Source organism: Mesorhizobium hawassense, assembly GCF_003289945.1.
GTDB lineage: Bacteria > Pseudomonadota > Alphaproteobacteria > Rhizobiales > Rhizobiaceae > Mesorhizobium > Mesorhizobium hawassense.
In genome coordinates, this window is sequence record NZ_QMBP01000003.1 from 342,853 (window position 1) to 400,523 (window position 57,671).

At 65.1% G+C, this 57,671-nt stretch carries 46 protein-coding genes and 1 pseudogene (2 of these 47 only partly in view); 27 read left to right on the plus strand and 20 right to left on the minus strand.

The window, feature by feature from the left end:
- A protein-coding gene (locus tag DPM33_RS08930) for a nucleotidyltransferase family protein (protein ID WP_167449001.1) crosses the window boundary here: on the plus strand, positions 1-878 show its 3' portion. Its footprint begins 595 nt before the window's first position; only the last 878 of its 1,473 coding nucleotides appear in the window; its start codon lies beyond the left edge, outside the window; it ends in the stop codon at positions 876-878.
- An 11-nt stretch (positions 879-889) separates the two neighbouring features.
- Here the strand turns inward: DPM33_RS08930 and DPM33_RS08935 are convergent, their stop codons facing one another.
- From DPM33_RS08935 to DPM33_RS08970, 8 genes are all read right to left on the minus strand, one after another.
- Positions 890-1,294: a type II toxin-antitoxin system VapC family toxin gene (locus DPM33_RS08935; protein WP_112097036.1), complete on the minus strand. Its 405-nt coding sequence runs from the start codon at positions 1,292-1,294 to the stop codon at positions 890-892.
- Positions 1,295-1,296: 2 nt separating this feature from the next.
- A complete protein-coding gene (locus tag DPM33_RS08940) occupies positions 1,297-1,524 on the minus strand; it encodes an AbrB/MazE/SpoVT family DNA-binding domain-containing protein (RefSeq protein ID WP_112097037.1) in 228 nt (75 codons plus the stop codon).
- 80 nt (positions 1,525-1,604) lie between these two features.
- A complete protein-coding gene (locus DPM33_RS08945) occupies positions 1,605-2,351 on the minus strand; it encodes a ferredoxin reductase (protein WP_112097038.1) in 747 nt (248 codons plus the stop codon).
- A gap of 10 nt (positions 2,352-2,361) precedes the next feature.
- The gene (locus tag DPM33_RS08950; protein ID WP_112097039.1) at positions 2,362-2,973 is read right to left on the minus strand and encodes a molybdopterin-dependent oxidoreductase; all 612 of its coding nucleotides are present in this window, start codon (positions 2,971-2,973) and stop codon (positions 2,362-2,364) included.
- Positions 2,974-3,098: 125 nt separating this feature from the next.
- On the minus strand, positions 3,099-4,643 hold the full coding sequence (locus tag DPM33_RS08955; RefSeq protein ID WP_112097040.1) for a DegQ family serine endoprotease: 1,545 nt from the start codon (positions 4,641-4,643) through the stop codon (positions 3,099-3,101).
- A 186-nt stretch (positions 4,644-4,829) separates the two neighbouring features.
- Positions 4,830-5,576, minus strand: a complete 747-nt coding sequence (locus DPM33_RS08960; RefSeq protein WP_112097041.1) for an MBL fold metallo-hydrolase — start codon at positions 5,574-5,576, stop codon at positions 4,830-4,832.
- Entirely contained in the window at positions 5,576-6,742 is a 1,167-nt protein-coding gene (locus DPM33_RS08965) for a diphosphate--fructose-6-phosphate 1-phosphotransferase (RefSeq protein ID WP_112097042.1), read from the minus strand. Before DPM33_RS08965 ends, DPM33_RS08960 begins: the two co-directional genes overlap by 1 nt.
- A 113-nt stretch (positions 6,743-6,855) precedes the next feature.
- Positions 6,856-7,524, minus strand: coding sequence for a L,D-transpeptidase (locus tag DPM33_RS08970; RefSeq protein WP_245442065.1), 669 nt, complete (start codon positions 7,522-7,524; stop codon positions 6,856-6,858).
- Positions 7,525-7,856: 332 nt separating this feature from the next.
- On the opposite strand from DPM33_RS08970, the gene DPM33_RS08975 reads away from it, so the two are divergent.
- A complete protein-coding gene (locus DPM33_RS08975; RefSeq protein WP_112097044.1) occupies positions 7,857-8,480 on the plus strand; it encodes a LysE family translocator in 624 nt (207 codons plus the stop codon).
- Between the two features lie 133 nt (positions 8,481-8,613).
- Here DPM33_RS08975 and DPM33_RS08980 read toward each other — a convergent pair.
- Positions 8,614-11,248: pseudogene (locus DPM33_RS08980) on the minus strand (autotransporter family protein).
- 324 nt (positions 11,249-11,572) lie between these two features.
- On the opposite strand from DPM33_RS08980, the gene DPM33_RS08985 reads away from it, so the two are divergent.
- Positions 11,573-12,898 (plus strand): tetratricopeptide repeat protein, encoded by a 1,326-nt coding sequence (locus tag DPM33_RS08985; protein WP_112097291.1) that lies wholly within the window; start codon positions 11,573-11,575, stop codon positions 12,896-12,898.
- An 82-nt stretch (positions 12,899-12,980) separates the two neighbouring features.
- Positions 12,981-14,435: a xylulokinase gene (gene xylB / locus DPM33_RS08990; RefSeq protein WP_112097045.1), complete on the plus strand. Its 1,455-nt coding sequence runs from the start codon at positions 12,981-12,983 to the stop codon at positions 14,433-14,435.
- Between the two features lie 227 nt (positions 14,436-14,662).
- Here the strand turns inward: xylB and DPM33_RS09000 are convergent, their stop codons facing one another.
- A complete protein-coding gene (locus DPM33_RS09000; RefSeq protein WP_112097046.1) occupies positions 14,663-15,025 on the minus strand; it encodes a nuclear transport factor 2 family protein in 363 nt (120 codons plus the stop codon).
- Between the two features lie 111 nt (positions 15,026-15,136).
- On the opposite strand from DPM33_RS09000, the gene xylA reads away from it, so the two are divergent.
- The 3 genes from xylA (at position 15,137) to DPM33_RS09015 (ending at position 17,760) form a co-directional block, all read left to right on the plus strand.
- Complete coding sequence (gene xylA, locus DPM33_RS09005) at positions 15,137-16,462, plus strand: xylose isomerase (RefSeq protein WP_112097047.1); 1,326 nt, start codon at positions 15,137-15,139, stop codon at positions 16,460-16,462.
- Positions 16,463-16,695: 233 nt separating this feature from the next.
- Complete coding sequence (locus DPM33_RS09010; protein WP_112097048.1) at positions 16,696-16,899, plus strand: hypothetical protein; 204 nt, start codon at positions 16,696-16,698, stop codon at positions 16,897-16,899.
- Positions 16,900-16,962: 63 nt separating this feature from the next.
- Positions 16,963-17,760: a TIGR01458 family HAD-type hydrolase gene (locus tag DPM33_RS09015; RefSeq protein WP_112097049.1), complete on the plus strand. Its 798-nt coding sequence runs from the start codon at positions 16,963-16,965 to the stop codon at positions 17,758-17,760.
- 59 nt (positions 17,761-17,819) lie between these two features.
- Here the strand turns inward: DPM33_RS09015 and DPM33_RS09020 are convergent, their stop codons facing one another.
- Positions 17,820-18,800, minus strand: a complete 981-nt coding sequence (locus DPM33_RS09020) for a GlxA family transcriptional regulator (protein ID WP_112097050.1) — start codon at positions 18,798-18,800, stop codon at positions 17,820-17,822.
- Positions 18,801-18,878: 78 nt separating this feature from the next.
- On the opposite strand from DPM33_RS09020, the gene bcoG reads away from it, so the two are divergent.
- The 12 genes from bcoG (at position 18,879) to DPM33_RS09080 (ending at position 36,457) form a co-directional block, all read left to right on the plus strand.
- The gene (gene bcoG, locus DPM33_RS09025) at positions 18,879-19,802 is read left to right on the plus strand and encodes a 3-dehydrocarnitine:acetyl-CoA trimethylamine transferase BcoG (protein ID WP_112097051.1); all 924 of its coding nucleotides are present in this window, start codon (positions 18,879-18,881) and stop codon (positions 19,800-19,802) included.
- A 13-nt stretch (positions 19,803-19,815) separates the two neighbouring features.
- Positions 19,816-20,439, plus strand: a complete 624-nt coding sequence (locus DPM33_RS09030) for an HD domain-containing protein (RefSeq protein WP_112097292.1) — start codon at positions 19,816-19,818, stop codon at positions 20,437-20,439.
- A 2-nt stretch (positions 20,440-20,441) separates the two neighbouring features.
- Complete coding sequence (locus DPM33_RS09035) at positions 20,442-21,566, plus strand: carnitine 3-dehydrogenase (protein ID WP_112097052.1); 1,125 nt, start codon at positions 20,442-20,444, stop codon at positions 21,564-21,566.
- 5 nt (positions 21,567-21,571) lie between these two features.
- Positions 21,572-22,735, plus strand: coding sequence for an acyl-CoA dehydrogenase family protein (locus DPM33_RS09040; RefSeq protein ID WP_112097053.1), 1,164 nt, complete (start codon positions 21,572-21,574; stop codon positions 22,733-22,735).
- Between the two features lie 64 nt (positions 22,736-22,799).
- The gene (locus DPM33_RS09045; protein ID WP_112097293.1) at positions 22,800-24,878 is read left to right on the plus strand and encodes an acetate--CoA ligase family protein; all 2,079 of its coding nucleotides are present in this window, start codon (positions 22,800-22,802) and stop codon (positions 24,876-24,878) included.
- Positions 24,871-25,653: a carnitinyl-CoA dehydratase gene (locus DPM33_RS09050; RefSeq protein ID WP_112097054.1), complete on the plus strand. Its 783-nt coding sequence runs from the start codon at positions 24,871-24,873 to the stop codon at positions 25,651-25,653. The genes DPM33_RS09045 and DPM33_RS09050 overlap by 8 nt, the downstream gene beginning before the upstream one ends.
- Before the next feature lie 45 nt (positions 25,654-25,698).
- The gene (locus DPM33_RS09055; RefSeq protein WP_112097055.1) at positions 25,699-26,640 is read left to right on the plus strand and encodes an alpha/beta hydrolase; all 942 of its coding nucleotides are present in this window, start codon (positions 25,699-25,701) and stop codon (positions 26,638-26,640) included.
- An 85-nt stretch (positions 26,641-26,725) separates the two neighbouring features.
- The gene (locus DPM33_RS09060; RefSeq protein WP_167449002.1) at positions 26,726-28,966 is read left to right on the plus strand and encodes an NHL repeat-containing protein; all 2,241 of its coding nucleotides are present in this window, start codon (positions 26,726-26,728) and stop codon (positions 28,964-28,966) included.
- 11 nt (positions 28,967-28,977) lie between these two features.
- Positions 28,978-32,826 (plus strand): DUF7929 domain-containing protein, encoded by a 3,849-nt coding sequence (locus DPM33_RS09065; RefSeq protein ID WP_112097057.1) that lies wholly within the window; start codon positions 28,978-28,980, stop codon positions 32,824-32,826.
- Positions 32,827-33,048: 222 nt separating this feature from the next.
- Positions 33,049-33,726, plus strand: coding sequence for a ribulose-phosphate 3-epimerase (gene rpe / locus DPM33_RS09070; protein WP_112097058.1), 678 nt, complete (start codon positions 33,049-33,051; stop codon positions 33,724-33,726).
- A 261-nt stretch (positions 33,727-33,987) separates the two neighbouring features.
- Positions 33,988-34,725 carry a GntR family transcriptional regulator gene (locus DPM33_RS09075; RefSeq protein WP_245442056.1) on the plus strand — a complete coding sequence of 246 codons (738 nt, stop codon included), beginning with the start codon at positions 33,988-33,990 and terminating at the stop codon, positions 34,723-34,725.
- A gap of 211 nt (positions 34,726-34,936) precedes the next feature.
- On the plus strand, positions 34,937-36,457 hold the full coding sequence (locus DPM33_RS09080) for a malonate--CoA ligase (RefSeq protein WP_112097060.1): 1,521 nt from the start codon (positions 34,937-34,939) through the stop codon (positions 36,455-36,457).
- 280 nt (positions 36,458-36,737) lie between these two features.
- Here the strand turns inward: DPM33_RS09080 and nagA are convergent, their stop codons facing one another.
- From nagA to DPM33_RS09100, 4 genes are read right to left on the minus strand one after another with little or no spacing between them, the layout of a single operon-like run.
- On the minus strand, positions 36,738-37,898 hold the full coding sequence (gene nagA / locus DPM33_RS09085) for an N-acetylglucosamine-6-phosphate deacetylase (protein ID WP_112097061.1): 1,161 nt from the start codon (positions 37,896-37,898) through the stop codon (positions 36,738-36,740).
- Entirely contained in the window at positions 37,895-38,926 is a 1,032-nt protein-coding gene (locus DPM33_RS09090) for an SIS domain-containing protein (protein ID WP_112097062.1), read from the minus strand. Before DPM33_RS09090 ends, nagA begins: the two co-directional genes overlap by 4 nt.
- On the minus strand, positions 38,923-39,702 hold the full coding sequence (locus tag DPM33_RS09095; protein ID WP_112097063.1) for a GntR family transcriptional regulator: 780 nt from the start codon (positions 39,700-39,702) through the stop codon (positions 38,923-38,925). Before DPM33_RS09095 ends, DPM33_RS09090 begins: the two co-directional genes overlap by 4 nt.
- Positions 39,699-40,580 (minus strand): glucosamine kinase nucleotide-binding domain-containing protein, encoded by an 882-nt coding sequence (locus tag DPM33_RS09100; RefSeq protein ID WP_112097064.1) that lies wholly within the window; start codon positions 40,578-40,580, stop codon positions 39,699-39,701. The genes DPM33_RS09095 and DPM33_RS09100 overlap by 4 nt, the downstream gene beginning before the upstream one ends.
- A gap of 200 nt (positions 40,581-40,780) precedes the next feature.
- Between DPM33_RS09100 and DPM33_RS09105 the strand changes: the two genes are divergently transcribed.
- The 6 genes from DPM33_RS09105 to DPM33_RS09130 all read left to right on the plus strand — a co-directional run bounded on the left by DPM33_RS09105 (position 40,781) and on the right by DPM33_RS09130 (position 47,084).
- Positions 40,781-41,689, plus strand: a complete 909-nt coding sequence (locus DPM33_RS09105; RefSeq protein WP_112097065.1) for an N-acetylmuramic acid 6-phosphate etherase — start codon at positions 40,781-40,783, stop codon at positions 41,687-41,689.
- 53 nt (positions 41,690-41,742) lie between these two features.
- The gene (locus DPM33_RS09110; RefSeq protein ID WP_112097066.1) at positions 41,743-43,002 is read left to right on the plus strand and encodes an ABC transporter substrate-binding protein; all 1,260 of its coding nucleotides are present in this window, start codon (positions 41,743-41,745) and stop codon (positions 43,000-43,002) included.
- A gap of 230 nt (positions 43,003-43,232) precedes the next feature.
- Positions 43,233-44,162, plus strand: a complete 930-nt coding sequence (locus DPM33_RS09115) for a carbohydrate ABC transporter permease (protein ID WP_112097067.1) — start codon at positions 43,233-43,235, stop codon at positions 44,160-44,162.
- 10 nt (positions 44,163-44,172) lie between these two features.
- A complete protein-coding gene (locus tag DPM33_RS09120; protein WP_112097068.1) occupies positions 44,173-45,012 on the plus strand; it encodes a carbohydrate ABC transporter permease in 840 nt (279 codons plus the stop codon).
- Positions 45,009-46,070: a Gfo/Idh/MocA family protein gene (locus tag DPM33_RS09125; protein WP_112097069.1), complete on the plus strand. Its 1,062-nt coding sequence runs from the start codon at positions 45,009-45,011 to the stop codon at positions 46,068-46,070. The genes DPM33_RS09120 and DPM33_RS09125 overlap by 4 nt, the downstream gene beginning before the upstream one ends.
- Before the next feature lie 15 nt (positions 46,071-46,085).
- Positions 46,086-47,084, plus strand: a complete 999-nt coding sequence (locus DPM33_RS09130; protein ID WP_112097070.1) for an ABC transporter ATP-binding protein — start codon at positions 46,086-46,088, stop codon at positions 47,082-47,084.
- A gap of 76 nt (positions 47,085-47,160) precedes the next feature.
- Here the strand turns inward: DPM33_RS09130 and DPM33_RS09135 are convergent, their stop codons facing one another.
- The 5 genes from DPM33_RS09135 to DPM33_RS09160 all read right to left on the minus strand — a co-directional run bounded on the left by DPM33_RS09135 (position 47,161) and on the right by DPM33_RS09160 (position 54,046).
- Positions 47,161-48,006, minus strand: a complete 846-nt coding sequence (locus DPM33_RS09135) for a fumarylacetoacetate hydrolase family protein (RefSeq protein ID WP_112097071.1) — start codon at positions 48,004-48,006, stop codon at positions 47,161-47,163.
- 205 nt (positions 48,007-48,211) lie between these two features.
- Positions 48,212-48,943: an SDR family oxidoreductase gene (locus DPM33_RS09140; protein ID WP_112097072.1), complete on the minus strand. Its 732-nt coding sequence runs from the start codon at positions 48,941-48,943 to the stop codon at positions 48,212-48,214.
- A gap of 203 nt (positions 48,944-49,146) precedes the next feature.
- A complete protein-coding gene (locus DPM33_RS09145; RefSeq protein WP_112097073.1) occupies positions 49,147-51,522 on the minus strand; it encodes an aldehyde dehydrogenase family protein in 2,376 nt (791 codons plus the stop codon).
- 241 nt (positions 51,523-51,763) lie between these two features.
- Complete coding sequence (gene deoC / locus DPM33_RS09155) at positions 51,764-52,813, minus strand: deoxyribose-phosphate aldolase (RefSeq protein WP_112097294.1); 1,050 nt, start codon at positions 52,811-52,813, stop codon at positions 51,764-51,766.
- 405 nt (positions 52,814-53,218) lie between these two features.
- The gene (locus tag DPM33_RS09160) at positions 53,219-54,046 is read right to left on the minus strand and encodes a ferredoxin--NADP reductase (protein WP_112097074.1); all 828 of its coding nucleotides are present in this window, start codon (positions 54,044-54,046) and stop codon (positions 53,219-53,221) included.
- A 220-nt stretch (positions 54,047-54,266) separates the two neighbouring features.
- On the opposite strand from DPM33_RS09160, the gene DPM33_RS09165 reads away from it, so the two are divergent.
- Positions 54,267-56,339 carry a hydantoinase/oxoprolinase family protein gene (locus DPM33_RS09165; protein WP_112097075.1) on the plus strand — a complete coding sequence of 691 codons (2,073 nt, stop codon included), beginning with the start codon at positions 54,267-54,269 and terminating at the stop codon, positions 56,337-56,339.
- A gap of 1 nt (position 56,340) precedes the next feature.
- Positions 56,341-57,671, plus strand: the 5' portion of a protein-coding gene (locus DPM33_RS09170) for a hydantoinase B/oxoprolinase family protein (protein WP_112097076.1). It continues 367 nt past the right edge of the window; the window shows 1,331 of its 1,698 coding nt (coding positions 1-1,331); the start codon lies at positions 56,341-56,343; its stop codon lies beyond the right edge, outside the window.

A 57,671-nucleotide genomic window follows, 5' to 3' on the forward strand; every position in this document is an offset into this window, starting at 1 on the left:
GCTCGCAGCAGAACGCCGAGGACGACCTCGCGATCTGGCGCCGCGCGATCGCCGCCGAATTCAGCGACGTCGAAGTGGTCGTGCCTTCGCCGGCCGACCGCATCGCGCTCGCCATCGCGCATGGCGGCCTCGACGCGCATACGCACAGCGACTGGCTCGTCGATTGCACCGTGGCCATTCAAGGCGGCACTGTCGACTGGACCATATTCCTCGATATCGTCGCCGGGCGCGGTCTCGCCGTCGCCGCGGCGGTGGCGCTTTCCTACCTGGCGCTGGAGATCGGCATCGCGGTGCCGGAAGCCGTCCTGGCCAAGGTGGTGGAGATGGCCGACCGGCGTGGCGCGGCGCGCCTGTCGTCCGTCCTGCAGGCCAAGCCGCGCACCGATTTCGGGGCACTGACCTGGCTGTCTCGCGGCTTTGCCAAGCAACTGCGCCTGCAGCGCAAGAAGGGCCGGCTGAAGCAGGCCGAGCGGGATATAGTGTGGCGCGGCAAGCCGATGTCTGCAAAGGCGGCCGGCGAACCTGCCGCGTTCGTGCTTTCGCAGACCCTGGACAAGCCGCAAGGCGATACCGGCGAGTTGATGCTCGATCTCATCGTGCGCATCGCCGTTCCGCCGGTCCGGCGCCGCATCGAGATGGAAATCAATGCGGGCGACCGGCATGTCGCCCGGCTGCGCTCGATGGCGATCAGCCGATCCGGTGGGGAGCGGGTGCTGCGCTTTCGCGGCAGGGTGAAGCTCGACCATGCGGGGCGGCCCCTGGTGCTGGAGGCGCGACCGTCACGGCAGTTCCGTGTCTGGGACGATGAGCAGGCCGTCGCCACCTATGGCGCGCTGCCCTTCCAGCTCGTTTCGGCAAAGTTTTCCAGAACCGGCTGAGACGGGGCTCGTCAGGAGTTCGGAGTGGTCACCTTCAACGTGGGAAAATAGGTTTGGTAGCGACCGACATCACGGGTCAGAAGCGGAAGGCTGCCGACCGCGGCATGGGCACCAATGAAAAAATCGGGCAACACGCCGGTCCTGTGTCCTCCTGACCGGCGGTACTGTGTAAATACCTTTCCGGCCAGGAAAAGAGCCGTCCGTGGTATGGGCGCCATTTCAAGACCGGCCGCATCAAGAAACGCATCGAGATCCTCGCTTCGAGCGTAGCGAACGGCGAGCTCGGCATAGACCACATCATTGATCAACAATGGTCCGTTGAGACTCGCCGCCTCAAGCTGAGCAACCGACCAATCCGCCCAGTTTGGATCGTCCGTGACAAGGTCGAGCAGAACGTTGGTGTCAATGAGCGTCACGCTTAGCCACGCGTCAGCGCCATGATCGCGTCGGTCGTGAGCCCCTCGCCGGCATGACCGCGCAACTTGGCGAAGCGGCTCACCGGCTGCTTTCTGTCGACGCGAGCCAGCACCACGCTTCCATCGGCGGCACGCCGGAAATCGACCCTGCTTCCCGGCACGATCCCCAACAGATCGCGGACCGGTTTCGGAATGGTGACTTGTCCCTTTGCCGTAACGGTGGTGGCCATCTTCGCTCCTCGGTAATACCAGATGTGCACAAGGTATTACCTTGCGGGTCGAATTTCAACGGTTGAGGGGTAGCGTCTTTTCAAACCCCGTAGCGCTCGGTGCGGATAATCCCCGCCGGGACTTCGGCGTCTATCAGCGCCTGGGCAGCGGCCGAGACGAAGGCGTTCGAGCCGCAGACATAGGCCAGTCTTGGCGCCTTCGGCAGTCGCTCGATGGCCTGCACTATCATGCGGGCGTCGACGCGCCGGGAATAGTCGGCTGGCCGCCTGGCCGGTTCGCGGGTCAACGTCAGCACCAGATTGAACCCGTCAAGCCGGTCGTCGAGGCCGATCAGTTCGTCGCGGAAAATCACCTCGTCCCAGACACGCGCCGAGAACACCAGCGCGACGGGCACCGCCGCGTTGCGCAGCGTGCGATGGCGGACCATCGCCATCAGCGGCACGACGCCCGACCCGCCGCCGACCAGAAGGATCGGTCCGCCGTCGCTGTCTTCCCAGATGAAATGGCCGCCAAGCGGCCCGCGCAATTCGATCTCGTCACCGACCGCCGCCACGTCGTGGAAGAAGGGCGAGACCTCGCCGTCGTCGAGCCGTTCGATCGCCAGCTCGACGGCGGCGCCGGCGTCCGGCGCCGAGGCGATGGAGTAGGAACGGCGCGCCTGATAGCCGTCGGGCGCCGTCAGCCTGATGTCGACATGCTGTCCCGCCAGATGGGCGAAGGGCCGCGACGGCTTGAACCAGAAGCTGGTGACGCGCGGCGTGCGCTTTTCGATGCGGGTGATCGTGGCTGCCTGCCAGGGCGATTGCGATGACGGCTCGGCGCTCATTGATCGCTACTCACGGGTCACTCGAGTAGCGCTGCTCACGCCAGGGGTCGCCATACATGTGATAGCCGCGCAGTTCCCAGAAGCCCGGCTCGTCGCGCTCGGTGAACTGCAGCCCGTTCACCCATTTGGCCGACTTCCAGAAATAGAGATGCGGCACCAGGAGCCGCGCCGGACCGCCATGGTCCGGTGTGATCGGCTTGCCCTCATAGAGCAGCGCCACCATCGCCTTGCCGGTGACGAGGTCGTTGGTCGGCACATTGGTGGAATAGCCGTCGAAGGAGAGCGCCAGCGTGTAGGCGGTCGGCGGCTCGATGCCGGCGTCGGCGAGGATGTCGTCGATCATCACGCCTTGCCAGGGCGTGTTGAACTTGGTCCAGGCCGTGACACAATGGATGTCGCGCGTCATCTTGCTTTGCGGCAGGGCGTTGAATTCGACCCAGTTCCATTTCTTGAGCGGCTTCGGTCCGTGCTTGAGTGTGAAGGACCAATCCTCGGCGCGCACGCGCGGCGTCGGCCCGGCCGAGAGCACAGGGAAACCTTGTTCCAGATACTGGCCGGGCGGGATGCGCGCGTCGGTGTCGGAAGGAGGACGCCGTCCGGAAAAGAAGCCACGCGTGACCATCGAGACATCCTTGCGACGGGTTTGACCGATCGCAGGGAGTGTTCTCGAAGACGCTCCGATGGGCAACATAAATCTTGCAAGGCGGCGCCCGCCGGGGATGCCGGCAGGCTCTTTCGAAGCCTCTCTCAGCCGGCAGCGAAGGGCACGGCGACGAAGATCTGCGAGTCGCCCCGATCGATCAGCAAGAGCACCGACTTCTTGCCGGACTTGCCGGCCTGGGCGATCGCCTGGTTGGCCTGTCTGGCCGTCTTGACGGGGGCCTGGTCGACACCGACGATGACGTCGCCGGGCTGGATGCCGGCGGCCGAAGCCGCCTTGTCCGGATTGACCTGTTCGACCACGGCGCCGCGCTGGTTGTCGGCAAGGTTGAGCTGGTCGCGGATATCAGGCGTGAGGTCGGTCAGGCCGAGACCGAGCGAGGGGACACGCAGGCCCTGGCCGCCTGACTGACTGCCGCCCTCATTGGCGTTCGCGGCGGTCTTTTGATCGTCGCTGTTGCGTCCGACGTCGGCGGAGATCTGCATCGCCTTGCCCTTGCGCCAGACATCGAGCGTTTCCTTGACGCCCGGCGATACATCGGCGACCGCGCGCGACAGGTCCTTCGGATCCTTGACCTCCTGGCCGGCAAAGCCGGTGATGACGTCGCCGGTCTCGATACCGGCCTTGGCGGCCGGTGAGCCATCCGTGACCGCCGAAACCAGCGCACCGCCAGGATGGTCGAGGCCGATGGCGCTGGCGACATCCTGCGTGACCGGCTGGATCTGCACGCCGAGATAGCCGTATTCGATGTCGCCGCCCTTCATCAGCTTGGCGACGACCTTCTGAGCCTGGTCGGACGGGATGGCGAAACCGACGCCGACGCTGCCGCCATTGGGCGAATAGATCGCGGTGTTGATGCCGATGACATTGCCGGCGACGTCGACCAGCGGGCCACCGGAATTGCCGTGGTTGATCGGCGCGTCGATCTGGATGAAATCGTCGAACGGCCCGCTATGCAGGTCGCGGCCGCGCGCCGAGACGATGCCTGCGGTGACCGTGGTGCCGATGCCGAACGGGTTGCCGATCGCCAGCACCTGGTCGCCGGTCATCAGTTTGTCGGAATCGCCCCATTTGACGGTCGGCAGCGGCTTGTCGGCCTTGATCTTGATCACGGCCAGGTCGTTCTTGGCGTCGTGGCCGACGAGTTTGGCCGGAAGCTCGGTGCCGTCGTCGAGCGTCACCTTGATCGAGCTCGCGCCGTCGACGACGTGGTTGTTGGTGACGATGGTGCCATCCGCGCCGACGATGAAGCCGGAGCCCAGGGCCTCCTGTCGCTGCGCATGCTGCTGCGGCGGCGCTTTCGGCATCGGAACGCCCTGGTCGCCAAAGAACTGCTGGAAGAACTGGTCGAAAGGCGCATTGCCGCCGAGCGGCGAGCCCTCGTCCTCGCCTTGGGGCTGCCCCTTCATCACGGACGTAATGGTGACGACGGCCGGCTTGGTGACGGCGATGATCGGCGCGAAGGAGCCGTTCGGCGCCGTGATGCCGGCGACGGGCGTCTGGGTCGTCGCGGCCACGGTGCTCAGGCCGGAATTGCTCTGGGCGAAGGAGACGACGACAGGCGAAATGATCAGCGCGGCGCCCAGCAGGGCGGCGACGCGATGTCTGCGAAGAATGCTTGTGGGTGACATGGTCGTTCTGTCCGGGCGAGCGTTGATCCGGCGTCGCGGGCGCTCCCAAGGGATCGTCCGTCAACGTGCCGATGACCGGATTTGCCTGTCTCGCCGTGCATGGCAGCCGGCCGTCTCGACAGACAGGCATCTAGGATGCCTAATGGCCCGAATTAGGGTTTTGGGGCGACCTTACGAAGATTTAATTCAGAGCGCGCTTGCGAAGCGCTCACGCCGGCGCAGGTAGGACGAGGCCATTTCGCGCATCCGGGCGGCACCGAAAGCCGGGCCATGGCCACCCAGCCCGATGCGGATCGGCAGGTCGAGCAGGCGCTGCATGGTGCGGCAATAGGCCGTGCGATCGGAATCCGGCAGATCATCGATCAGCATGCCGTCATAGATGGCATCGCCGGCGAAGAACAGGCCGTCGGCCTCATCGAAAAGCGCGATCGAGTCCGGCGAGTGTCCGGGCAGATGCAGCACGCGGAGTTTCCTGTCGCCAAGATCGATGACGTCGCCTTCGTCGAGCGCACGAGTCAGCGGCGCGGAAGGGATACGGTAGTCAGACGCCTTCCAGTCCGGCGCCGGCAGCTTCGAGACGGCGCCGTCGAGATTGTGGAACATGTAGGCGTAGGTGACGGCATCATCCATGCCGTCGAACCGCGCCGCGCTCATCCTCGGCCCCATGCGGAGTGGAAATTCATGCAGCGAACCGACATGATCGAGATGGATGTGAGTGGCGACGACGATCAGCGGCTTGCCGGCCGGCGTATCGATTTCCGGCGCCAGCGGGCGGATGCCCATGCCGGTGTCGACCAGAAGGTCGGCGTCGCGGCCCTTCAGATGCCACATGTTGGCGCGCACGAAATCATGCACGAAGGGCTCGGTCAGCATCGTCGTCCTGGCGTCGACGACCGCCTTGCCGAACCAGTCGCCGACCACGAGCTCACCCATCAGACGAAGGGCTTTCCGACCTTGTATTTCTCCGGCACAAGCCGCCTCAGATAGGCCATGCCAGCTTCCGAAAGCTGGTTGACGTCCGGCTGCATGAAATCGTCGGGCATGTGGCGCGTCTTGCCGGCCACCGCCTTCAGCGGCACCTTCTTCAGCACGGTCTTCGACCCGTCGTACTGGATCGCGACCGAACCGCCGCCTTCGCCGGCGACGGCGACCGCGAAGGCGCCTGCATCGAAGGCTTCCTGCGCGTCGACGGCGCTGATCGCGCCGACATAGCCGCGCGGCATGTAGCCCAGCGCGTCGACACGCGCGCGCTTACCCGGCAGGCCCTCGGCCAACGCACGTTCGAGCGCCGCCGGCAGGTCGCTGCCCGACAGTTTGACGTTGCCGTGCTGGTCGCGCTCGAGCTTCTCCGGCGGCACCAGGCTTTCGACCAGCGCCTTGCCGTCGGCGGTGCTGACGCCTTCCGAGACGGCGACGATGCAGCGCTTGTGGCGGTCGAGCTTTTCACGCACCTCGTCGATGAAGCGCTTGGCCGAGAAGGCGCGCTCCGGCACATAGACCAGATGCGGACCACTGTCGGAATCGAGCTGCCAGGCGGCCGCGGCGGCGGTGAGGAAGCCGGCATGGCGGCCCATGACGATGCCGACATAGATGCCGGGCAGCGCGCGGAAATCGAGATCGACCGAGAGGAAGGCGCCGGCGACGAATTCGGCCGCCGAGATGAAGCCCGGCGTATGGTCGTTCTCCTCGAGGTCGTTGTCGATGGTCTTCGGCGCATGCACGAAGGCGATCGAGCCGCCCGCGGCATCGGTCAGGATCTGCTGCGTGCCCGAGGTGTCGTTGCCGCCGATATAAATAAAGGCGTCGGCCCCGGCCTTTTTCAGGCCGTTGAGGATGACCTCGCAATAAGCGGCGTCCGGCTTGTCGCGGGTCGAGCCCAGCGCCGCGCTCGGCGTGCCGGCGATCAGCCGAAGCCGGTCTTCGGGAATGGCGGAGAGATCGACATAATTGCCGTCGCGGATGCCGCGTACGCCATGGATCGAGCCCAGCACCTTAGCGCCGGGATGGCGTTTGCGGATCTCCAGCGTGGCGCCGACGACCGTCTGGTTGATGACGGCGGTCGGGCCGCCGCCCTGCGCGATGACGAAGGTTCCAGCCATGCTTTATCTCTCCCGAAGCGAAGGTTTTCACGGCACCTTCGCCTGTCTTGCGGCATCGCGCAACGGAAGAAGCGGTATCTTGGAATGGCTGCCGGATGGCCGCCTCAAAAAGATCAGACGACGACCACCGGGTTCTTCTTGGAAACGCGGCTGTAGAGGTCGATGATGTCCTGGTTGATCAAGCGCACGCAGCCTGACGACATCGCCTGGCCGATGCTCCACCATTCGGGCGAGCCGTGGATGCGGTAACCGGTGTCCTTGCCGTTCTGGTAGATGTAGAGCGCGCGGGCGCCGAGCGGATTGGTGAGGCCGCCGGGCTGGCCGCCCTGCCATTTCACCAGTTCCGGCTTGCGCTGGATCATTTCCGGCGGCGGCGTCCAGACCGGCCATTCGCGGCCATACTGGATGTTGGCGCGACCCGACCAGCGGAAGCCGTCCTTGCCGATGCCGACGCCGTAGCGGATGGCGTCGCCGCCCGGCTGAACGAGATAGAGCATGCGCTCCTGCAGATGCACGACGATGGTGCCGGGCGCCTCGCCGGTCTTGTCGACGACGATCTGGCGGCGGAACTGCGGCTTGACCTTCCGCCACGGCACCTCGGGCACCTGGAAGCCGCCATCGGTGAGCGAGGCATACATGACGTCGGGGCCGGTGATGTTCTTGTCGACGCTGATCGCCGGACGCATGGGCGGCACGGAACCGGTGACGGTGCTGTCGACCTGCATTTGCGGCAGATCGAGCGTCTCGGTGGTGCTGCAGCCGGCCAGGCCGAGCAGCGCCATGGCGCCAGCGCCGGAAAGCAAGGCGCGGCGGGAAAGTTGAATTTCGGTATCGATTGCGGCGCCGTTGGAAGGCGGCGTCAGACTTTGCGGCAACTCGCGCATACACCAAACCCTACGCTGCCGGCGGGAAGCACGGTCCGGCCGGATGAAGGCATTTTCTGCACTCATGGTTGAAAAAGCGTGAAAGTCCGTTGGTCCGACTTAACCCTAACGGATCGTTGCGCCGACCGAGGGGCCCGCCGGTCGAGGCGTTGAAGATTTTTCCAACGGCCTCTTTACATTCTCGCCGACCCCGGGATTTATCCTGTTCTTTGCGCTCAAGGAGTAGGGAAATGTCCTTCGAAAACTGGGCTGCCTTTGCCGCTGCCTCTTCCATCCTTCTCGTCATTCCAGGCCCGACGATCCTTTTGGTGGTCTCCTATGCGCTCGGACAGGGCTGGCGCACCGCGCTGCCGATGGCGGTGGGCGTTGCGCTGGGCGATTTCACCGCAATGACGCTTTCGATGCTCGGCATCGGAGCGCTGCTCGCGGCTTCGGCGACGGTGTTCACGGTGCTGAAAGTGATCGGCGCCGGCTACCTGATCTATCTCGGCATAAAGCTGTTCCGCGCCGGCGGCGCGCTGAAGGCGGAGCCGCGCACGGACGTCGTTTCGGCCGCACGGATGATGGCGCATGCCTGGCTGGTGACGGCGCTCAACCCGAAGAGCATCACCTTCTTCGTCGCCTTCCTGCCGCAGTTCCTCGACCGGCACGCCGACTTCTGGACGCAGATGCTGATCTTCGAGACGACCTTCCTGACTTTGGCCTTCGCCAACGCGTTCGGCTACGCGCTGGTCGCATCGAGGGCGCGCGCCATCGTGCGCAACCCGAAGGCGATCCGCATCTTCAACCGCACCGGCGGGACATTGCTGGTCGGCGCCGGCATCGCCACGGTTGCGATGCGCTCGGGGAGCTGAGGCGTTCAAGGTGTGTTGAGATTCAGGTCAGGCCGAGTCGAGAACCGGAGCGGAGCGGACTTGCAGTCCGTGAGCAACGGAAGCACTGAGAGCAGCTATTTGCAGTCCGGCCCACCTGAATATCGACACAGCTTCACCATTTGACGCTCACGCCCAGATTACCCTCCAGCACACGCCTTTTGTCGCCGCCGAGATTGGTGGTGTAGTCGCCGGTGGCGAAGACGCTGACCTTGTCAGTCACCTTGGCGACCACGCCGCCGCCGAACTCGAAGGAGGTGGACCGGCTCTCGGTCGAGATGCCGGTGCCTTCGAAATCGACCGTGTCGGTGCCGCCGAAATCGTGCCAGAGATTGGCCTTCAGGTAGGGCTGCAACGCCACGCCGTTGAGAACCGTCTCGCCCTGCAGCCTCAGTCCGATCCTGCCGGTGACGTCATCGTCGGAATCGAACGATACCGAGGAGAACCGGTCCCTGGCGTCGTCGAGCGACAGATGCTGCCAGACCAGTTGCGCCTGCGGCTCCAGCGTCCACCCTTGCGCGAGCGATATCGGATAGCCGCCCTCCAACGACGCGGTGACGCCGGTTCCGCCGACCTCGATGCCGATGTCGCGGGACGATTTGGCCGAGCCGCCGAAGAAGGTCGCCATCAGCACGCCGTCCAGATACCAGCCATCCTTGCCTAGCCGTGTCCAGTAGCCGCCGACGCTGGTGCCGGTGACGTCGAGGCTGCCGACGGCGAGATCGTTCTGGCCGAGCGCCTGGCCGCGCAAGTCGCCATTCATGCTGTCATAGGCGACGAACAGGCCTGCGCGGTCGACCGAACCGGCGCCGGTTTCGCGGCCGAAAAGATCGAAGCCGGCCTGGAGGCCGAACAGCGTGCCGTCGAAGGAGGGCGAGACCGTTCCCGACCAGTTCATCTTGGCGTCCTGGCCGAAGATGCGGCCCCAGACCGGCGAAAGCTCAGTATCCGACAGCAGGTTCTGCTCGCCGCGGCGTTCGTGGAAGGTGCCGAGCGTCGCCATTGCCAGGTGCTCTGCCACCGGCGGCACCGCCGAATAGACCGGCACCTCGATGCGGTAGAGCAGGATTTGCTGGCCCGCCGCCGGCACCGGCAGGTCCGGCACGGCAGTGGGCACCGGCGGCGGCGGTGGCGGCGGGTCAGCGGGCGGCGCCTCGACTGGCGCTGGAGGCGCCTCGGGCTCCGGATCGCTCGCCTGCACCGGCGGCGTCGAATCGACCGGCGGATTGTTGATATCGCCATCGGTCGGCACCGGCACTGGCGGAAGTTCGGACGGCGGCGGAGGCGGCTCGGTTTCCGGCGGCACGGGTTCGAGCGCCGGTGAGGGTTCGGACGCCGGCGACGCCGCGGCCGGCGTCGCTGGCGTGACCAGCGTCGAGCGCAGATACCAGTTCTCCGCGCTGCCGGCGACGAGGCCGCCCTTGAACAGGTAATATTCGAACGCGCCCGCCGCGACCGGGGCATCGAGCGCGAAGGCGCTGGCGATCGATGTGGCGCCGTTGATCGCCTGCACGACCATGATGCCGTCGGCGGTGGTCTGGGCGCCGGCGCCGCCGACATTGACCACGGCGATGCCGGTCGAGCCGGAGGCCGCGCCACCCGACAGGACGAGCCGGTCCGACGCGGAGGAATCGTCGCCAAGCTCGGTCTGCAGCAGCAGCAGGCCGCCCATTCCGACATAATTGCCATTGATCGTCAGCCGGCCGGCGGCGCCGGTGCCGCCATTGGGTCAGGTCGATGCGGCCGGCATTGACGACCGATGCCAATTGCCCCGCCGTGAAGGCCTGGATGGTCGAATTGAAGCCGCCGCCGTAAAGCGTGCTTGCCTGGTCGACGTTGAGCGAGCCGGTGCCGGTGCCGGTGCCCGAGTCGCCCAGCACGAGGTTGCCGTCGAGCGTCAGTTCCGTATCGTTGGTGGCGTTGATCGTCTCCCAGTTCTGGACCCTGGCGATGCCGTCGAGCTTGACGTTGTCGAAGGTGAGCGTGTCGGTGCCGAGACCGCCGTTGAGCGCTTTGGTTCCGCCGAGATTGGCCTTGGTGAGATTGCTGAGCTTGGCGGTGTCGCTGTCGGCGCCGAGGTCGACATTGCCGTAGATGATGCCGCCGCCGTCCCAGACGAAACTGTCGGAGCCGAAACTCATCAGCACGTCGCCGCCGACGGTGCCGCCGGTGATGGTGACACTGTCATCGCCGCCGCTGACGCTGATGTTGCCGCCGATCGTGCCGCCGGAGAGAATGATCGTGTCCTTGTCGAAGCCAGTGACGAGGTTGCGGTCGATGATGCCGCCCGACATGTTGAAATAGTTCTGATCGAGCTTCATGTTGACGCGGCCGATGCGGCCGCCGGTCATCACGGCATGGTCGCCATCGTCGAAGAAATCGACAATGCGCCCGCCGGTCATGGTGAAGGTGTCGACCCCGTCGCCCTGGTTGAGCGAGCCGATCTGGCCGGCGCTCATGTTGAAATCGTCGATGCCGGCGCCCTGCTGGACATTGCCGGTGACCGTGCCCGACTGCATGTCGATGCGGTCGGCGCCGGCGCCGAAGGTGACGCTGCCGCTGATCTGGCCGGTGCCGCCGGCCGGAAAGGTCAGCATGTTGTTGCCACCGGTATCGGTAAGGCTGCCGCCTGAATCGCCACTGTCGCAAACGAAGCTGTCATTACCGGGGCCAGGGGTCAGTACGCATGCCGCGAAGGCTTCGGAACCAGGCAGAAACGCAAGTGCAGTCGAGGCGAAAAGACCGATCATCCAGGGATGATCCAAGCCTCTTATTTGTTGATCAGGAGTTGCTGATATAACTTTTCCGCCCGAGACCAGTCTCGGAAGGTAATTTCCAAAGCGCTTCATCGCGTCCTCGCAAATCGCGATTTAAGTCCACCCACCCCTGCCGCAATGAAGCCATAATTCGCTTCGTTTTTCAAAGCCTATTCTACAGCGTATGGTTGATTAACTGCGATCCCGTCCGGATAGACCCGAGTATTGATTGATCCAGGCGGCCGTTGGCACGCCTCGCGCCGATGCTCTAGGATCGGGGCTTGAAACAGCCTGATGGCGATCATCGAAGGGCACCCAATGGCGCTGAAGGACGCATTCGGCATCACCTATTCCGGTGCGACTGAAGCCGGGTTCTCGTCCTACGCCCGCGCCGTGCGTGAGCTGCAATGCTTCATCGGCGATCCGGTCGAATCGATCGACCGCGCCATTGCCGATGATCCGGCTTTCGTCATGGCGCACGTCTTCAAGGGCTATCTGTTCGGTCTCGCCACCGAGCGGGATGCATCGGCGGTTGCGCAGTCGTGCCATGTGGCTGCCTTGCCGTTAGCGGCAACGGCGCGTGAAAAGGCCCATGTTGCAGCGCTCGGCCATCTCGCGGCGGGTCGTTGGCATGAAGCCTCGCGTCTGCTCGAGGACATCGCCATCGACTTCCCACTCGACGCGGTGGCCTTGCAAACCGGGCATCAGATCGATTTCTTCACCGGCAATGCGCGCATGTTGCGCGACCGCATCGGCCGGGCGCTGCCGACCTGGCAGAAGGGCATGCCGGGCTATCACGCCATTCTCGGCATGCAGGCCTTCGGGCTGGAGGAAATGGGCGACTATGCGCGCGCCGAATCCTTTGGACGGCAGGCCGTCGAGATCGAACCGCGCGACGGCTGGGCGCAGCATGCCGTCGCGCATGTCATGGAAATGCAAAGCCGGCAAAGGGATGGCATCGCCTGGATGCGCGCCAATCCGGAGGCATGGACGAAGGAGAGCTTTCTCCAGGTCCACAATTGGTGGCATCTGGCGCTGTTCCATTACGATCTCGGCCAGACCGATGAGGTGCTCGGGCTCTATGACGGGCCGATCTATGGCCAAAGCTCGACGCTGGCGCTCAACATGGTCGACGCCTCGGCGATCCTGTGGCGGCTTCATCTCGGCGGCACCGATGTCGGCGACCGCTGGCAGGCTCTCGCAGCGAATTGGATGCCGAAGGCTGCGGCCAGCCATTACGCCTTCAACGACGCGCACGCGATGATGGCCTTTGTCGGCGCCAGGCTGGAAGCGGCGGCGAAAACGCTGATCGACGCGCAGCGCGAGGCGATGCAGGGCAGTGACGACAACGCCGCCTTCACGCGCGACGTCGGCCACCCGCTGACGCTTGCGATCAAAGCCTTTGGAGACGGCAATTACGACGAGTCCGTGCGCCTGATCCGGCCGATCCGCTCGATCGCCCATCGCTTCGGCGGCAGCCATGCGCAGCGTGACGTGATCGACCTGACACTGATCGAGGCCGCGTTGCGCGCCGGCGATACGGCGCTGGCGCGGGCGTTGACCGCCGAACGGCAACTGGCCCGGCCCGACAGCCCGCTATCGTCGCTGCTTTCGCGGCGCGCATCCGATTTGTCTGAGAATTGACCCGAGACGGATCTTGTCATAAGAACTGGCCTAGCCAGATTTTTTCGAGATCCGAAAAAATTAATGGCAATGGGAGGAAATCATGTATCTCGGCCTCGACCTGGGCACTTCTGGCGTCAAGGCGCTGCTGATCGACGACGGCCAGAAAGTCATCGGCTCAGGCCATGGTTCGCTCGATGTCTCGCGGCAGCATCCCGGCTGGTCCGAGCAGGATCCGGCGCATTGGATCGAGGCCTGCGAGGCGGCGATCGCCGCGCTCAAGGCTTCGCACCCGAAGGACCTGGCCGCGGTCAAAGGCATCGGCCTTTCGGGCCAGATGCACGGCGCCACCCTGCTGGACGCCTCGGACAAGGTGCTGCGACCTTGCATCCTGTGGAACGATACGCGCAGCAATGTCGAGGCCGCCGCGCTCGATGCCGATTCCCGCTTCCGCAAGCTGACCGGCAACATCGTTTTCCCCGGCTTCACCGCGCCAAAGCTTGCCTGGGTGAAGGAGCATGAAGCAAAGGTCTTCGCGGCGGTGGCCAAGGTGCTGCTGCCCAAGGACTATCTGCGTCTCTGGCTGACCGGCGAGCATATTTCGGAAATGTCGGACTCGGCCGGGACGTCCTGGCTCGATGTCGGCAAGCGGCGCTGGGCGCCCGAATTGCTGGCGGCGACGTCGCTCGACGAAAAGCACATGCCCTCGCTGGTCGAAGGTACCGCCAAGGCTGGCGGCTTGCGCGCTGAACTGGCGTCAAAGTGGGGCATCGCTACCGGCATCCCGATTGCCGGCGGCGCCGGCGACAATGCCGCCTCGGCCTGCGGCATGGGCACGGTCGGCGCCGGGCATGCTTTCGTGTCGCTCGGCACGTCGGGCGTGCTTTTTGCCGCCAACGCCTCCTATCTGCCCAACCCGGAAAGCGCGGTGCATACGTTCTGCCACGCGCTGCCCAACACCTGGCACCAGATGGGCGTCATCCTGTCGGCCACCGATTCGCTCAACTGGCTGTCGGAGATCACCGGCAAGGGCGCCGGCGAGCTGACCGCCGAGCTCGGCGATGCGCTGAAGGCGCCGACGGGCGTCTCCTTCCTGCCCTATCTTTCCGGCGAGCGGACGCCGCACAACGACTCCGCCATTCGCGGCTCCTTCACCGGGCTCGGACACGAGTCGAGCCGGGCCGTGCTGACGCAGGCCGTGCTCGAAGGCGTCGGCTTCGCTTTCCGCGATAGCCTCGAGGCGCTGAAGAAGGCCGGCACGACCTTGACGCGCGTGACGGCGATCGGCGGGGGTTCCCGCTCGCGCTACTGGCTGAAGGCAATCGCGACGGCGTTGCAGATGCCGGTCGATATTCCGGCCGATGGCGATTTCGGCGCCGCCTTTGGCGCGGCGCGGCTCGGCCTGATCGCCGCGACCGGCGCCGATCCGCTTGCGGTCTGCGCTGCGCCGGCAACGGATGCGACGATCGAGCCTGATGCCGGGCTTGGTGGGGCTTATGCGGACGCCTATCAGCGCTACCGCGCGCTTTATCCGGCGATCAGAGCTGTAACAGCATGAGTGGGAGTGAGGCACCTCGTAATCGCATGAGCGGGCGCGAGGCACCCCCCTCTGCCCTGCCGGGCATCTCCCCCGCAAGGGGGGAGATCAGCAGCTCCGGCGCAGCCGCACTATTTTCAACGCTGGCGATTGGCGAACAGGCAGGTGACAGCCAATCTCCCCCCTTGCGGGGGAGATTGCCGGCAGGCCAGAGGGGGGTGCCTCGCACCGCCCCGCCGCGATTAACCTCACTGCGCCGGCACCTTGTCCAGAAACCCGGTGACGCTCTTCAGGCGGCCATCCTCGATGACGCCGATGTCGGTGCCTTCGATAACGGACTCGACACCTTCCGGCCCGAGATTCCACGAGAAGCGGATGCGGTCGGCAAAGCCGTCGGGCTCACCCTTCAGCGAGAAACGGAAGCCGGCAAAGCGCTGCTGCACGCCGTCAATCAGCGCTGCGATGCCGTCATGGCCATCGCCCTGCATGACCGGGTCGCGATAGCTGACATCGCTGGTGAAGGCCGCTTCGAGCAGGGCCTTGCGGCGAGTCGCATCGCTCTCGTTCCAGGCGGTGATGTAGTTGCGGGCGATCGTGTTGAGGTCGGTCATTGTCATCTTCCTTCGTTGGATCGTTTCGACATGACCGTTTTCGCCTCACGAAAGAGCGAAACCAATTACGCCTGAGGTAATCGGGCGAAGAACTCGGAGAGGAAGGACAAGATGAGCAGCGGATTTTTCGGCGACATCCAGACAATCAAGTATGAGGGGCCGGATTCGACCAATCCGCTGGCCTATCGGTTCTACAATCCCGACGAGGTCGTCGCAGGCAAGCGGCTGGAAGACCATCTGCGCTTCGCCGTGGCTTATTGGCATTCCTTTGCCTGGCCGGGCGGCGATCCGTTCGGCGGCCAGACGTTCGACCGGCCGTGGTTCGCCAAGCCGGGCGGGATCGACACGATGGAACTGGCCAAGCTCAAGGCCGACGTCGCCTTCGAGATGTTCTCGCTGCTCGGTGCGCCTTATTTCTGTTTCCACGACGCCGATGTACGCCCCGAAGGCAAGGATTTCTCCGAAAGTGCCGCGCGCCTCGACGAGATCGCGGATTACTTCGCCGAGAAGATGAAGAAGACCGGCGTGAAGCTGCTCTGGGGCACGGCTAACCTGTTCTCGCATCGCCGTTTCATGTCGGGCGCGGCCACCAATCCCGATCCGGACGTGTTCGCGTATGCGGCGGCGACGGTGAAGAAGTGCATCGACGTCACCAAGAAGCTGAAGGGCGAGAATTATGTGCTGTGGGGCGGGCGCGAGGGCTATGAGACGCTGCTCAACACCGACCTCGCCCGCGAGCAGGAGCAGGCCGGACGCTTCCTCAACCTCGTCGTCGATTACAAGCACAAGATCGGCTTCAAGGGCACGATCCTGATCGAGCCGAAGCCGCAGGAGCCGACCAAGCACCAATACGACTATGACGTCGCCACGGTGTACGGCTTCCTCAAGCGCTTCGGGCTGGAGAAGGAGGTAAAACTCAACATCGAGCAGGGTCACGCGATCCTGGCCGGCCATTCCTTCGAGCATGAGCTGGCCCTGGCCAATGCTTTGGGCGTCTTCGGTTCCATCGACATGAACCGCAACGACTACCAGTCCGGCTGGGACACCGACCAGTTCCCCAACAACGTGCCGGAAATGGCGCTGGCCTATTACCAGGTCCTGCAAGGCGGTGGCTTCAAGACCGGCGGCACCAATTTCGACGCCAAGCTACGGCGCCAGTCCCTCGATCCGGAAGACCTGCTGATCGGTCATATCGGCGGCATGGATGCCTGCGCGCGCGGCCTCAAGGCGGCGGCGAAGATGATCGAGGACAAGGCGCTGTCCGGCCCGCTCGCCGAGCGCTATGCCGGCTGGAACACCGCCGAAGGCAAGGCGATGCTTGCCGGCAAGCGCACGCTGGAGGAGATCGCGGAACGCGTGGTGAAGAAGAAGATCGAGCCGCAACCGCGCTCCGGCCGGCAGGAGCTGCTCGAAAACATCGTCAACCGCTACGTCTGAAATCCGATCGGTGCACAGAAATCTGGCGCGTGCGGCCAGCAAGCCGCCGCGGCATTCTCTTATCGACAGCGCAAAGGCACGCCGGGAATCGCGTTGCCGCGATTTGCGAGCGGCTGACAAAACTTTGCCCCGCGCCGCCCCTCAATGACCTCGTTCTTGCCTTCAAACAGCCGTCACGGATCTCGTATAAACATGGCTCCTGTGGCGGGTGAAGAAGAAGGAGGCGAACCGATATGCAGCACGAACGCGAAATCGACGCCCTGCTCTCTCCAAGCGAGGCTGGCTCGATCATCGACCGGTTGATGGCGCTGCCGCACTCGAAAGACAGCGCCCGCAAGACAAATGAATGGGATCGCGCGGTCGCCGCGCGGTTGGAAACGGCGCTAGCCAAGAGCATGCGCTCGCGCATTGTGAACGAAAATCGCGACGCCGCCTGATTCTTCCTTGGCCTGATTCTTCAGTGGTTTGACGAACGGAGACTGTTTCTCCATCCTTCATCGATGATACGCGCGGTGCTGCTCGACCTTCTGGGTGTCGTCTACGATGGCGACGCCCAGATAGCGGGTGCCGCCGAGGCCATCGGGCGTCTGCGCGAAGCAGGCTTGCCGTTTCGCTTCGTCAGCAACACGACACGCTCGCCGCGCAGCGCGATCCTAGCGCAACTTGCCGCAATGGGCATAGAGGTCGCCGAGGAGGAACTGCTGACGCCGGCGCGCGCCGCCGTCGAATGGCTGCGCAAGCATGACCGCCAGCCGCATCTGCTCGTCCATCCCGACCTTGAGGTCGAGTTCTCCGGGCTGGAAGGCGGAAGCAGGCGAGCCGTCGTCATCGGTGACGCCGGCGAGGCCTTCGACTATGCCAGTCTCAACCGGGCTTTCCGCGAACTGGTCGCCGGCGCCGACTTCGTCGCGCTTGCCGTCAACCGCACCTTCAAGGATGCCGACGGACAGCTCAGCCTCGACGCCGGCGCCTTCGTCGCGGCGCTCGAGTTCGCCAGTGGCCGAACCCCGCTCGTGCTCGGCAAGCCGTCGCCGGATTTCTTCCTCTCGGCGCTTGCCGGCTTGAACTGTCCTGCGACCGATTCGGTCATGGTTGGCGACGATGCCGAGAGCGATGTCGCCGGCGCCTTGCGCGCCGGGCTTGGCGCGGCGCTGCTTGTGCGGACCGGCAAGTATCGGCCCAAGGATGAAGCTCGTTTCAATCCGGCGCCGACAGCCGTGGTCGATGATCTTGCCGGCGCGACCGACTGGATACTTAAAGCGCGTCGCGCTGAAACGGATTCAGGCGACGCGCTTTAAGTCTTTGTTTGATGCATGTCGTTGTCCCAAAACCGCTTCGCACTTTTGGGCAACATGCATTAGCCGCGCCGCAGCCTGACCGGCGCTTCGCCGAAGGCCCTGGAGAAGGCCCTGGAGAAGGCCGCCGCGGAGGAGAACCCCGTTCGCCCGGCAATATCCGCCATGGCAATGCGCGTATCGACCACCAGGCGACGGGCGGCGCTGAGGCGCAGCCGCAGATAGTAGGCGCCCGGCGTCTCGCCGATCGACTTGCGAAAAATGCTTTCCAGCGTCCTTGCCGTGACGCCGGCGCGTTTTGCCACCGCGTCTATGGTGAGCGGCTGGTCGACATGCGCTTCCATCAGCCGGATCGCCTGGGCAAGGCGCGGATCGTAGCCGTCGAGACGGCCGAGCGAGACCAGCGGCTGCGCGTCGGTCGCGGCGCGCGCCTGGTCGTAGATGAAGACGCTCGCCACATCGAGGGCGGCGGCCATTCCCAGCCTTGTGCGGACCAGGTGCAGCATCAGGTCGAAGGTCGGCGAGGCGCCGCCGGAGGTGAAGACCGGTCCGTCGATGACATAGCGGTCCGGCCGCACGTCGACACCCGGGAAGGCGGCGGAGAAATCCTCCATGTCCTCCCAATGCGTGGTGGCGCTGCGGCCTTCGAGCAGCCCGGCGCGCGCCACCAGCCAGGTGCCGGCCTCGACGCCGCCGCAGGCGCGGGCCGCACGCGCCGCGCGGCGCAAACCGGCAAGCAGCGCCGACGTGGCGTAGTTCTGCGTGCCGAAGCCGGCGACCACGACCAGCATGTCGGTCGGTTCGGCGGCATCGAAGCGGCCGCTGACCGCAACCGGCAGACCGCAGGTGGTGACCGGCGCCTCGCCGGTGACCGAGACCAGCTTGAAATCGAACAATGTCTCGCCGGAGATGCGGTTGGCGGCGCGCAACGGGTCGACGGCCGAAGCCACGCACATGATCGAGGAGCCCGAGAACACAAGGAACGTCACCTTGAGAGTCTCGTGCTCGGCGCGAAAGATGCTCGGCTTTTCGCTTTTGATCATGGAGGCTTCGTAAAACGCAAAACAGTTTCCCGCAAGTCGGTCATTCTAGAGGCCTGATCGAATTTGGGAGGAGAAACCATGCCGCTTGCGATGAACCGCGAGGTTTTCATTACCTGTGCCGTGACCGGCTCCGGCGGCACGCAGGACCGCAGTCCGCATGTGCCACGCTCGCCCAAGCAGATCGCTGATTCGGCGATCGACGCGGCCAAGGCGGGCGCCGCCATCGTCCATTGCCATGTCCGCGACCCCGAGACCGGCAAGCCTCGGCGTGACGTGCATCTCTACCGCGAAGTGACCGAGCGCATCCGCGACGCCAATATCGACGTGGTGCTCAACCTCACCGCCGGCATGGGCGGCGACATGGTGTTCGGCTCGACCGAGGCACCGCTGCCCTTGAACGAAAAGGGCACTGACATGGGTGGCGCCACCAACCGCATGGAGCATGTCCGGCAGTGCCTGCCGGAGATCTGCACGCTGGATTGCGGCACGATGAACTTCAACGAGGCCGATTACGTCATGACCAACCCGCCCGGCATGCTGCGCGCCATGGGCGGCATGATGACGGCGCTGGGTGTCAAGCCCGAGATCGAGGCGTTCGACACCGGCCATCTGTGGTTCGCCAAGCAGCTGGTCGAGGAAAAGGTGCTCAACGCCGACGCGCTGGTGCAGCTCTGCATGGGCGTGCCGTGGGGCGCGCCGGACGACCTCAACACCTTCATGGCGATGGTCAACAACGTGCCCTCGACCTGGAACTGGTCGGCCTTCTCGATCGGCCGCAACCAGATGGCTTATGCCGCGGCGGCCGTGCTTGCCGGCGGCAATGTCCGCGTCGGCCTGGAAGACAATCTGTGGCTCGACAAGGGCGTGCTGGCGACCAACGCGCAGCTCGTCGAGCGCGCCGCCAGCATCGTCACCAATCTCGGCGCCCGCATCCTCGGGCCGGAGGAAGTGCGCAAGAAGCTCAACCTCACCAAACGGGCACCGCTCGCCGCAGCTGCATAAAGCGGGGTTGAAGATGACCACCGTCAAATTCACCGCGATGAAGGACGGCGACAGGCAAGACTACGAGTTCCTGACCGCCCATGAGATCGACTATGCCGCCAAGACCGGCGAGCGGCTGCTGGATGCGCTGGTGCAGCTCGACGAAGGCCTGTCCGGCTACAAGATCACCCGGCTCGGCCATTCGCTGCAGGCGGCAACGCGCGCCTGGCGTGACGGCGCCGACACCGACTGGATCGCCTGCACGCTGCTGCACGACATCGGCGACATCTACGCGCCCTACAATCACGACGAATATGCCGCTTCGATCCTGAAACCCTTCGTGCGCGAGCAATGCACTTGGGTGGTGGAAAAGCACGGCGACTTCCAGCGCCTCTATTACGCGCACCATGTCGGTGGCAACCGGCATGCCCGCGACCGCTTCGCCGGCCATCCTTATTTCGACGACTGCGACCAGTTCTGCGAGCGCTGGGACCAGTCGAGCTTCGACCCCGACTACGAGACGCTGCCGATCGCCTTCTTCCGGCCCTTCGTGCTCGAAGTGTTCGCCCGCAAGGCCTACGACCCGGCGGTGATCCGCGCCGGCGAGCGCGTGGCCCTCACCGATCCTGATACAGCCAAGACGAGAACCGGAGCCTGACCATGAGCATCATCAACAAGGCGGCCGCCATCGGCGGCGGTGTCATCGGCGCCGGCTGGGTTGCGCGGCTGCTGCTCAACGGCATCGACGTCTCGATCTTCGATCCGGATCCGGAAGCGTCGCGCAAGGTGGGTGAAGTGATGAAGGGCGCGCGCCGCGCCTACAAGCAGATGCTGCCCGGCGGCCTGCCCAAGGAAGGCAAGCTGACCTTCGCCAAGACCATCGCCGAAGCGGTGGCCGACGCCGATTTCATCCAGGAGAGCGTGCCGGAGCGGCTCGACCTCAAGCACAAGGTGCTGGCCGAGATCGACGCGCATGCGCCGGCCAATGCCATCGTCGGCTCGTCGACCTCCGGCATCAAGCCGACCGACATGCAGGTGGCGATGAAGAAGCATCCCGAGCGGCTGGTCGTCGGCCATCCGTTCAACCCGGTCTATCTGTTGCCGCTGGTCGAGATCGTCGGCGGCCAGCAGACGTTCCCGGAAGCGATCGAGGTCGCCAAGGAGCTCTATGCCTCGATCGGCATGAAGCCGGTGGTGGTGCGCAAGGAGATCGAGGCCTTCGTCGGCGACCGCCTGCTCGAAGCCGCATGGCGCGAGGCACTTTGGCTGGTCAAGGACGGCATCTGCACCGTCGAGGAACTCGACGACATCATGCGCTATTCCTTCGGCCTGCGCTGGGCGCAGATGGGCATGTTCCAGGTCTACCGCGTCGCCGGCGGCGAGGCCGGCATGCGCCACTTCATGGCGCAGTTCGGACCCTGCCTCAAATGGCCGTGGACCAAGCTGATGGACGTGCCGGAGTTCAACGACGAGCTGGTCGACCTGATCGCCACCCAGTCGGACGAGCAGGCGCATGGTCTGTCGATCCGCGAATTGGAGAAGATCCGCGACGACAATCTGGTCGCCATCATGGAAGCGCTGTCGAAGCAGAACAAGGGCAAGGGTTGGGGCGCCGGCGCGCTGCACAAGGATTATACCAAGCAGCTCGCCAAGCTGGCGGCGAAGCCGGCCGCCGCCAAGACCGCCGACAAGGCCGCCAAGCCGGCGAAGAAGGCCGCAAAGCCGGCAAAGGCCGAGAAGTCCGCCAAGACTGACAAGGCGAAAAAGAGCAAGAAGAAGGGCTGAGGGCGATGGATTTCGGGCTCTCCGAGGAACAAAAACTCATCGTCGAGACGACGCGCGCCTTCGTCGAGAATGAGCTCTACCCGCACGAGCGCGAAGTCGAGCGCACCGGCGTGCTGCGCCGCGAGCTGATCGAGGAGATCAAGGCCAAGGCGATCGAGGCCGGCCTCTACGCCGCCAACATGCCGGCCGATGTGGGTGGCGCGGGCCTCGATACGGTGAGCTGGCTGCTCTACGAAAAGGAACTCGGCCGCGCCAATTACGCGCTGCACTGGACCTGCGTGGCGCGTCCGTCCAACATCTTGCTCGCCGGCACGCCGGAGCAGCGCGAAAAATATCTCTTCCCCTGCATCCGCGGCGAGAAGTCGGACTGCCTTGCGATGACCGAGCCCGGCGCCGGCTCGGATTTGCGCGGCATGAAGGCAACGGCGGTGCAGGACGGCGACGACTGGGTGCTGAACGGCACCAAGCATTTCATCAGCCACGCCGACATCGCCGATTTCGCCATCGTGTTCATGGCCTCGGGCGAAGAGGATTCGCCGCGCGGCAAGCGCAAGAAGATCACCGCCTTCTTCGTCGACAAGGGCACCAAGGGTTTCACGGTGCGCGACGGCTACCGCAATGTCTCGCATCGCGGCTACACAAACTCGATCCTCGAATTCGACGACTGCCGGCTGCCGGCGAGCCAGGTGCTCGGCGAAGTGCACAAAGGCTTCGACGTCGCCAACTCCTGGCTCGGCGCCACGCGCCTGCAGGTCGGCGCCACCTGCCTCGGCCGCGCCGAGCGCGCGCTGTCGCACGCCATCGAATATGCCGCGCAGCGCCAGCAGTTCCGTCAGCAGATCGGCAAGTTCCAGGGCGTCTCGTTCAAGCTCGCCGACATGGCGACGGAGCTGAAAGCCGCCGACCTGATGGTGTTCGAAGCTGGCTGGAAGTACGATCAGGGCACCGTCACCGATCAGGACATGGCCATGGCCAAGCTGAAGGCCACGGAAATGCTGGCCTACGTCGCCGACGAAGCGATCCAGATCCATGGCGGCATGGGGCTGATGGACGACCTGCCGCTGGAACGCATCTGGCGCGACGCGCGAGTCGAGCGCATCTGGGAAGGCACGTCGGAGATTCAGCGACATATTATTTCGCGGGCGTTGCTGCGTCCGTTCGGTGCTTAGAGCATGATGGGCCAAAGCCAGGATCCGGCTTTGGACAGGATCATGCTCAAACGAAAAGATGGCCATGCATAAACTCGAACGTCTCCTGCGCCCGAAGTCGATCGCCGTGTTCGGCGGGGCGCAGGCCGCCGCCGTCGTGGCGCAATCGATCAAGATGGGCTTTGCCGGCGAAATCTGGCCGGTGCATCCGACCAAGGACGAGGTCGCCGGACGCAAGGCCTACCGCTCCGTCGCCGATCTTCCGGGCGCGCCGGACGCCGCCTTTGTCGGCGTCAACCGGCACCTCAGCATCGAGGTGGTCAAGGCGCTGGCCGAGCGCGGCGCGGGCGGCGCCGTCTGCTTCGCGGCGGGCTTCCTCGAGACCGAGGCCTATGACGAGGACGGCGAGCGGCTGCAGGCGGAGCTCGTCACTGCTGCCGGCGAGATGCCGATCATCGGTCCGAACTGCTACGGCCTGATCAACTATGCCGACGGCGCGCTGTTGTGGCCCGACCAGCACGGCGGCATCCGGCTACCCGAGGGCGGCAAGGGCGTGGCCATCATCACCCAGTCGTCCAACATCGCGATCAACATGACGATGCAGAAGCGCGGCCTGCCCATCGCCTTCTTGATGACGGCCGGCAACCAGGCGCAGACCGGCCTGTCCGAAATGGCGCTCGGCCTGATCGAGGACGAACGCGTCACCTCGCTCGGCATGCATATCGAAGCGTTCGACTCGGTCGCCGGCTTCGAGCGGCTGGCGGCGCGAGCGCGCGAACTGAGGAAGCCGATCATCGCCATGAAGGTCGGTCGCTCGGAGCAGGCGCGGCAGGCGACGGTCTCGCATACGGCCTCACTCGCCGGCTCGGACGCCGCCTCCGGCGCTTTCCTCAAACGTCTCGGCATCGCGCGCGTCGATTCCATACCCGCCTTCATCGAGGCGCTGAAGCTGCTGCACATCACCGGACCGCTGCCCGGCTACAAGCTTTCGTCGATGAGCTGCTCGGGCGGCGAGGCTTCGGTGATGGCCGACAGCGCCGAAGGGCGCTGGGTGCATTTCCCGACGCTGACCGACCAGCATCGCGCCCATGTCAAATCGACGCTCGGACCGCTGGTCGCGGTCGCCAATCCGCTCGACTACCACACCTTCATCTGGAACAACGAGCCGGCGATGACGGCCACCTTCACCGCCATGGTGTCGGGTGGCTTCGACCTCAACATGCTGGTGCTCGACTTCCCGCGTCCCGACCGCTGCTCGGACGTCGACTGGTGGGCGACGCTGCGCGCCTTCGAGGCGGCGCTGAAGACCAACAAGGCGCAGGGCGCGATCGTCTCCTCGCTGCCGGAAAACCTGCCCGAGGAATACACCGCCGGCCTGATGGCGCGCGGCATGGTGCCCCTGTTCGGTATTTCCGAAGCCATGGACGCCGCCGGAGCCGCAGCCTTCATCGGTTGGGCCTGGGCTGAACCGCAGGCGCAGCCGGTCGACACCACGGCGGCGGGAGCGTCGGAAGCCAAGCGCGTGACGCCGGACGAGGCCGAAGCCAAGGACAGGCTGATCAAGGCCGGGCTGCCGGTGCCGAAAGGCGAACGCGGCTCCAACGCGGTCGAGGCAGTGATCTCGTCCATGACGCTGGGTTTCCCGGTGGCACTGAAGGCGCTCGGTGTGACGCACAAGTCGGAAGTCGGCGCCGTCAGGCTGAACCTAAAGGACGCCGAATCCGTCAGCGCCGCCGCACATGACCTTCTGCCGCTCGGCACCGGGCTTTATGCCGAGCGCATGGTGCGCGACGGCGTCGCCGAGCTGATCGTCGGCTTCACCCGCGATCCGATGTTCGGCGTGGTGATGACGCTCGGCACCGGCGGCGTGCTGGTCGAGCTTTTGCGCGACAGCGTCACCCTGATGCTGCCGGCAACGCGCGACGACATCGAGGCGGCATTGCGTGGGCTCAAGCTCTATCCGCTGCTCGAAGGCTATCGAGGCCGGCCGAAGGCCGATGTCGCTGCCGCCATCGATGCCATCGCAGGCATTGCCGACTTCGTGCAGAAGAACGAAGGCGAGATCGAGGAGCTCGACATCAACCCGCTGATCGTCTGCGCCCAGGGCAAGGGCGCGTGGATCGCGGATGCCCTGCTGGTGCTTGGAGAAAAGAAGAATGGCTGACGTCATCACCACCCGCCGCGAGGGCGCTATCCTCGAGGTCACGCTCGACCGGCCGAAGGCCAATGCCATCGACCTGAAGACGTCGCGGCTGATGGGTGAGACCTTCAAGGCGTTCCGCGACGATCCTGAGCTGCGCGTCGCCATCGTCAAGACGGCCGGCGACAAGTTCTTCAGCGCCGGCTGGGACCTGAAGGCGGCGGCCGCCGGCGACGCGGTCGACGGCGACTATGGCGTCGGCGGCTTTGCCGGGCTGCAGGAATTGCGCGACCTCAACAAGCCGGTGATCGCCTGCGTCAACGGCATGGCGGTGGGCGGCGGCTTCGAGCTGGCGCTGTCCTGCGACTTGATCTACGCCTCGGACCATTCCTCCTTCGCGCTTCCGGAGATCCGCGCCGGCACGCTGGCCGACGCCGCGACCATCAAGCTGCCGAAGCGCATTCCCTATCATATCGCCATGGACCTCCTGTTCACCGGCCGCTGGATGGATGTCGCCGAGGCGCATCGCTGGGGCCTAGTCAACGAGGTGCTGCCCAAGGACAAGCTCGAGGAGCGCGTCTGGGAGATCGCGCGGCTTCTGGCCAGCGGCCCGCCGCTGGTCTTCGCGTCGATCAAGGAAACGGCGCGGGTGGCCGAGGCGCTGACCTTCCAGGAGGCGATGAACAAGGTGACGCGCAGGCAGTTGCCAACGGTGGATGTTCTCTATGGGTCGGAAGACAATATGGAAGGGTTCCGGGCGTTCGCGGAGAAGCGCGACCCGGTGTGGAAGGGGAAGTGACCCCGCGGAGATGACAGAGCCATCCCCGAAAATTGGTCATCCAGCATGACCGACTACAAAACCCTGATCGATGCCGAAACCTGGGCCTTCATAGAGAAGACCAACTCCTACTATCCGCCTGATACGATCGACTACACGATCGAAGAGCAGCGCGCGATCTACGATCGGATGTGCCGCGAATTCTTTGCCGGCTATCCGCAAGCGGTGACGGCGGAAACCATCGCCATCACCTCCCCCACCAACAGCATCCCGATCCGCATCTACCGCAACGGCGCCCCGAACAAGGCCGCGATGGTGCTCTACATTCATGGCGGCGGCTTCATCCTCGGCGGCCTGGACAGCCATGACGATGTCTGCGCCGAGCTTTGCGCCCGCACCGGCCACGAGGTGGTCTCGGTCGACTACCGGCTGGCGCCGGAGCATCTGCATCCGGCGGCCTTCGACGATGCCATGAACGCCTTCGAATGGGCCGCCAGGACCTATGACCGCCCCGTACTGCTTTGCGGCGACAGCGCCGGCGGCAATCTCTGCGCCGCGGTAGCGCATGCGACCCGCGGCCATGTGAAGAAGCCGATCGGCCAGGTACTGATCTATCCCGGCCTCGGCGGCGACCGCTCGCGCGGCTCCTACGTGACCCATGCGGAGGCGCCGATGCTGACCGTGCGCGACCTCGAATTCTACAAGCATATCCGCACCGGCGGCGTGGACCGGACCGGCGACATCACGCTCTATCCGCTGGCAGACGCCGATTTCGCCAATTTGCCGCCGACCGTGCTGATTACCGCCGAATGCGACCCGCTGTCGTCCGACGGCGAGGCCTATCGCGACCGGATCCTCACGGCCGGCGGGCGGGCATATTGGTTCGAGGAGCCGGGACTGGTGCACGGTTATCTCAGGGCCCGGCACATGGTCGGCCGGGCGCGGTCGAGCTTCACCCGCATCGTCGAAGCGGTTTCGGTCCTAGGCCGCTCCGACTGGATTTGGTAACGCCTCACGGCTAGGGCGCTTTTCGCTCCGCTATCCTCCCATGAACCTTTCCACGCCGGCCAGCGACTGATGGCCAGGCGCCGCAATGGTGCGGCCCCGGAAAGGGAAAGCCGCCATGACCAGAAACCCAGAGACTCCACGGTCTCCGGGAACGACGGGAGTCCAGCGCGATCACCGCCTTCGGGAAGGGGTCGACGCGCTGGGCTTTCGGCTCGTTCCGTTGACCCTGCCCAGGAGCAGGCGTATCGTCACGCAGACGAAAGCAGACAATTCGATCGGGGAAGAACGTGCCGCAACGCCGCGCCTTGCCCTGGTTGGCGCGGCAGGAACGGACGTTACTCCCAGCGGCTTCGGGGGGAGTTCAATGTCTGGCGCTCACGGCTCGCTCGTGCGTTCTCATCGTGGCCGTTTGCGCCGCGCAATCACCACAAGCAGCGGGATCCTAGCCCTGGCGCTGTCCGCCGGCCTCTGGCTCGGCGGCGTGGCGAAGGCGCAGGAAACCCAGATCATCTATCCCGGCTCGATGGCGGTCACCGGCTTCCCCGGCACCGTCATTCCTGGTTTTGACGAAGGCTTGCCGCCCGGCGTCGATCCGGTCGACGAAACCTTCATCGATACCTCGCGCGCTTCCTTGCGCATTTTCGACGTCTCGCATCTCGGCGGCCCGGCCTCGGGCCAACTGGTCAACACACCACCGCCCTTCGAGGTGAGCGCCGAGCAGATCGGCGAGGTATTCGGCCTGACCTATGACGACGGCGTGCGCGATGGCCTGCCGTCGGGCATTCCCAACCTTTATGCCGCCGCGACCTCGCTGCACGGCGTCGAGATCGTCACGCCGGACGCCGACAGCGACGGACGTGCGGAGCGACAGCGCCGCGGCACCGCCGGCGCCATTTTCATGGACGGCCAGTTCGGCACCGAGAATGGCGGCGGTCCCGGCACGATCTGGAAGATCGACGGCATCACCGGCGCCGTCTCGAAATTCGCCGACATCGACACCAATAGCGGGCCGGGCATCGGCAACCTCGCCTTCGACCCGATCCACCGTGAATTCTTCGCCTCCGATCTCGACACGGGCCTGATCCACCGCATCGACGCCACCGGCCATCTGGTCGACACGTTCGACCATGGCGTTGCCGGGCGTCCGGCGCATGGGCTCGCCCCGGTCGCCGACGACGGCGCCGTCATGGACATCCAGGGCGCCGCCTTCGACACCGAAGACCCCGAGACCTGGGGCTACACGCAGGATGAGCGCCGTGTCTGGGCGGTCTCCTATCATGGCGGCCGGCTCTATTATTCGGTCGGCGAAAAATCCGAGATCTGGTCGGTCGGCATTGCGCGCGACGGCACTTTCGCCGGCGACCCGCGCTGGGAGCTGACGGTCAAGGCCGACAAGGATTATGCCGTCACCGATATCGCCTTCGACAATAAGGGCTTCATGTATCTCGCCCAGCGCGGCCCGGTCGAAAACCGTTACGATTACAGCCGCTTCGCCGATTCCGGCAAAGGCGAGCTGATCCGCTACTGGCGCGAGGACCCGGATGATCCGGCGACGGAGTCCGTCTGGGTCGAGGTGCCGCAGGAATATGCGGTCGGTTTCCCGCAAGGCAACCGCCAGTCGGCCGGCGGCGTAGACCTGCAATATGGCTATGACGCAGAGGGCAATCTCGATACCTCGGTCTGTACCGACACCGTTGTCAACACCGGCGACAAGCTGCGCGACAATCCAGAACTTGCCGAGAAGCTCGCCGCCGGCGGGCCGCTCGCCGTGCATGGCGTGCAGCTGACGCCGAGCGCGCTGGTCAAGCCGGCCAACGTGCCGCCTTTCGGCTCCTGGTTCGTCGATTTCGACGGCTATTTCGAAGACCCCGAGGTCGAAGGCCATGTCGGCGACGTCAGGGTCTGGCGCCCCTGCGAGGGCCGCGCCGGCTATTATGAGGAAATCCCCGGCGGCTACCTGCCTCCCTTCTACCCGCCGGACTTCCCACCGCCCGGCAACCTGCCGCCCTGCGTGGATGTCGAGGACGTGCACTACTACTGCACCCCGCGCGGACTGCAGGCCGATCTCTATCTCCATGACCATGCCGGCTTCGGCGGCGATTCGATCAAGGCGCAATCCAGGACGCCCGGCGTCGGGGTGACAACCCCCATGTCGCATGTCCCGGGCAAGCCCTACACGATCGACATCACCGGCCACTATCCTGGCGACACCGTCAATGTCGGGCTCTGCTTCTACCGCAAGTCCGACCAGGACAAGGGTGGCTACTACCCTTGCTGCAAGATGACGCTGCCGCTCAGAACGCCAGCCGTCAGCTGCGAACGTTGAGGGAGGGACGGATGAACAATCCCGCCCTTTCCCGGTTCGTCGCAAGCAACCCGAACACCGTCATGGAGACGATCATGAAACCCCTGTCATACGCCAGGCGCGGCGCGCGCTGGCTGATGGCGGCCGGTATCGCGGTCGCCATGCTGCCGGCCTTGCCGGCGCTTGCCGAAGACCTTGCTCCCGCCGGCCAGCTCGAAGCGGTCGGTCCCGAGCCCAGGCTCGACCTGGACAACCCGCGCATCGTCAATCCGGAGCCGGGCCGCATCGTGCCCTTCTTCACCAAGATGGGCGGCCAGCGCGGCTGCGACTACGTCTATTACACCTTGAATTTCGGCCTGCGCGGCAATGCGCAGGCCTTTGCCAACCCGGCCTTGGCCAATGCCTTGAAGAACGCCAGGATCGATTTCAAGGACCAGCTTGCGCATGGCCTGCAGATCGTCAGCGTGCATGTGTCGGGTGACGGCACGGATGCCGGCGGCGGGCCTCTGCCCGGCGCCGCGATCAGCAGCTCGGCCGATCCCAACGATACGTCGACGGTCTCCGATTTCCGGATTTCCGCCGACGATCTCGACGGCTCCGGCGCGCCGAACGAACGCGTCATCACCTTCCGGATCCTGGCCAAGATCGACCAGGCGGCGTTTCCGGCGCCGGCCAATGTCGACAACCAGGGCCAGATCAAGGTGTCGATGGGCGGCGGCCCGGGGACCATCATCCCGTCGCAGGATCCGGGCAAGCCGGATGACGGCGACTTCCTCACCGGCGCCAAGACGACGGTGCGCATCGACGTCACCAAGTGCAATCCGCCGCCACCTCCCGGCAAGGAATGCTTCAAGGTCGAGCACGGCACGGTCGACTGTGTGCCCGGCGGCGGCGCCTTCATCTACCACATGCCGGTCGGCCCCGAGATGGGCGGCAAATGGGTGCAGGTGTCGACGACGACGCCCGGCATCACCATCGTTCCCGACACGCAGAAGGTGCCGGTCGGCGGCGGCGTGCTGAACTGGAAGATCATCGGCGCCTCGCCCGGCGAGGCCATCCACCTCATCGTCACCGGCATCGAGACCTATGCCGGGCCGAAGGAAGGCTGGGGGCTCTGTTGCACGCAGGTCATCGACATCGTCATCCCGCGTGACCTCAGATGCCCGCCGAAGGACAAGGAACCGGATCTCAAGGTGGAGAAGCATGCCGACGTGCCGCGCTGCACGATGGCCGGCGGCTGCGACTTCACCATCACCGTCACCAATGTCGGCGACGCGCCCTATAACGGTAAGATCGTGCTCGACGAGTTGACGTTGCCGGCAGGCTCCGTGCTGACCTCCGGACCGAATGCGCCCTGGGTCTGCGTCCCCGGCACGACGCCGATGACCTGCACCTATCCGCCGACCACGCTCAACCCGGGCGCTTCCGTCGACCTCAAGCTCGGCTTCAGGCCGGCTGGCGGATGGCAGGGCAGCGCGCTGCGCAACTGCGCCGCCTATGACTACCAGGCCAGCGGCAAGCCGCTGTTCGGCAGTCAGCAGAACGACCGCGGTTGCGCCTCGATCCCGATCTGCCGGCGTGGCGATCGCGATCCGCAGTGCCAGCCTCCGGTCGAGAAGAAGGTCGACCTGATCCTGAAGAAGCGCGCCCGCATCCCGGTCTGCACGGCCGACGGCGTCTGCACCTTCGTGATCGACATCATCAACAACGGCACCAACATCTATAACGGGCCGCTGACGGTGATCGACAACTACCCCGGCGGCGCGCCGACCTCGTCGACCTTCGGGCCGAGCCCGCCCTGGACCTGCGGACCGAACGGCCCCGGCCAGTTCCGCTGCGACAATGCCGGCACCTCGCTGCCTCCGGGCGCCTCGACGCCGATCGTGGTCAAGGCGGTGATGCCGGCCAACTACCGGCCGGACACGGTCGAGAACTGCGCCGAGGTGAAGGCCATTCCCGGCGAGGTCGACCTCGCCAACAACAAGGCCTGCGCGACCGAGCGCATCCGCCATCCGAATGGCGGCCAGCCCGGCCTGCGCATCACCAAGACGTGCGACGGTTCGCTCGCCGGTGCTGCCACGGTTTCCTGCCGCATCACCGTCAGCAATGCCGGCACTGCCGCCCCCACCGGTCCGGTGCGGGTCAGCGATGCCGCGGCCCTGGTGTCGGGCGGAGCACCTGTCCAGATCCAGACCGTCACCCCTGACGGCGCGGAGTGGAACTGCGGACCGGTGCCGGCCAACGCGCTGTCCTGCCAGATTCCCGGCGCCGTGATGACGCCCGGAACCAGCCGGCACTTCGACGTGACGGTGAGCGGCAATGGCGCGTTCGAGAACTGCGCGCGCGGCTCTTATGGGCCAGCGCCCGGCGACGACATCGTCTACCCGATAGGCCAGGCCTGCGCGAAGGGCGGCGGCGGCTCGACCATCCGTGTCGAGAAGACCGGCGATGCCGAGTGCCAGCCGGGCCAACCCTGCTCGTTCGAGATCACCATCACGAACGACGGACCGAACGCCTTCTCCGGTCCGGTTCGGATCGGCGATGCGATCGGCGTCGAGGGCCTTGGCCGGCTGGAGGGCGTTCAGATCACCTCGATCGACCCGCCTTTCGGCTGCTCGCCGGAACCGACGACGCTGCCTCTATCCTGCATCGCCAATCTGACGCTGGGGGCCGGCGAAAGCCACAGTCACCACGTCACCGTGATGCTTCCCGAGGATGGGCGTCTCGCCAATCTGCAGGGGACGGTCAACGGGCAGAACTGCGTCGGCGTGCTCTCTCCGAACACGCCAGTCGAGGGCGGCGAGGTGTTGTCGCGCGATGCGACCAACATCCAGGGCAATCGCGGCAAGGCCTATGCGTGCCACCCCTTCACCATCAGGCATGAGGTGAAGAACCAGTGCTCGTTCGGGCTGGTTCTCAACTCGGCCGGCCGCTGCGTCTGCCCGGAGGGCACCACCTTCCGCAACGGCCAATGCTCCGGCGGCGGCACCAATCTGCTGCCGCTGCCACCGCCGCCGCGCTGCATCCTGTTGCAGGGCCAGATCCGGACCAAGGACGGACGTTGTGTCTGCCCACGTGGCACCGAGCTGCAGAACGGCAAATGCGTGCAGGGCGAAGAGCCGCAGTGCACGCTGCGTCCCGGCCAGTACCGCGACCAGGACGGCAATTGCGTCTGCCGCCGCGGCGAGCTGGTGAACGGCGTATGCCAGGTCATTCCGCCGAAATGCACGGTGCGCGGCGCTATGCCTACCTTGGACGGAAGCGGTTGCACCTGCCCGGATGGCACACATCTCGACCGTGTGGCCAGGGCCTGCGTGCCTGACCGCGAGCCGCCTGCCCAGTGCCGCATCCGCGGGCAGTTCCGCAACGGCGACGGCGATTGCGTCTGCCCGCGCGGCACGGAGGTGCGTGACGGCGCCTGCCGGCCGACCGTGTCCAGGCAGTGCCCAATCCGCGGCCAGGTGCGCGACGCCAACGGCGACTGCGCCTGCCCGGACGGCCTGGAAGTACGCGGCAAGGCCTGTGTGCGGCCGAAGCCGAGCCAGGAGCAGTGCACCATCCGCGGCCAGATCCACAACAAGCGGGGCGACTGCGTCTGCCCGCGTGGAACCGAGGTCCGCGACGGTGCCTGCCGCAAGCCGCAACAGGAATGCGCTCCGGGCTCGCGCTTCATCGACGGGCAGTGCCAGCCGGTGCTGATCAGGCGTTGCCCGGAAGGCATGACGGGCCGTTTCCCGAACTGCCGCAGGCGGCCTGGCATCGATATCAATCCCGGCATCCTGCTCAACCCGAACGTGCTGCAGCAGCTCGTGCCGCAGCGCCAGCCGCGACGGATCATTCAAGATCCGAACGGCGCCAACATCCAGAACTTCAAGCCGTAAATCGCGGCGACTGAAGACGAGACCCGCCGGAGCGATCCGGCGGGTTTTTCTTGTCCACTCGGCTGCAAAATGCTCTAGAGCAATTCCAGGAAAAGTGCGTAGCGGTTTTCCGTTCGGAATTGCGTCAAAACAACAAGATAGAGCGGTTCGCCGTTTCTGTGAAACGGTGAAACGCTCTAGGCAGTCCTGACATTCGCGTCTGCAACAAAAGCGAGCCCGACCATGACCAAAAAAACCCTGATCGCGCCATCGGTGCTGGCATCGGATTTTTCAAAGCTGGGCGATGAGGTCGAGGCGGTCGCGGCGGCTGGCGCGGACTGGATCCATCTCGACGTGATGGACGGCCATTTCGTACCCAACATCACCTTCGGACCGCCGGTGATCAAGGCGATCCGCAACCGCACCAAGGCCTTCTTCGACTGCCACCTGATGATTGCGCCGGCCGACCCTTATCTGGCCGCCTTCGCCGAGGCCGGCTGCGACGGCATGACCGTGCATGCCGAAGCCGGACCGCATCTCGACCGCTCGCTGCAGACCATCAAAAACCTCGGCAAGAAGGCCGGCGTCTCGCTCAATCCGGCGACGCCGGAAACAGCGATCGAATATGTGCTCGACCGGCTAGACCTGATCCTGATCATGACCGTCAATCCGGGCTTCGGTGGGCAGGCTTTCATCCCGGCGATCGTCGACAAGGTGAGACGGGTCAAGGCGCTCATCGGCGACCGGCCGATCCGCATCGAGATCGACGGCGGCGTTTCGGCGGAAACGGCGCCGCTGGTGACCGCGGCCGGCGCCAGCGTGCTCGTGGCGGGCGCCGCCGTCTTCAAGGGCGGCAGTGTCGAAGCCTATAGGGCCAACATCGAAGCAATTCGAACGGCCGCCGATAGAGCCGCCAGTTAAACGTATAACCGCCCCACCTCTCGCGGGAGTTGCACAGTCGCGGCAGCGATTGAACGACTGTTCAATATATCAGGCCAAGCAGGAATATCGGCTTTTTGTCGAGATTCTACTTCACACAATAAATAGACCGCCCGCCTTGTCTTAAAGTCGAATATCGTCATCTCCCGCTTGAGGCGCCATTGCCCGGCTGTATGATACATGTGCGGGAGATTGCTTCGCCGAGGGGCCCTGGCAGAACAGGGGCAAGCAACAGGAGCTCGATTGACAAACGGAAACGCCGAACCGGGCGGAGGCAAGGGTGCCAAGAGCACGCTGGCCAGTTCGGTCTACCAGCAACTCCGCGACGATCTTTTGCGCGGCGCGCTGGAGGCCGAAAGCAAGCTGCGCGTCGAATGGGTCGTCTCACGCTATGGCGCGGGCGCGTCGCCCGTGCGCGAGGCGCTCAACCGTTTGGCCGCCGAAGGCCTGCTCGGGCGGCACGACCAGCGCGGCTTCTTCCTCATGCCGGTCAGCGCCACCGAACTGGAGGAACTGACGCGCACGCGTTGCTGGCTCGAAGAGCGGGCGCTGCGCGAATCGATTGCCCATCGCACCGCCGAATGGGAGGAACAGCTGGTGCTGGCCCTGCACCGCTTGGCGCGTGCCGACCGGCGCCTGCCGGAAGACCCGGCAACCAACAATCCCGAATGGGAGAAGCTGCACCGCGCCTTTCACCACGCGCTGATCGCCGCATGCCAGTCCCACTGGCTGATCGGCTTCTGCGACCAGCTTTCCGACCAGGCTTCGCGCTACCGCCTGATCTCGCAAAACGCGCCGGGCATAGAGCGTGACGAAATCGGCGAGCATCGCTTGATTGCCGAACGCACGCTTGACGGTGACGCCGACGGTGCTGTCGAAGCGCTTCTCAAGCACTACCGCCTCACCGCGGCGATGTGCATGGAACGCTTCGCGCAGGGCTATGACCCGAGAGCCGGCCTTGCCAAGGCGCGCCGCAGATAGCGAGCTGAAGACCCGTCACGCGGTTTTTGCTCCAGCCGCCAAATCTGCTATTCGCTCAGGCGGGCGGGACGCTCTTGCCATTGGGCTCCCGCGCGCCCAGAGCATTTCACCGTTTCATGGAAACGGCGAACCGCTCTATCCTCTTGTTTTGACGCAATTCCTGACGGAAAACCGCACACACTTTTCCTGGAATTGCTGTTGAGGACGTTTCATGACCAATCATCTGTTCGACGCCTTTTGTTCCCGCATGCCGGCGCCCGACCGGCTGCTGATGGAGACGGATGACGGCCGCTCGATCACCTATGGCGATATGCTGGCCAGTTCGGCGCAATTGGCGCATGCGCTGGCGCAGGCGGGTGTCGAGCCTGGCGACCGGGTCGCCGTCCAGGTCGAGAAGAGCCCGGAGGCGGCGCTGCTCTACCTCGCCTGTCTGCGCGCCGGCGCGGTCTTCCTGCCGCTCAACACGGCCTACACGCTGCCGGAGCTCGACTATTTCTTCCGCGACGCCGAGCCAAGGCTGATCGTTTGCGATCCGGACCGCCTCTCCGGCGTCGAGCCGCTTGCCGCGTCGATCGGCGCCACGGTGCTTACGCTCGGCCGCGACGGTCAGGGAACGCTGGCCAGCCAGGCTTCGCGGCAGGCGACGGAGTTCAGCGATGTCGCGCGCGGACCGGACGACCTTGCCGCGATCCTCTACACCTCCGGCACGACCGGCCGTTCCAAGGGCGCGATGCTCAGCCACGAAAACCTCGCCTCGAATGCCCGCGTGCTGGTCGAACAGTGGCGCTTCGGCCCCGACGACGTGTTGATCCACGCGCTGCCGATCTTCCACACGCACGGCCTGTTCGTCGCCACCAACGTCATCCTGATGGCCGGCGCGAAAATGTTCTTCGAGCAGAAATTCGATCCCGGGCGCATCCTGTCGCTGATGCCGCGCGCCACCGCTTTGATGGGCGTGCCCACCTTCTATGTGCGGCTGTTGCAGCAGGACGGCCTGTCACGCGAGGCGGCCAGCGCCATCCGGGTCTTCATCTCGGGCTCGGCGCCGCTGCTGGCCGAGACGCACAGGGCCTGGCGCGAGCGCACCGGCCACGCCATCCTCGAGCGCTACGGCATGACCGAGACCAACATGAACACGTCCAACCCGTATGACGGCGAGCGGCGCGCCGGCACGGTCGGATTCCCCCTGCCCGGCGTCTCGTTGCGCATCACCGACCCCGAAAACGGCAAGCCGCTGGCCCAGGGCGAAATCGGCATGATCGAGGTCAAGGGACCGAACGTCTTTGCCGGCTATTGGCGCATGCCCGAGAAGACCAGGGCCGAATTCCGCGACGACGGCTTCTTCATCACCGGCGACCTCGGGCTGATCGATGCCGGCGGCTATGTGCACATCGTCGGGCGCGGCAAGGACCTGATCATCTCGGGTGGCTACAACGTCTATCCGAAGGAGATCGAGACCGAGATCGACGCGCTCGACGGCGTCGGCGAAAGCGCGGTGATCGGTATCGCCCATCCGGATTTCGGCGAGGGCGTCACGGCGGTGGTCGTGCGCAAGCCGGGATCGTCGATCGAGGCGGCCGACATTGCCACCGCCATTGCCGGACGGCTGGCGAAATACAAGCACCCGAAGCAGGTGATCTTCGTCGATGAGTTGCCGCGCAACACGATGGGCAAGGTGCAGAAGAACGTCTTGCGTGAGACGTATAAGGATATCTACGCCAAAGCCGGCTAACGGTTATCGAGTCGATACGTCAACAGGGACGCGATGGCGAGTGAGATCGGTTGTGATCCTTCGCGCCTCCCTCTGTCTGCCGGACATCTCCCTCACTTGGGGGGAGATTGGCAGCTTCGGCGCCTTGCTCAATCCTGAGACGTAGGTGATTTGCGAAGGCCGCGCTGACGGCTGATCTCCCCCCCTTTGTGGCCCCTTGTGGGGCAGATGTCCGGCAGGACAGGGGGGGCGCTGTCCCGCCGACCTTTAAGGCTTCGAAGGGCTACGACGTCTGAGAGGCCTACGCCCCAAACACCTTCTTGCCGCCGATCCAGACGTCCTTGACATCCAGATCCTCCGACAGCCCGACAATATCGGCGGCGGTGCCGTTGGCGAAGCGGCCGAGGCGATGCGCCTGGCCGATCGCCTCGGCCGGATAGAGCGAGGCCATGCGCAAAGCCTCGTCGAGATCGAGCCCGACGACACGATGGACGAAGCGAATGGCGGAAATCATGTCGAGGTCGGCGCCGGCCAGCGTGCCGTCGGCGAGCCTGAGGCTGCCGTCCTTGCGGTAGATGGTGCGGCCGTTGAGCGTGAAGGAGGTCATGTCGGTGCCGATCGTCGCCATGGCGTCGGTCACCAGCACGATCTTGCCCGGACCCTGCTTGCCGCGAAGCGCGAGGATCATCGTTGCCGGATGGACGTGGATGCCGTCGGCGATGATGCCGGCGTACAAGCCGCCAGTGTCGATCGCAGCACCCGCCAGACCCGGCTCGCGGTTGCCGATCTGGCTCATGGCGTTGAAGAGGTGAGTGACCACCGTGGCGCCGGCTCCGGCGAAGGCGCTGGCCGTCGCATAGTCGGTGTCGCTATGGCCGAGGCTGACGACGACACCGGCCTTGGCCAGCGCCGCGACGCGCGCCGGCTGGACCGATTCCGGCGCGATCGTGGTGAGCAGCACGGGAAGCTCCCTGCGCGCCGCGATGAGCGCCGCCTGATCGGCATCCGTCATCGGCCGGATCAACGCCGGGTCATGCGCGCCCTTTCGTGCAATCGACAGATGAGGCCCTTCCAGATGCAGGCCGAGGAAGCCCGGCACCTTTTCCCGGGCTGTTTCGGCGCCGGCGGTAACGGCAGCGGCGGTGATCGCGGGCGTGTCGGTGATCAGCGTCACCAGCAGCGCCGTCGTGCCGAAGGGCGCGTGCGCACGGCAGATGGTTTCGATCGAGGCGACATCGGGATGGTCGTTGAGCATGACGCCGCCGCCGCCATTGACCTGGATGTCGACGAAACCGGGCACCAGCAGGCCGCCGCCGGTCTCGACCGCGGAAACGCCGGACGGAATGGCGCCGGCGGGCAGGATGGCCTCGACAACGTCGCCATTGACGACGAGAGCGGCATCGTCATGCCAGTCGGTGCCGTCGAAGATACGGGCGCCGGTGAGTGCGAAACGGCCGCTCATACGGTTTCCGTCACCTTGCGCAAATTGCGCGGTGTATCCGGGTCGAGGCCGCGATGGCGGGCGAAGGCCTCGACGAAGCCGTAGAAAGACACGATCAGCGGCAGCGGATCGGTCAGCGGATGGCCGGTGGCGACATACGGCAGAAGCCTGGCGGCCTTCGCCTTGTCAGAGGTGATGAAGGCGGCGGCGCCCTTGGCCGCCAGGCCGTCGGCGGCCTCGGCGATCGAGGGTTCGGACGCATCGCGCGCGGCAAGCGCCAAAACCGGGAAATCCGGCCCGACCAGCGCCAGCGGGCCGTGCATGACCTCGGCGGCGCTATAGGCCTCGGCGTGCATGGCGCAGGTTTCCTTGAATTTCAGAGCAGCCTCGCTGGCGATCGCGAAGGACGGGCCGCGACCGAGGATGAACAGCGATTGCGGGTTCTCCAGAGCGCCGGCGAGCGCCATCCAGTCGCAGGCGATCGCCTTCTCGAAATGGCCGGGCAGGCCGGCGAGCGCCTTCAGCAAGGGCTGGTCGTTGGTGGCATGCGCCATCAGCGCCAAGCCGGCGACGGCCGAATTGACGAAGGTCTTGGTGGCCGCGACGCTGCGTTCCGGTCCAGCCAGAATGTCGATGGCATAGTCGGAGGCGCGCGCCAGCGGCGAGTCGGCCGTGTTGGTGATGGCGACGGTGAGGGCGCCGCCGGCCCGCGCCGTTTCGGCCATGGCGACGATGTCGGGACTCTTGCCCGACTGCGACACCGCCAGGCAGGCGGATCCGCGCAGCCTCAGCTTGGCGCCGTAAATGGACGCGATCGACGGTCCAACGGACGCGACGGCAAGGCCCGCCGTCAGCTCGACGGCATATTTCATGAAGGTCGCGGCATGGTCGGACGAACCGCGCGCCACGGTGACCACGAAATGCGGGTCACGCTCGCGCAGGCCGCGACCGGCCTCGGCCAAGGCCGAAGCCGAGCCGTCGAGAAGGCGAGCGGCGGCATCGGGGATCTCATCGATCTCGCGCCGCATATGAGTGGTGTTGGCGCTCATGGCCGGATCTCCTCTCCCGGCCCGGTCAGCCGGAGCTCCGCGACGAAATCATAGGCGTCGCCCCTGTAGACCGAGCGGGTGAACTCGATCACCTTGCCGCTCGCCAGATAAGAAATGCGCTCGATCTGCAGACCGGCAACCCCCGAGGGCACTTCCAGGAGGCGCGCATCGGCGTCGCCGAGATTGGTGGCGGAGATGCGCTGCACGGCGCGTACCGGGCGATTACCGGTGGTTCCCAGCGCGGCATAGAGCGATGAACCGATCGCTTCGGGGTCCGGCAGCACGCTGGCCGACAGCGCCGCGCGCTCGATCGCCAGCGGCGTGTCGTTGGCGATGCGCAGGCGCGCGACACGCGCCACCAGCTCGGTCGAGGACAGGCCAAGCACCATCATCTCGTCCGGCGACGGCGCATAAAGCCCGCGGTCGAGCCAGACCGAGCGGACGCTCATGCCGCGACGCGCCATATCCTCGGTGAAGGAGGTGAGCCGGGACAGGGATTGCTCGACGCGCTCCATACGCGGCGCGACGAAGGTGCCTGAGCCATGACGCTGGACGAGGACGCCGCCCTTGACCAGGTCCTGCACCGCCTTACGCACGGTGACGCGCGAGATATCGGCCTTGCTGGCGATGTCGCGCTCGGAAGGCAGCGCGTCGCCGGGGCCGATCAGGCCGCGATTGACCGCTTCCTCGATGCTTTTTCTCAGCTGCAGATAGAGCGGCGCGCCGCTCTGGGAGGATTCTCTCAACATGGCGAAGATCTGGTCGGCGGCGCTCATCGGGCGGCCTCCGGACCCTTGATGAAGACGCGCACGGCCATCTGCACGGCGCCGCCCAGCGCGTCGTCGAGCGGGGCTTTGAGCAGCGCCTGGTAGCGCACCGACAGGCGCGACGCGTAAAGCGGCGCCAGTCCGCCGAGCAGGCAGAGCGGCGCTTCGTCGGAAAGATCGAGCGCGCCGAGCGAAGCCTCGACATCGGCCACCGCCTTGCCGAGGATCCAGTTCGCGACGAGGTCGCCCTTTTCGGCATGCTCGAAGACTTTTGGCGCGAAGCCGCCGAAATCGCCCGGCTTGGCATTGGTGGTGAACTCGACCACGTCCTCGGGATTGTTGCGGAATACGGCGAGCATGGCGTCCGTCAGCGGCGAACCCGGGCGGATGCCGTCATAGGCAAGCAGCGTCTGCTCCAAAAGGTCGCGGCCGATGCGGGCGCCGCTGCCCTGGTCGCCGACCTGAAAGCCCCAGCCGCCGATGGCACGCGATTTCCCACCTTTACGCGCCATATAGGCGGTGCCGGTGCCCAGAATGGCCATGGCGCCGTCGCCCGAGCCGACCGCGCCCTCGAGCGCGATCTCGGCATCGGTTTCGACGCGACTCCGGCTGAAGGGCAGGATTGCCTCGAGCTGCTTGCGGTAGGTGCCGACATTGGCGCCGGCTAGGCCAAGAATAGCCGGGGTGTGCGGGATCTGCTCCGGATCCGCGCCCGCGGCGAGGAAAGCCTGCCTGGCAGCCTCGACGATGTTGGCGCGAGCGCCGGTGAGGTCGGTGCGGATGTTGGCGGCGCCGCTTTTGGCGCGGCCGACGACAGCGCCGTCGACGGTCGCAAGGGCCGCCCTGCAGCTGGTGCCGCCGCCATCGATGCCAAGCACGAATTTCACGCGATTTTCTCCTCGGCCCGGATAATACCAATAAAATACCAATAGCCAAGAGTTAATTTCGGTTCAAAAAAGATTAAGGCGTATTTTATTGAAAAACCACGGTAATTTGCCGGCAAGCGAGTTCGGCGGCGGGAAATTCGTTAATGCGTGTGGACAAGTGGTATTTTTTTGGTATTGTTCGCTCAGTTGGAGGAAAATGGATGGCCGAGACGCGCACAGAAGCGCTCCACCAGAATGCCGAGGGGCTGGATGTTCAGGCCCCGGAAGCCGTTCTGGCGTTCCTGGCCAATGCCCAGATCGAGGCCAGCAAAGCCGTGCACGGTGCCATTCCGGCAATCGCCGCAGCCGCCGAACTCATAGCCAAACAACTTAAGAACGGCGGCAGGCTCGCCTATGCGGCGGCCGGCAGCTCCGGCCTGATGGCAGTGGCCGACGCGCTGGAATTGCCCGGCACGTTCGGCATTGCACGCGACCGCATCGCCATCCTGATCGCCGGCGGCGACGACGCCTTCCGCACACTGGCCGGCGGGCCGGAGGACGACACCGAGGAAGCGTCGGCCGCTGTCGCCGCGGCCGGTATCGGCATGGGCGATTGCCTGATCGCCATCTCCGCCAGCGGCTCGACCCCCTATGCGGTCCAGGCGCTCCAGGACGCGAAGAGCCGGGGCGCGGCAACCATCGCGATCGCCAACAACCGGGGTGCAACGCTCTTCAGCCGTGCGGACGTCGCCATCCTGCTCGAAACGCCGCCGGAGCTGATCGCCGGCTCGACGCGCATGGGCGCGGGCACGGCGCAGAAGATCGCGCTCAACATGCTGTCGACGCTTGCCGCGATCCATCTCGGCCATGTCCATGACGGCTACATGGTCAATCTCAGCGCCGACAACATCAAGCTGCGCGACCGCGCCGTGCGCATGGTCGCCGCCATCAGCGGCAAGAGCCGCGAAGACGCCGCCCGCCTGCTCGAAGCGAGTGGCGGCAGCGTCAAGACAGCCATTCTGCTCGCCGCAGGCGCCGCCAGCGCCGACGCGGCCGAGAAGATACTGGAAGGAACCGGCCAGAAGCTTCGGCCGGCGCTTTCCGCGATCGAGGGGAGCAAGGGGCGCTGAGCCCCTGTTCTCATCAAAACCGAACCTGAAAAAGGTCAACAGGGAGACTGAAGATGAAGACCAAACTACTGACGGCCCTTCTGCTCGGCACAAGCATCCTCGGCACCACGGGAATCGCGCTGGCCGAAGACGTGACGCTCAACATCGAAAGCTGGCGCGGCGACGACCTGACCATCTGGAAGGACAAGCTGATCCCGGCCTTCGAAGCCAAGAACCCCGGTATCAAGGTGGTGTTCGCGCCTTCGGCCCCAACCGAGTATGACGCCGCCCTCGGCGCCAAGCTCACCGCCGGCTCGGCTGGCGACCTCATCACCTGCCGCCCCTTCGACAAGTCGCTCGAACTGTTCAAGAAGGGCAACCTCACCGACCTCAGCGCGCTGCCCGGAATGGATAACTTCTCGCCGGTCGCCAAGTCCGCCTGGCAGACCGATGACGGCAAGGCGAGCTTCTGCGTGCCGATGGCCTCGGTCATCCACGGCTTCATCTACAACAAGGACGCCTTCGACAAGCTCGGTCTCAAGGTGCCGACGACCCGCGACGAGTTCTTCGCCGTGCTCGACAAGATCAAGGCCGATGGCACCTATATCCCGATGGCCATGGGCACGAAGGACCTCTGGGAAGCCGCGACCATGGGCTACCAGAATATCGGTCCGAACTACTGGAAGGGCGAGGATGGCCGCGCTGCCCTGATCAAGGGCGACCAGAAGCTGACCGACAAGGACTGGGTCGCGCCTTATGAGGAACTGGCCAAGTGGAAGCCGTATCTCGGCGACGGCTTCGAGGCGCAGACCTATCCGGACAGCCAGAACCTGTTCACGCTCGGTCGCGCCGCCATCTACCCGGCCGGCTCGTGGGAAATCGGCCTGTTCAACACACAGGCGCAGTTCAAGATGGGCGCCTTCCCGCCGCCGGTCGAGAAGGCCGGCGACACCTGCTACATTTCCGACCATACCGACATCGGCATGGGTCTGAACGCGGCGTCGAAGCACCCGGACGAGGCCAAGAAGTTCCTCTCGTGGGTCGCCTCGCCGGACTTCGCCACCATCTACGCCAACGCGTTGCCGGGCTTCTTCAGCCTGAACTCCTCGCCGGTGAAGATGGAAGACCCGCTGGCGCAGGAATTCGTCTCCTGGCGCGGCAAGTGCAAGTCGACGATTCGCTCGACCTACCAGATCCTGTCGCGCGGCACGCCGAACCTCGAAAACGAGACCTGGGTTGAATCGGCCAATGTGATCAACGGCACCGACACGCCGGAAGCCGCGGCCAAGAAGCTGCAGACCGGTCTCGACAGCTGGTACAAGCCGGCGAAGTAAGAGCATCGAAAAGCGATGCCGGCCGGGCGCGCGCCCGGCCGGTGTTCCAAACAGTTCCAGATAGCGATTGTCGGCGCAGCCTCCCGGTCTTACCCTCACCTTGCGGGGAAGACGGAGCCGATCTGTCGCTGGCCTTGTCTTTCCCCTCAAAGGGGACAATCGGGCCGTGCATCGAGGCATCAGCTAGCATCAACCGAAATGGAACCCAGAGACGGCGGGGACCCGAACTCATGGCTGTAGAAACGCGACCAAAAAGACCGATACGCTGGCATATCGGCGTATTCCTGGCGCCGGCGGTGCTGGTCTACACCGCAATCATGATCCTGCCGCTGTTCGGCACGCTCCAGCTCTCGCTGTTCCGCAACATCGACCAGTCCCAGGTGTTCGTCGGACTGGGCAATTTCCGCACCCTGTTCGGCGATCCGAACTGGTCGGTGAATTTCTGGAATGCGCTCAGGAACAATGTCTGGTTCTTCATCATCCACATGCTGGTGCAGAACCCGATCGGCATCCTTTTGGCGGCGCTGCTTTCCAGCCCCAGGCTGCGCTTCACCGCCTTCTACCGCACGGCGATCTTCGTGCCGACGATCCTGTCCTTCGTCATCGTCGGCTTCGCCTGGAAGCTGATCCTGTCGCCGATCTGGGGCGTGGCGCCGCATCTGATGGATTTCGTCGGATTGAAGAGCTTTTTCACGCCGTGGCTCGGCAAGGAGCAATATGCGCTGACCGCGCTCAGCCTGATCTCGGTCTGGCAGTTCGTCGGCATCCCGATGATGCTGATCTACGCGGCACTTCTGTCGATCCCCGACGAGGTCATCGAGGCCGCCGAATGCGACGGCGTCACCGGCATGGCGCAGTTCTGGAAGATCAAGCTGCCGCTGATCCTGCCCTCGATCGGCATCATCTCGATCCTGACCTTCGTCGGCAATTTCAACGCCTTCGACCTGATCTACACCGCGCAGGGCGCGCTTGCCGGGCCGAACTACTCGACCGACATCTTGGGCACCTTCCTCTACCGCGCCTTCTTCGGCTTCCAGTTGCAGGTCGGCGATCCCAATATGGGCGCCGCCATCGCCACGATCATGTTCCTGATCATCCTCGCCGGCGTCTGCGTCTACCTGTTCCTCGTGCAGACGCGCCTGCGTCGCTACCAGTTCTGAGGCGCGCGCCATGAGCCTAGCCACCCGTTCCCTGCCCCGCACCATCGGCGCGCACGCGATCCTCCTGACCTACACCGCCATCGCGCTGTTTCCGGTGATCCTGGTCATTATGAATTCGTTTAAATCCCGCGCGGGCATCTTCGGCGCGCCGCTGACGCCGCCGACGCCGAAAACCTTCGACCTGATCGGCTACACCACGGTGTTCGGCCAGGGCGATTTCATCCACTATTTTCAAGACAGCCTCGTCGTCACCGTCGCCTCGCTGTTCTTCGTGCTGCTGTTCGGCGCCATGGCCGGATTCGCGCTGTCGGAATACCGCTTCCGCGGCAACACGATGATGGGGCTTTACCTGGCGCTCGGCATCATGATCCCGATCCGCCTCGGCACCGTCGCCATCCTGCAGTTGATGGTGGCGAGCGGGCTGGTCAACACGTTGACGGCGCTGATCCTGGTCTACACCGCGCAAGGCCTGCCGCTGGCGATCTTCATCCTGTCGGAATTCATGAAGCAGGTGTCCGACGACCTAAAGAATGCCGGCCGCATCGACGGGCTGTCGGAATACACGATCTTCTTCCGGCTGGTGCTGCCGCTGGTGCGTCCGTCGATGGCGACGGTCGCCGTCTTCACCATGATCCCGATCTGGAACGATCTGTGGTTTCCGCTGATCCTGGCGCCTTCGGAAGAGACCAAGACGGTGACGCTCGGCGCGCAGCTCTTCCTCGGCCAGTTCGTCACCAACTGGAACGCCATCCTGGCGGCGCTCTCGCTGGCGATCCTGCCGGTGCTCATCCTCTATGTCATCTTCTCGCGGCAGCTGATCCGCGGCATCACGTCGGGAGCCGTCAAGTGAGTTCGCAAAAACCCCTTCGCGTCGTCGTCGCCGGGCTCGGCAATATGGGCCGCAGCCATGCGCTCGCCTATCACAACAACCCGGGCTTCGAGATCGCCGCACTCGTCAACCGTTCCGACGTGCCGCTGCCGGACGGGCTCGGCGGTTATGGCATAAGGCGATCCTTCGAGGACGCTCTGCGTGACGAGAAGCCGGATGTGGCTGCGATCGCCACCTATTCCGACAGCCATGCCGACTATGCGGTGCGGGCGTTCGAGGCCGGCTGCCATGTCTTCGTCGAAAAGCCGCTGGCAACGACGGTGGCGGACGCCAGGCGCGTCGTCGATGCCGCCAAGGCCAATGGCAGGAAGCTGGTGATCGGCTATATATTGCGCCACCATCCGTCCTGGGTGCGGCTGATCGCCGAGGCGCGCAAGCTCGGCGGTCCCTATGTCTTCCGCATGAACCTCAACCAGCAGTCCTCCGGCCACACCTGGGGGACGCACAAGCAGCTGATGCAGACGACCTCGCCGATCGTCGACTGCGGCGTGCATTATCTCGACGTGATGCTGCAGATCACCGACGCGAATCCGGTCGAGGTGCGCGGCATGGGGGTGCGGCTCAGCGATGAGGTGGCGCCGTCGATGTACAATTACGGCCATTTGCAGGTGCTGTTCGAGGACGGCTCGGTCGGCTGGTACGAAGCCGGCTGGGGGCCGATGATTTCGGAGACGGCCTTCTTCGTGAAGGACGTCATGTCGCCCAAGGGCTGCGTGTCGATCGTGATGAAGGAGGGCGTGAAGTCCGACGACATCGACACCCACACCAAGACCTCGACCATCCGCCTGCACAGCGCCGCGACCGGGCCGGACGGCAGGTTCGCCAAGGAAGACCAGTTGCTGTCGATGGAGGGCGAGCCGGGGCACCAGGAGCTCTGCGACCTCGAACAGGCCTTCCTGCTCAAGGCCATCCGCGAAAATATCGACCTCACCCGCCACATGGACGATGCCGTGAAGTCGCTCGCCGTCTGCCTCGCCGCCGACGAGAGCGTGCGCAGCGGCAACGCCCTGAAACTCTAGAACAGGAACGACGCCGTGGGCTCGCTGAAGATCGAGAATGTGAAGAAGGCTTTCGGGCCGGTCGAAGTGCTGAAGGGCATCGACCTGCAGGTGACGGATGGCGAGTTCGTCGTCTTCGTCGGCCCGTCCGGCTGCGGAAAATCGACGCTGCTGCGTGTCATCGCCGGGCTGGAGGACTCGACCTCCGGCCGCGTGCTGATCGACGGCGCCGATGTCTCGGTCACGCCGCCGGCGAAACGCGGCATCGCCATGGTGTTCCAGACCTACGCGCTCTATCCGCATCTGACGGTCAAGAACAACATGGCATTGGGCCTCAAGCAGGCCGGCACGCCGGCGGCCGAGATCGAGCGGCGCATCAAGGTCGCTTCCGTCATGCTGTCGCTCGAACCCTATCTCGAGCGCCGGCCGGCGGAACTGTCGGGCGGCCAGCGTCAGCGCGTCGCCATCGGTCGCGCCGTGGTGCGCGAGCCGAAACTGTTCCTGTTCGACGAGCCGCTGTCGAACCTTGACGCTGCACTGCGCGTCAACACCCGGCTGGAGATCGCGCAGTTGCACCGGCGGCTGAAGGCGACGATGATCTACGTCACCCACGACCAGGTCGAGGCAATGACGCTGGCCGACAAGATCGTGGTGCTCAATGCCGGCCGGATCGAGCAGATCGGCAGCCCGATGGAACTCTACAATTCGCCGGCCAACGAGTTCGTCGCCGGCTTCATCGGCTCGCCGAAGATGAATTTCATCGACGGCGCGCGGCTGGGCGAGACGGCCAAGACCATCGGCGTGCGGCCGGAGCATCTCTCCGTCGACACGAAGTCCGGCGCCTGGAAGGGCACGGTCGTGCATGCCGAGCATCTCGGCGCCGATACCAACCTCTATCTCGACTGCGAGAAGGCCGGGCTGATCACCGTGCGCATCTTCGGCGTCTACAATGCCGAGCCCGGCTCGACGCTCTATGCGACGCCGGATGCGGCGAAGACGTACCGGTTTGGCGGGGATGGGAAGGTGCTCAAGTAGAACACGCTGGCGCTGCCCCTCATCCGCCTGCCGGCACCTTCTCCCCGTATAGTGACGGGGAGAAGGACAGCTGAACCTACACGTCCGCCTTGAACGTCTGCTTCTGCTGGCCGAGGCCTTCGATGCCGAGCTCCACCACGTCGCCGGCCTTCAGGAACACCGGCGGCTTCATGCCGAGGCCGACGCCGGGCGGCGTGCCGGTGGAGATGATGTCGCCGGGATGCAGCGACATGAACTGGCTGAGATAGGCGACCAGATATTTGACGCCGTAGACCATGGTCTTGGTCGAGCCGTTCTGCATGGTCTTGCCGTTGACGGTCAGCCACATCTTCAGGTTCTGCGGGTCGGCGACCTCGTCCTTGGTGACCAGCCACGGGCCGGTCGGGCCGAAGGTGTCGCAGGATTTGCCCTTGGTCCACTGGCCCTGGCGCTCGGCCTGGAAGGCGCGTTCGGAAACGTCATGCGCGACGCAGTAGCCGGCGACATAATCCAGCGCGTCGTCCTCCGAGACATATTTCGCCGTCTTGCCGATGACGACGCCGAGCTCGACTTCCCAGTCGGTCTTGACCGAGCCACGTGGGATCAACACGTCGTCATTCGGCCCGACGATCGCCGAGCTTGCCTTCATGAAGATGATCGGCTCCGGCGGCACGGTGGCGCCGGTCTCGGCGGCGTGGTCGGAATAGTTGAGGCCGATGCAGATGAACTTGCCCGTGCCGGCGACGCAGGCGCCCATGCGAGGCTTGCCGGAAACCGCCGGCAGCGACTTCGGATCGAGTTTCGAGAGCATGTCCAGCGAGGCCGGATGAAGCGTCGTGCCGGCAATATCGGCGACATGAGCGGAAAGGTCGCGGATCGTGCCATCCGCATCGAGCAGGCCGGGCTTTTCGGCGCCAGCTTCACCATAGCGCAACAACTTCATCTTACTTTCTCCACCTTGCGGCCCAGCGGCCGTTTTCACATAGTCCCGTCAAGATCAGCGGACCGTAGTCGTCGACCCCACCGGCGACAAGCGCGCCATTTGTTCGAGCCGGCTAACCGAGCGGATTTTCAGACGCTTCGATCCGGCCAAGCGCGGGGATCAAGGCCTGTCTTCCCGTTCAGCCGTCAATCCCTTTCAGCTACCGTCAGATCGACCAGCCGCCATCGATGTTGTAGGCCTGGCCCGACGTATAGGTGGCGCCGGCCAGATAGACGGCGAGGTCGGCGATCTCCTCGGGCGTGCCGAGCCTGCCCATGGGCTGGCGAGCGATGAAAGCCGCTCGGGCCGCCTCATAGTCGCCCTGGGCATGCATGCGGTCCTGCAGCGACGGGCTTTCGACCGTGCCCGGGCAGATGGCGTTGCAGCGGATGCCTTTGGCGACATAATCGGCGGCGACCGCCTTGGTGAGGCCGATGACCGCCGCCTTTGTCAGGCCGTAGGCAAAGCGGTTCGGCACGCCCTTCTGCGAGCTTGCCAGCGAGGACATGTTGATGATCGACCCGTCGCCGCGCTCCAGCATGCCGGGCAGCACGGCGCGGATGGTGCGGATCATGGCGCGGACATTGAGGTTGAGCGCGAAGTCGAGGTCCTCGTCCTTCATTTCCAGGATCGAGCCCGCATGGACGAAGCCGGCGCAGTTAAACAGCACGTCGACGCGGCCGATTTCGGCGAAAGCCGTCTTCACCGCATCGTCGTTCAGCACGTCGAGCTTGCGGGACTTGACGCCGGGCGCCTTGGCGAGTTCGACTAGGGCCGCCTCGTTGATGTCGGTGGCGTGGACAGTGGCGCCAGCCTTCGCGAAAGCCAGCACGCTGGCGCGACCGATGCCCTGCGCCGCTGCGGTGACGACGACGATCTTGCCTGCCAGATCCGCCATGCTTTTCTCCTGCCTGATGCATCCGCGTTTATCGTTGGCCGGCCGCGGCGTCCCAGAGGGCCAGCATCGTGCGGCCTACGCTACGGCTTCACAGATAAAGATGTTTTTTCTCGTTAAAGAACATGCGCGCCAGCGTCAAGCCCGAACGCGGTCGCGGCAGCAGCCGAAATGGCTCCGCCGCGGCGTACTTCAGGCGGGAGGTATCAATCGCCGTAAGGCACCCAGACGTTCTTGACCTCGATGGCGCGGCGCAGGAAGGCATCGCCGGCGGCTTCGCCCGACGCCCAGTCCAGCGTGCGGCCGTTGCCGGTCCAGACGCGCTTGAGGTTGCCGACGGAGTCGGCCTCCGCCTTGGCGCAGGTGTCGGCATCGGCGAACACCCAGAGCCCGTCGACATCATCGTGCTTGGCCAAGACGCCGCAAAGCTCGGCGCTGCGGCCGGTGACGATGTTGATGGCGCCGGCAGGCAAGTCGGAATATTCGATCACCTGGTACAGGTCGGTGGCCAAAAGCGGATGCCATTCGGACGGGACGGCGACGACGGTGTTGCCCATGGCGAGCGCCGGCGCCACCAGCGACACAAAATTGAGCAAAGGCTGGTTGTCCGGCGCGACGATGCCGACGACACCGACCGGCTCATGCAGCGCCAGTGTCACGACACGGGCCGGCGGCTGGTGGACGCGGCCCTCGAACTTGTCGGCGAGGCCGGCATAGAGGAACAGCCGCTCGATCGACTGCTCGACCTCTTCCCGCGCCGCCTTGGCGGCAACCCCGGTAAGCTGGACCAGACGCGCGGCAAACTCGTCGGCGCGGCCGGACAGGTTTTCGGCGAGATAATAGAGCACCTGGCTGCGGTTATAGGCGGTCGCCTCCGGCCAGGCCTTGCAGGCCCGGGCAGCAGAAACTGCATCGCGGATATCCTTGCGGTTGCCGAGGCCGACTTCGCCGGCCAGCTTGCCCTTGGCGCCAGCGACAGCGAGCGAATAATTGCCATCCGGCCGCACCTGCTTGCCGCCGATGAACAGCTTTGCCGTGCGATCGATCGACGTGCCATCCGCCTGCTCAACCGGCTGGGCCGAGCCGACCGCAGCCGGCTTGATGGCCGGGCCGACAGGCAGCTTGGCCGCCAGATATTCGAACATGCCCTCGCGGCCGCCTTCGCGGCCAAAGCCGCTTTCGCGGTAGCCGCCGAAGCCGCAGGCGGCGTCGAACATGTTGGTGCCGTTGATCCAGACGACGCCGGCCTTCAGTTGCGGGGCGACGTGCAGGGCAAGGTTGACGTTCTCGCTCCACACAGAGGCGGCAAGGCCGTAGCGCGTGTTGTTGGCGAGCTCGATCGCTTCCTCGGTGTTGCGGAAGCTCATCGTGGCCAGAACCGGGCCGAAGACCTCTTCCTGCGCCAGAATGTTAGCCGGCGAAACAGATGTCGCCAGTGTCGGCAGGTGATAATAGCCGGAGGATGGCAGTGTGGCGTCAGGCTGCCAGCAGACGGCGCCCTGTTTCGCGCCTTCGGCGATCAGGCCCCTGACGCGGTCAAGCTGGGTACTGTCGACCAGCGGGCCGATGTCGGTGTTCTTGTCGAGCGGGCTGCCGACACGCAGACGACTCATCCTGACCTTGACCTTGGCGATGAAGGCTTCCGCGATGCCTTCCTGGACCAGGAGACGCGAGCCGGCGCAGCAGACCTGGCCCTGGTTGAACCAGATGCCGTCGACGAGACCTTCGACGGCGCTGTCGAGGTCGGCATCCTCGAAGACGACGAAGGCCGACTTGCCGCCGAGCTCAAGCGACAGTTTCTTACCCGATCCGGCTGTCGCCTTGCGGATGATCTTGCCGACTTCCGACGAGCCGGTGAAGGCGATCTTCTGCACACCTGGGTGGTTGACGATGGCCGCGCCCGCCTCAGGCCCGCCCTGGACGATGTTGACGACGCCCTTCGGCACGCCGGCGCGTTCGCAGATCTCGGCGAACAGGATGGCGGTGAGCGGGGTGAATTCGGCAGGCTTCAGCAACACCGTGCAGCCGGCGGCTAGAGCCGGCGCGATCTTCCAGGCCAGCATCAGCAGCGGGAAATTCCACGGAATGACCTGGCCGACGACGCCGACCGGCTTGTGATCGGGAAAATCCTTCTCCAGCGTCTGCGCCCAGCCGGCATGGTGGATGAAATGGCGGATCGCCAGCGGCACGTCGATGTCGCGGCTTTCGCGGATCGGCTTGCCGTTGTCGATCGATTCCAGCACGGCGAACAGGCGCTGATGGCGCTGCATGGCGCGGCCGATGGCGTAGAGGACTTTTGCGCGGGCGTAGCCGGAGGAGGCGCTCCATTTCGGTAGCGCTTTCGCAGCGGCGGTGACCGCGGCCTCGATATCGGCCGCGCCGGCATCGGAGATTTTGGCCAGAAGCTTGCCGGAGGACGGCTCGCTGGTCTCGAAGGTCTTGCCGCTGGCCGCCGCTTTCCAGGCGCCGTCGATGAACAGCGCTTTCGCGAAATCGCGCGAGGCCAACCAGGCATCCGCCTCGTTGCGGGCTTCCGGCGCCGGGCCGTATTCCATGGCGTGATAGCGTTCGAGGATGTTCATGGGGTGCTCCTCCCGGAGGAGATTTCTGGATAAGTGGGTGCTCTACGGCGCCCCCCTCTGTCCTGCCGGACATCTCCCCCACTTGTGGGGAGATTGGCCGTCATCGGCGATTTCGCCAATCGCCAGCGTTGCAGAACGAGGGCGGACGAGGGGGCAAGCTGATCTCCCCCCTCGCGGGGGAGATGTCCGGCAGGACAGAGGGGGGCGCGAAGGAACTCGACGTTCAAGGCCTTCACTCGCGCTACGCCATCGCGTGGCGATGGTTGGCCGAATAATGGCCGGTCAGATGATGCTCGAGCTGGCGTTCGATGTCGGTGAGCAGGCTGGAGGCCCCGAAGCGGAACAGGTTCGGCTCGAGCCAGGGCCTGCCGAGTTCTTCCTTCATCAGCACCAGCCAGTCGAGCGAGACTTTCGCTGTCGAGATGCCGCCCGCCGGCTTGAAGCCGATCAGGTAGCCGGTCTCCTCGAAATAGGCGCGGATGGCGCGCACCATGGCAAGACCGACGGGAAGCGTGGCGTTGACGCTTTCCTTGCCGGTCGAGGTTTTTATGAAATCGGCGCCCGCCATCATCGCCACCATGGAGGCGAGCATGACGTTGCGCAGCGTGGCGAGATCGCCGGTACCGAGAATGACCTTGAGATGCGCATCGCCGCAGGCGGCGCGCATGGCGACGATTTCGTTGAAGAGCTCGCGCCATTTTGCGCCGTAGACCAGGCCGCGCGGAATGACGACGTCGATCTCGTCGGCACCATCCTTCACCGAGGCCTCGATCTCCTGCAGGCGCGTAGACAGCGGCGCAAGGCCGTGCGGGAAGGCAGTAGAGACCGCGGCGACATGGATGCCGGTGCCGCGCACGGCATCGACCGCGGTGGCGACGAAGGGATGGTAGACGCAGACCGCCGCCGGACGGATGGTTTCGCCCGATATACCCAGGCCCTCGACGATATCCCGGCGGAGAGGGTTGATCGCCTTGGCGCAGAGCCGGCGCACGCGCTCGTCGGTATCGTTGGAGTTGAGCGTGGTGAGGTCCATGCAGGCAATGGCGCGCAGCAGCCAGGCGGCCTGGTTGTCGGCCTTGATCGAGCGCCGCTTGGTCAGCGTCGCGACACGCCGCTCCAGCGCCGAGCGGTTGACGCTGCGCACCGATTCCAGGAAGCCGAGATCGAGCTTCATGCCGGGATTGCGGGCGATGCCATGCTCCAGCGGCACTGGCGTGTTGGCGGCGGCGCGCGCCGTCAGCGGCATGATTTTGGGCGCGCCGGGGCCTGCCTCGCGGATCGTGCTGCTCATCTCCTGCCCTTTCATTTCAGCGACCTCAGCCGAAGGATAGCCCGTGAAGCGATGCTTCACGAGTCTTTCAAAAGGGTCATAGCGGAAAAAGGCGGCGAAAGCAGCCGATTTTTGACCACATGGTCAAAATATCACGCTGAGTTGCCGCTCCCGGCGTTGGAGATTGGCCGAAACGCCCATCCCTTCGTCATACTCGGGCTTGACCCGAGTATCCATGCCGCGACCTCTGCCGCAGAGTGCAACGGTGCAGAATTCTGTAACCCCCGCAACGCCTTAGCGTAACGGCATGGATTCTAGGGTCTGCGCGCGTCGCTCCGCTCCTTGCTCCGCCCTAGAATGACGAAGCGCGAATGTCGTCGCTAATCTCAGACGCCTCCAACAGAGCTGGCGGGCTGCGACCAGCGTTCAGCCGACGAAGGCGCGCTCGACGACGAAGCTGGCCGGATGACTGAGCGAGCCTTCCTGGAAGCCGAGGCTTTCAGCCAGTTCCTTGACGTCCTTCAGCATATGCATCGAGCCGCAGATCATGATGCGGTCGGTCTCGGGATTGAGCTTGTCGATGCCGAGGTCGGAATAGAACTTGCCCGAGCCGATCAGCGCGGTGATGCGGCCCATGCGCGCCGACTCCTCGCGAGTGGTCGAGTTGTAAAGCGTGACGCGGCCGCCGGTCAACTCGCCGATCAGCGGGTCGCTCTCCAGCGCCGCAACCAGCTCCTGGCCGTAGGTCAGCTCGGCATTGTCGCGGCAGGTGTGGGTCAGGATGACCTGGTCGAACTTTTCATAGGTGTCGGGATCACGCAGCAGGCTGGCGAAGGGCGCGATGCCGGTGCCGGTCGAGATCATGAACACACGCTTGGCAGGCGTCAGCGCGTCGAGCACCAGCGTGCCGGTCGACTTCTGGCGCATGATGACGGTGTCGCCGACCTGGATCTTCTGCAGCTCGGACGTGAGCGGGCCGTCCGGCACCTTGATCGAGAAGAATTCAAGCTCCTCGTCCCAGGCGGGGCTGGCGACCGAATAAGCGCGGAAGACCGGCTTCTCGGCATTGGGCAGGCCGATCATGACGAATTCGCCGGAGCGGAAGCGCAGCGACTGCGGGCGGGTGATGCGGAACGAGAACAGCCGGTCGGTGTAATGCTTCACCGACACCACGGTCTCGGCATAGACATTGGCCGGGATCGGGAACTGCAGCGGCTTTACGCCGGCGACGTTCAAGGCGGATGTCGTGTTCATCAAACCCAACTTTCCATGCCAGACGAGACCCGCTGGCGCCAAACTCTCTCCTGCGCGCCCGAACGGTCAGGTCCCGGCGTGCTGCTCACACACTGACAAGCGGTAAGCTCTTGTGTCGGAAACTTATTAGTATACAAATGATCTTCAGGTCAAGATGGCGACGTAAAATGCCTTTCCAAACCGAGGCATATCCGTAGTCCTGCTATTTCGGGTTTCGGCAATGAATGAGAATTTTTCGGCGTCGGCGGGTAGCGTCGTGGCAGGCATCGATGTCGGCGGCACCTTCACCGACCTGCTTCTGATCGATGGCAAGGCGGGCGGCAAGGTGCATATCGCCAAGACGCCGACCACCGTCGAAAACCAAGCCTTCGGCGTGGTTTCCGCACTCGGCGCGACCGGCTTTCCGATCGACGGCATCGACCTCATCGTGCATGGCACCACGACCACCACCAACGCCGTTCTGGAGCGGCGTCTGGCCAGAACCGGCATGATCACCACGCGCGGTTTTCGCGACGTGATCGAGCTTGGACGGCGCACGCGGCCACAGGCCTATGGCATGACGGGCACCTTCGTGCCGGTCATCCCGCGGGATCTCAGGCTCGAAGTGTCGGAACGGGTCGAGGCCTCCGGCGCGGTGCGCATTCAACTCGATGAAGCAGAGATGCGCGACGCGGTGAAAAGGCTGCTCGACGCCGGCTGCGAGTCGTTGGTCATCCACTTCCTGCACTCCTACGCCAACCCCATGCATGAGCGGCGTGCCGCCGAGATCGCGGCGGAGCTTTGGCCGAACGGTCACATCACCACCGGGCATGCGTTGCTTTCGGAAGCGCGCGAGTTCGAGCGCGGCGTGACTGCGGCGGTCAACGCCTCGGTGCAGCCGATCCTCGAGCGCTATGTCGAGCGGCTGCGCAAGGAACTGGCATCCAAAGGCTATGCCCGCGACTTCCTGATCATGAACGGCAATGGCGGCATGATATCGGCGCGCTTCGTCACGCTGGAATCGGCCAAGACGGTGATGTCCGGGCCGGCTTCCGGCGTGATCGCCGCCGCCTATACCGGAAAGCGCGCCGGCTTCGGCAACCTCGTCACCTACGACATGGGCGGCACCTCGACCGACGTGGCGCTGATCCGCAACGCCGAGCCCGCGGTGTCGAACGAGATCGAGATCGAATACGCGATGCCGATCCACGTGCCGATGGTGGCGGTGCACACCGTCGGCGCCGGCGGCGGCTCGATCGCGCGCGTCGATGCGGCCGGGCTGATCCAGATCGGCCCGGAAAGCGCCGGCGCCAATCCCGGCCCGATCTGCTACGGGCGCGGCGGCAGCGAACCGACCATCACCGACGCCAATCTGGTGCTGGGACGGCTGGCGCCGAAGAAGCTGTTGGCCGTGGACAATCCTGTTACCGTCGAACGTGTGACCGGCATTTTCGAGGAGAAGATCGGCAAGCGCACCGGGCTCTCGGGCGTCGAAGCGGCTGGCGCGGTGCTGCGGCTCGGCAACATGAAGATGGCCGGCGCCATCCGCATGGTGTCGGTCTCGCGCGGCCATGACCCGCGCGATTTCGCGCTGTTTGCCTTTGGCGGCGCCGGGCCGCTGCACGCGACGGCGCTCGCCCGCGAGCTCGGCCTGCCCAGGGTGCTGGTGCCGGCACGGCCCGGCATCACCAACGCGCTCGGCTGCGTCGTCGCGGATATGCGGCATGACTTCGTCAACACAATCAACATGCCGGTCGGGGCGCTCGATGAAGCTTCGCTTCACGAGTTATTGGAACGGCACCGGGACGAAGGCGAGGCGCTGATCGCCAAGGAAGCAGTGAAGCCCGACGCGATCCGCGTCACGCATTCCGCCGACATGCAGTTCGTCGGCCAGACGCACATCATCAACGTGCCGCTGCCGTCGTCCTCGGTTTCACGAGAGACACTGCAGCTTCTGTTCGAAAAAGCCTATTTCGCCCGCTTCAAGGTCGAGCTGCCGGAAATCCGAGCCAACCTCGTCAACTTGAACACCTCGGTCACCGGCGTGCGGCCGCAGATCGACCTGTCGCGGCTGATCGATCCCGCCGGGCGCGCGGCAACGCTCGAGGAGGCGCGGCGCGAAATCCGGCCGGTCTGGTATCATGGTGCCTGGCACGACACGCCGGTCTATGCGCGCGAAAAACTGCCGCTCGATGCGACAATCGAGGGGCCGGCGATCCTGGAACAGATGGACGCCACCACGGTGCTGGAGCCCGGCGACCGGGCGCGATCGGACGCCGACGGCAACATCATCATCGACATCGGCGAGGCTTGAGATGGCAAAGCTCGACACGATCACGCTCTCGGTGCTGCAGGCAGCGTTGCAGCAGGTCTGCGACGAGATGGATCTGACCTTTTCCCGCGCGGCCTTTTCGCCGGTCATCGCCGAAGCCAACGACCGTTCCGACGGCATCTATTCGGCCGTCGACGGCTCGCTGATCGCGCAAGGCAGCCAGGGCCTGCCGGTGTTCGTCGGCGTGATGCAATATTCGACCAGGACGGTGATCGAGATGATCGCCGACGGCCGTTGCCTGGCGCCTGAACCCGGCGACATCTACATCGTCAACGATCCCTATCTCGGCGGCACGCATCTGATGGATGTGCGCTTCGTCATGCCGGTCTACCGGGATGGGAAAATCTTTTGCTGGCTCTCCAACACCGGCCACTGGCCCGACATCGGCGGCTCGGTGCCGGGCGGCTTTTCCGCTTCCGCCACCGCGGTCGAGCAGGAGGGGCTGAGGCTGCCGCCGGTGAAACTGTTCAAGAAGGGTATGCTCGATCCGGAGATCTACGCCATCATCTGCTCGAACATCCGGGTCGCCGACCAGCGCATCGGCGACATCCGCGCGCAGGCCGCCGCACTCCTGATCGGGCAGGACAGGCTGAATGAAATCCTGGATCGTTACGGTGACGAAACCGTCGTCGAGGCGATCGCGGAGCTGCGCCGCCGAGCCGCCGAACAGATGCGCGCCTCGATCGCCGTCATACCGGACGGCACCTACCGCTCGCAGGCCTTCGTCGATTCCGACGGCGTGGTGAACGAGCCGCTGACCATCAATCTCGCCGTCGAGAAGCAGGGCGACACGCTGAGCTTCGACTTTGCCGGCTCATCGAAGCCATGCGCCGGGCCGATGAACAGCGTCTTGGCGACGACCCTGTCGTCCGTCTATCTCGCCATGCGGCATATCTTTCCGGAGGTGCCGATCAGCGCCGGGGCCTTCGAGCCGCTGAACGTCAAGCGGCCGGAAGGCACGTTCCTCGACGCCAAATATCCGCGCCCGGTTTCGGGCTGCGCGGCGGAAGTCTCGCAGCGCATCGCGGAAGCCGTGTTCGCGGCGATGGTGCAGGCGCTGCCGGAAAAGGTGACGGCGGCACCCGCCGGCTCCAGCGGCAATTTCGCGCTCGGCGGCAACGACCCGGCGCGCGGCCGCGACTATGTCATGTACCAGATCTCCGGCGGTGGCTATGGCGGCAATGCCGGCCATGATGGTCTGAGCAATGGCTGCTCGACCATCGGCATTTCGAAGTCGCCGCCGGTCGAGATCATGGAGCAGGCCTTCCCGGTGCTCTACCGGCACTACGCGCTGCGCGAGGGCTCGGGCGGCGC

Coding starts and splice junctions, on each gene's coding strand:
- DPM33_RS09060 (WP_167449002.1), top strand. CDS start 26,726: ATGGTGCGGCCCCGGAAAGGGAAAGCCGCCATGACCAGAAACCCAGAG.
- DPM33_RS09090 (WP_112097062.1), bottom strand. CDS start 38,926: ATGAGCGCCAACACCACTCATATGCGGCGCGAGATCGATGAGATCCCC.
- nagA (WP_112097061.1), bottom strand. CDS start 37,898: ATGAGCGGCCGTTTCGCACTCACCGGCGCCCGTATCTTCGACGGCACC.
- DPM33_RS09120 (WP_112097068.1), top strand. CDS start 44,173: ATGAGCCTAGCCACCCGTTCCCTGCCCCGCACCATCGGCGCGCACGCG.
- DPM33_RS09115 (WP_112097067.1), top strand. CDS start 43,233: ATGGCTGTAGAAACGCGACCAAAAAGACCGATACGCTGGCATATCGGC.
- DPM33_RS09110 (WP_112097066.1), top strand. CDS start 41,743: ATGAAGACCAAACTACTGACGGCCCTTCTGCTCGGCACAAGCATCCTC.
- DPM33_RS09160 (WP_112097074.1), bottom strand. CDS start 54,046: ATGAACACGACATCCGCCTTGAACGTCGCCGGCGTAAAGCCGCTGCAG.
- DPM33_RS08975 (WP_112097044.1), top strand. CDS start 7,857: ATGTCCTTCGAAAACTGGGCTGCCTTTGCCGCTGCCTCTTCCATCCTT.
- DPM33_RS09030 (WP_112097292.1), top strand. CDS start 19,816: ATGACCACCGTCAAATTCACCGCGATGAAGGACGGCGACAGGCAAGAC.
- DPM33_RS08970 (WP_245442065.1), bottom strand. CDS start 7,524: ATGGCGCTGCTCGGCCTGGCCGGCTGCAGCACCACCGAGACGCTCGAT.
- DPM33_RS09040 (WP_112097053.1), top strand. CDS start 21,572: ATGGATTTCGGGCTCTCCGAGGAACAAAAACTCATCGTCGAGACGACG.
- DPM33_RS09140 (WP_112097072.1), bottom strand. CDS start 48,943: ATGGCGGATCTGGCAGGCAAGATCGTCGTCGTCACCGCAGCGGCGCAG.
- deoC (WP_112097294.1), bottom strand. CDS start 52,813: ATGAGCAGCACGATCCGCGAGGCAGGCCCCGGCGCGCCCAAAATCATG.
- DPM33_RS09145 (WP_112097073.1), bottom strand. CDS start 51,522: ATGAACATCCTCGAACGCTATCACGCCATGGAATACGGCCCGGCGCCG.
- DPM33_RS09065 (WP_112097057.1), top strand. CDS start 28,978: ATGAACAATCCCGCCCTTTCCCGGTTCGTCGCAAGCAACCCGAACACC.
- DPM33_RS09105 (WP_112097065.1), top strand. CDS start 40,781: ATGGCCGAGACGCGCACAGAAGCGCTCCACCAGAATGCCGAGGGGCTG.
- DPM33_RS09165 (WP_112097075.1), top strand. CDS start 54,267: ATGAATGAGAATTTTTCGGCGTCGGCGGGTAGCGTCGTGGCAGGCATC.
- DPM33_RS08965 (WP_112097042.1), bottom strand. CDS start 6,742: ATGGCTGGAACCTTCGTCATCGCGCAGGGCGGCGGCCCGACCGCCGTC.
- xylB (WP_112097045.1), top strand. CDS start 12,981: ATGTATCTCGGCCTCGACCTGGGCACTTCTGGCGTCAAGGCGCTGCTG.
- DPM33_RS08945 (WP_112097038.1), bottom strand. CDS start 2,351: ATGAGCGCCGAGCCGTCATCGCAATCGCCCTGGCAGGCAGCCACGATC.
- DPM33_RS08985 (WP_112097291.1), top strand. CDS start 11,573: ATGGCGCTGAAGGACGCATTCGGCATCACCTATTCCGGTGCGACTGAA.
- DPM33_RS09055 (WP_112097055.1), top strand. CDS start 25,699: ATGACCGACTACAAAACCCTGATCGATGCCGAAACCTGGGCCTTCATA.
- DPM33_RS09080 (WP_112097060.1), top strand. CDS start 34,937: ATGACCAATCATCTGTTCGACGCCTTTTGTTCCCGCATGCCGGCGCCC.
- DPM33_RS08940 (WP_112097037.1), bottom strand. CDS start 1,524: ATGGCCACCACCGTTACGGCAAAGGGACAAGTCACCATTCCGAAACCG.
- DPM33_RS08960 (WP_112097041.1), bottom strand. CDS start 5,576: ATGGGTGAGCTCGTGGTCGGCGACTGGTTCGGCAAGGCGGTCGTCGAC.
- DPM33_RS09050 (WP_112097054.1), top strand. CDS start 24,871: ATGGCTGACGTCATCACCACCCGCCGCGAGGGCGCTATCCTCGAGGTC.
- xylA (WP_112097047.1), top strand. CDS start 15,137: ATGAGCAGCGGATTTTTCGGCGACATCCAGACAATCAAGTATGAGGGG.
- DPM33_RS09000 (WP_112097046.1), bottom strand. CDS start 15,025: ATGACCGACCTCAACACGATCGCCCGCAACTACATCACCGCCTGGAAC.
- DPM33_RS09010 (WP_112097048.1), top strand. CDS start 16,696: ATGCAGCACGAACGCGAAATCGACGCCCTGCTCTCTCCAAGCGAGGCT.
- DPM33_RS09095 (WP_112097063.1), bottom strand. CDS start 39,702: ATGAGCGCCGCCGACCAGATCTTCGCCATGTTGAGAGAATCCTCCCAG.
- DPM33_RS08955 (WP_112097040.1), bottom strand. CDS start 4,643: ATGTCACCCACAAGCATTCTTCGCAGACATCGCGTCGCCGCCCTGCTG.
- rpe (WP_112097058.1), top strand. CDS start 33,049: ATGACCAAAAAAACCCTGATCGCGCCATCGGTGCTGGCATCGGATTTT.
- bcoG (WP_112097051.1), top strand. CDS start 18,879: ATGCCGCTTGCGATGAACCGCGAGGTTTTCATTACCTGTGCCGTGACC.
- DPM33_RS09020 (WP_112097050.1), bottom strand. CDS start 18,800: ATGATCAAAAGCGAAAAGCCGAGCATCTTTCGCGCCGAGCACGAGACT.
- DPM33_RS09015 (WP_112097049.1), top strand. CDS start 16,963: ATGATACGCGCGGTGCTGCTCGACCTTCTGGGTGTCGTCTACGATGGC.
- DPM33_RS09135 (WP_112097071.1), bottom strand. CDS start 48,006: ATGAAGTTGTTGCGCTATGGTGAAGCTGGCGCCGAAAAGCCCGGCCTG.
- DPM33_RS08950 (WP_112097039.1), bottom strand. CDS start 2,973: ATGGTCACGCGTGGCTTCTTTTCCGGACGGCGTCCTCCTTCCGACACC.
- DPM33_RS09035 (WP_112097052.1), top strand. CDS start 20,442: ATGAGCATCATCAACAAGGCGGCCGCCATCGGCGGCGGTGTCATCGGC.
- DPM33_RS09045 (WP_112097293.1), top strand. CDS start 22,800: ATGCATAAACTCGAACGTCTCCTGCGCCCGAAGTCGATCGCCGTGTTC.